At 73.0% G+C, this 55,856-nt stretch carries 55 protein-coding genes and 1 riboswitch (1 of these 56 only partly in view); of the genes, 10 read left to right on the top strand and 45 right to left on the bottom strand.

The window, feature by feature from the left end; all coding sequences use genetic code 11:
* Nucleotides 1-290, top strand: the 3' portion of a protein-coding gene (locus ACIOHG_RS17265) for a hypothetical protein (protein WP_400950979.1). The gene continues 565 nt to the left of window position 1, outside the view; 290 of the gene's 855 nt are visible here — the last part of the coding sequence; the start codon falls outside the window, past its left edge; it ends in the stop codon at nt 288-290.
* A 205-nt stretch (nt 291-495) separates the two neighbouring features.
* Here ACIOHG_RS17265 and ACIOHG_RS17260 read toward each other — a convergent pair whose 3' ends face one another.
* Nucleotides 496-1,167 carry a C39 family peptidase gene (locus tag ACIOHG_RS17260; protein ID WP_400950977.1) on the bottom strand — a complete coding sequence of 224 codons (672 nt, stop codon included), beginning with the start codon at nt 1,165-1,167 and terminating at the stop codon, nt 496-498.
* Nucleotides 1,168-1,271: 104 nt separating this feature from the next.
* Between ACIOHG_RS17260 and ACIOHG_RS17255 the strand changes: the two genes are divergently transcribed.
* Both ACIOHG_RS17255 and ACIOHG_RS17250 read left to right on the top strand, forming a co-directional pair.
* Nucleotides 1,272-1,739: a GNAT family N-acetyltransferase gene (locus tag ACIOHG_RS17255; protein WP_400950974.1), complete on the top strand. Its 468-nt coding sequence runs from the start codon at nt 1,272-1,274 to the stop codon at nt 1,737-1,739.
* Nucleotides 1,736-2,473, top strand: a complete 738-nt coding sequence (locus tag ACIOHG_RS17250; protein ID WP_400950973.1) for a leucine-rich repeat domain-containing protein — start codon at nt 1,736-1,738, stop codon at nt 2,471-2,473. Before ACIOHG_RS17255 ends, ACIOHG_RS17250 begins: the two co-directional genes overlap by 4 nt.
* Nucleotides 2,474-2,575: 102 nt before the next feature.
* Here ACIOHG_RS17250 and ACIOHG_RS17245 read toward each other — a convergent pair whose 3' ends face one another.
* The 4 genes from ACIOHG_RS17245 to ACIOHG_RS17230 all read right to left on the bottom strand — a co-directional run bounded on the left by ACIOHG_RS17245 (nt 2,576) and on the right by ACIOHG_RS17230 (nt 6,489).
* Complete coding sequence (locus ACIOHG_RS17245) at nt 2,576-3,547, bottom strand: aldo/keto reductase (protein ID WP_400950971.1); 972 nt, start codon at nt 3,545-3,547, stop codon at nt 2,576-2,578.
* 128 nt (nt 3,548-3,675) lie between these two features.
* Entirely contained in the window at nt 3,676-4,464 is a 789-nt protein-coding gene (locus tag ACIOHG_RS17240) for an ABC transporter permease (protein ID WP_400950968.1), read from the bottom strand.
* Nucleotides 4,461-5,450 carry an ATP-binding cassette domain-containing protein gene (locus tag ACIOHG_RS17235; protein WP_400950966.1) on the bottom strand — a complete coding sequence of 330 codons (990 nt, stop codon included), beginning with the start codon at nt 5,448-5,450 and terminating at the stop codon, nt 4,461-4,463. Before ACIOHG_RS17235 ends, ACIOHG_RS17240 begins: the two co-directional genes overlap by 4 nt.
* Before the next feature lie 148 nt (nt 5,451-5,598).
* Complete coding sequence (locus ACIOHG_RS17230) at nt 5,599-6,489, bottom strand: hypothetical protein (protein ID WP_400950962.1); 891 nt, start codon at nt 6,487-6,489, stop codon at nt 5,599-5,601.
* Nucleotides 6,490-6,657: 168 nt separating this feature from the next.
* Here ACIOHG_RS17230 and ACIOHG_RS17225 point away from each other — a divergent pair, with 168 nt between their 5' ends.
* Nucleotides 6,658-7,404, top strand: a complete 747-nt coding sequence (locus ACIOHG_RS17225) for a TetR/AcrR family transcriptional regulator (protein WP_400950959.1) — start codon at nt 6,658-6,660, stop codon at nt 7,402-7,404.
* A 7-nt stretch (nt 7,405-7,411) separates the two neighbouring features.
* Here the strand turns inward: ACIOHG_RS17225 and ACIOHG_RS17220 are convergent, their stop codons facing one another.
* The 4 genes from ACIOHG_RS17220 to def form a co-directional block, all read right to left on the bottom strand.
* Entirely contained in the window at nt 7,412-7,735 is a 324-nt protein-coding gene (locus tag ACIOHG_RS17220; RefSeq protein WP_400950957.1) for a ribosomal protein L7/L12, read from the bottom strand.
* Between the two features lie 23 nt (nt 7,736-7,758).
* Entirely contained in the window at nt 7,759-9,228 is a 1,470-nt protein-coding gene (locus ACIOHG_RS17215; protein ID WP_400950954.1) for an RsmB/NOP family class I SAM-dependent RNA methyltransferase, read from the bottom strand.
* A gap of 105 nt (nt 9,229-9,333) precedes the next feature.
* Complete coding sequence (fmt, locus tag ACIOHG_RS17210) at nt 9,334-10,311, bottom strand: methionyl-tRNA formyltransferase (protein ID WP_400950952.1); 978 nt, start codon at nt 10,309-10,311, stop codon at nt 9,334-9,336.
* Between the two features lie 241 nt (nt 10,312-10,552).
* On the bottom strand, nt 10,553-11,104 hold the full coding sequence (def, locus tag ACIOHG_RS17205) for a peptide deformylase (RefSeq protein ID WP_400950949.1): 552 nt from the start codon (nt 11,102-11,104) through the stop codon (nt 10,553-10,555).
* A 214-nt stretch (nt 11,105-11,318) separates the two neighbouring features.
* Here def and ACIOHG_RS17200 point away from each other — a divergent pair, with 214 nt between their 5' ends.
* Complete coding sequence (locus ACIOHG_RS17200) at nt 11,319-11,837, top strand: hypothetical protein (RefSeq protein ID WP_400950947.1); 519 nt, start codon at nt 11,319-11,321, stop codon at nt 11,835-11,837.
* Between the two features lie 130 nt (nt 11,838-11,967).
* On the opposite strand, the gene ACIOHG_RS17195 is transcribed toward ACIOHG_RS17200, so the two are convergent.
* The 14 genes from ACIOHG_RS17195 to pyrR form a co-directional block, all read right to left on the bottom strand.
* Nucleotides 11,968-14,088: a primosomal protein N' gene (locus ACIOHG_RS17195; protein WP_400950946.1), complete on the bottom strand. Its 2,121-nt coding sequence runs from the start codon at nt 14,086-14,088 to the stop codon at nt 11,968-11,970.
* Between the two features lie 187 nt (nt 14,089-14,275).
* Entirely contained in the window at nt 14,276-15,484 is a 1,209-nt protein-coding gene (gene metK / locus ACIOHG_RS17190; RefSeq protein WP_400950944.1) for a methionine adenosyltransferase, read from the bottom strand.
* A 242-nt stretch (nt 15,485-15,726) separates the two neighbouring features.
* Entirely contained in the window at nt 15,727-16,953 is a 1,227-nt protein-coding gene (gene coaBC / locus ACIOHG_RS17185; protein ID WP_400950941.1) for a bifunctional phosphopantothenoylcysteine decarboxylase/phosphopantothenate--cysteine ligase CoaBC, read from the bottom strand.
* 144 nt (nt 16,954-17,097) lie between these two features.
* On the bottom strand, nt 17,098-17,364 hold the full coding sequence (rpoZ, locus tag ACIOHG_RS17180) for a DNA-directed RNA polymerase subunit omega (RefSeq protein WP_033258145.1): 267 nt from the start codon (nt 17,362-17,364) through the stop codon (nt 17,098-17,100).
* 93 nt (nt 17,365-17,457) lie between these two features.
* On the bottom strand, nt 17,458-18,015 hold the full coding sequence (gene gmk / locus ACIOHG_RS17175; RefSeq protein ID WP_400950939.1) for a guanylate kinase: 558 nt from the start codon (nt 18,013-18,015) through the stop codon (nt 17,458-17,460).
* 48 nt (nt 18,016-18,063) lie between these two features.
* Nucleotides 18,064-18,390 carry an integration host factor, actinobacterial type gene (mihF, locus tag ACIOHG_RS17170; protein WP_030459182.1) on the bottom strand — a complete coding sequence of 109 codons (327 nt, stop codon included), beginning with the start codon at nt 18,388-18,390 and terminating at the stop codon, nt 18,064-18,066.
* Between the two features lie 229 nt (nt 18,391-18,619).
* Entirely contained in the window at nt 18,620-19,459 is an 840-nt protein-coding gene (pyrF, locus tag ACIOHG_RS17165) for an orotidine-5'-phosphate decarboxylase (RefSeq protein WP_400950937.1), read from the bottom strand.
* Between the two features lie 77 nt (nt 19,460-19,536).
* Nucleotides 19,537-20,634 carry a quinone-dependent dihydroorotate dehydrogenase gene (locus tag ACIOHG_RS17160; protein ID WP_400950934.1) on the bottom strand — a complete coding sequence of 366 codons (1,098 nt, stop codon included), beginning with the start codon at nt 20,632-20,634 and terminating at the stop codon, nt 19,537-19,539.
* Nucleotides 20,635-20,721: 87 nt separating this feature from the next.
* Nucleotides 20,722-24,045, bottom strand: a complete 3,324-nt coding sequence (gene carB / locus ACIOHG_RS17155) for a carbamoyl-phosphate synthase large subunit (RefSeq protein ID WP_400950931.1) — start codon at nt 24,043-24,045, stop codon at nt 20,722-20,724.
* A complete protein-coding gene (gene carA / locus ACIOHG_RS17150) occupies nt 24,038-25,195 on the bottom strand; it encodes a glutamine-hydrolyzing carbamoyl-phosphate synthase small subunit (protein WP_400950929.1) in 1,158 nt (385 codons plus the stop codon). Before carA ends, carB begins: the two co-directional genes overlap by 8 nt.
* Nucleotides 25,192-25,749, bottom strand: coding sequence for a hypothetical protein (locus ACIOHG_RS17145; protein WP_400950927.1), 558 nt, complete (start codon nt 25,747-25,749; stop codon nt 25,192-25,194). Before ACIOHG_RS17145 ends, carA begins: the two co-directional genes overlap by 4 nt.
* Nucleotides 25,749-27,041, bottom strand: a complete 1,293-nt coding sequence (locus ACIOHG_RS17140) for a dihydroorotase (RefSeq protein WP_400950924.1) — start codon at nt 27,039-27,041, stop codon at nt 25,749-25,751. The genes ACIOHG_RS17145 and ACIOHG_RS17140 overlap by 1 nt, the downstream gene beginning before the upstream one ends.
* Complete coding sequence (locus ACIOHG_RS17135) at nt 27,038-28,018, bottom strand: aspartate carbamoyltransferase catalytic subunit (protein ID WP_400950922.1); 981 nt, start codon at nt 28,016-28,018, stop codon at nt 27,038-27,040. The genes ACIOHG_RS17140 and ACIOHG_RS17135 overlap by 4 nt, the downstream gene beginning before the upstream one ends.
* Before the next feature lie 6 nt (nt 28,019-28,024).
* On the bottom strand, nt 28,025-28,666 hold the full coding sequence (pyrR, locus tag ACIOHG_RS17130; RefSeq protein ID WP_400950919.1) for a bifunctional pyr operon transcriptional regulator/uracil phosphoribosyltransferase PyrR: 642 nt from the start codon (nt 28,664-28,666) through the stop codon (nt 28,025-28,027).
* 275 nt (nt 28,667-28,941) lie between these two features.
* Here pyrR and ACIOHG_RS17125 point away from each other — a divergent pair, with 275 nt between their 5' ends.
* Entirely contained in the window at nt 28,942-29,445 is a 504-nt protein-coding gene (locus tag ACIOHG_RS17125) for a transcriptional regulator (RefSeq protein WP_014134541.1), read from the top strand.
* A gap of 75 nt (nt 29,446-29,520) precedes the next feature.
* Here the strand turns inward: ACIOHG_RS17125 and ACIOHG_RS17120 are convergent, their stop codons facing one another.
* The 5 genes from ACIOHG_RS17120 to ACIOHG_RS17100 form a co-directional block, all read right to left on the bottom strand.
* Complete coding sequence (locus ACIOHG_RS17120; protein ID WP_400950916.1) at nt 29,521-30,390, bottom strand: hypothetical protein; 870 nt, start codon at nt 30,388-30,390, stop codon at nt 29,521-29,523.
* Between the two features lie 118 nt (nt 30,391-30,508).
* Nucleotides 30,509-31,330: a thioesterase family protein gene (locus ACIOHG_RS17115; RefSeq protein ID WP_400951200.1), complete on the bottom strand. Its 822-nt coding sequence runs from the start codon at nt 31,328-31,330 to the stop codon at nt 30,509-30,511.
* A gap of 124 nt (nt 31,331-31,454) precedes the next feature.
* Entirely contained in the window at nt 31,455-31,892 is a 438-nt protein-coding gene (gene nusB, locus ACIOHG_RS17110) for a transcription antitermination factor NusB (RefSeq protein ID WP_400950914.1), read from the bottom strand.
* Between the two features lie 2 nt (nt 31,893-31,894).
* On the bottom strand, nt 31,895-32,458 hold the full coding sequence (gene efp, locus ACIOHG_RS17105; RefSeq protein WP_400718391.1) for an elongation factor P: 564 nt from the start codon (nt 32,456-32,458) through the stop codon (nt 31,895-31,897).
* A 70-nt stretch (nt 32,459-32,528) separates the two neighbouring features.
* Nucleotides 32,529-33,635, bottom strand: a complete 1,107-nt coding sequence (locus ACIOHG_RS17100; RefSeq protein ID WP_400950911.1) for a M24 family metallopeptidase — start codon at nt 33,633-33,635, stop codon at nt 32,529-32,531.
* A 129-nt stretch (nt 33,636-33,764) separates the two neighbouring features.
* On the opposite strand from ACIOHG_RS17100, the gene rpmG reads away from it, so the two are divergent.
* Nucleotides 33,765-33,929 (top strand): 50S ribosomal protein L33, encoded by a 165-nt coding sequence (gene rpmG, locus ACIOHG_RS17095; protein WP_400950908.1) that lies wholly within the window; start codon nt 33,765-33,767, stop codon nt 33,927-33,929.
* Nucleotides 33,930-33,981: 52 nt separating this feature from the next.
* Here the strand turns inward: rpmG and ACIOHG_RS17090 are convergent, their stop codons facing one another.
* Nucleotides 33,982-34,557 carry an XRE family transcriptional regulator gene (locus ACIOHG_RS17090; protein WP_400950906.1) on the bottom strand — a complete coding sequence of 192 codons (576 nt, stop codon included), beginning with the start codon at nt 34,555-34,557 and terminating at the stop codon, nt 33,982-33,984.
* 131 nt (nt 34,558-34,688) lie between these two features.
* Nucleotides 34,689-35,798: a HoxN/HupN/NixA family nickel/cobalt transporter gene (locus tag ACIOHG_RS17085; protein ID WP_400950904.1), complete on the bottom strand. Its 1,110-nt coding sequence runs from the start codon at nt 35,796-35,798 to the stop codon at nt 34,689-34,691.
* Between the two features lie 30 nt (nt 35,799-35,828).
* Nucleotides 35,829-36,026, bottom strand: a riboswitch (cobalamin riboswitch).
* Nucleotides 36,027-36,116: 90 nt separating this feature from the next.
* Here ACIOHG_RS17085 and ACIOHG_RS17080 point away from each other — a divergent pair.
* Entirely contained in the window at nt 36,117-36,479 is a 363-nt protein-coding gene (locus ACIOHG_RS17080; RefSeq protein ID WP_400950901.1) for an ArsR/SmtB family transcription factor, read from the top strand.
* Between the two features lie 27 nt (nt 36,480-36,506).
* Here the strand turns inward: ACIOHG_RS17080 and ACIOHG_RS17075 are convergent, their stop codons facing one another.
* From ACIOHG_RS17075 to ACIOHG_RS17050, 6 genes are all read right to left on the bottom strand, one after another.
* Nucleotides 36,507-37,199, bottom strand: coding sequence for a DUF6445 family protein (locus ACIOHG_RS17075; protein WP_400950899.1), 693 nt, complete (start codon nt 37,197-37,199; stop codon nt 36,507-36,509).
* A gap of 84 nt (nt 37,200-37,283) precedes the next feature.
* Nucleotides 37,284-38,090, bottom strand: a complete 807-nt coding sequence (locus tag ACIOHG_RS17070) for an Fpg/Nei family DNA glycosylase (protein ID WP_400950897.1) — start codon at nt 38,088-38,090, stop codon at nt 37,284-37,286.
* Between the two features lie 98 nt (nt 38,091-38,188).
* A complete protein-coding gene (locus tag ACIOHG_RS17065) occupies nt 38,189-39,352 on the bottom strand; it encodes a Wadjet anti-phage system protein JetD domain-containing protein (RefSeq protein WP_400950894.1) in 1,164 nt (387 codons plus the stop codon).
* Between the two features lie 103 nt (nt 39,353-39,455).
* Nucleotides 39,456-43,685, bottom strand: a complete 4,230-nt coding sequence (locus ACIOHG_RS17060) for a TIGR02680 family protein (protein WP_400950891.1) — start codon at nt 43,683-43,685, stop codon at nt 39,456-39,458.
* Nucleotides 43,682-44,866, bottom strand: a complete 1,185-nt coding sequence (locus ACIOHG_RS17055; protein WP_400951197.1) for a TIGR02678 family protein — start codon at nt 44,864-44,866, stop codon at nt 43,682-43,684. The genes ACIOHG_RS17060 and ACIOHG_RS17055 overlap by 4 nt, the downstream gene beginning before the upstream one ends.
* A 22-nt stretch (nt 44,867-44,888) precedes the next feature.
* A complete protein-coding gene (locus ACIOHG_RS17050) occupies nt 44,889-46,958 on the bottom strand; it encodes a TIGR02677 family protein (RefSeq protein ID WP_400950888.1) in 2,070 nt (689 codons plus the stop codon).
* Between ACIOHG_RS17050 and ACIOHG_RS17045 the strand changes: the two genes are divergently transcribed.
* Complete coding sequence (locus tag ACIOHG_RS17045; RefSeq protein WP_400950886.1) at nt 46,957-47,610, top strand: NAD-dependent epimerase/dehydratase family protein; 654 nt, start codon at nt 46,957-46,959, stop codon at nt 47,608-47,610. The genes ACIOHG_RS17050 and ACIOHG_RS17045 overlap by 2 nt on opposite strands.
* Here the strand turns inward: ACIOHG_RS17045 and ACIOHG_RS17040 are convergent.
* From ACIOHG_RS17040 to mltG, 9 genes are all read right to left on the bottom strand, one after another.
* Entirely contained in the window at nt 47,588-48,478 is an 891-nt protein-coding gene (locus ACIOHG_RS17040; RefSeq protein WP_400951194.1) for an AAA family ATPase, read from the bottom strand. The two genes, ACIOHG_RS17045 and ACIOHG_RS17040, sit on opposite strands and share 23 nt — an antisense overlap.
* A 47-nt stretch (nt 48,479-48,525) precedes the next feature.
* Nucleotides 48,526-48,969, bottom strand: coding sequence for a type II 3-dehydroquinate dehydratase (aroQ, locus tag ACIOHG_RS17035; RefSeq protein WP_400950883.1), 444 nt, complete (start codon nt 48,967-48,969; stop codon nt 48,526-48,528).
* Entirely contained in the window at nt 48,966-50,054 is a 1,089-nt protein-coding gene (gene aroB, locus ACIOHG_RS17030; protein WP_400950880.1) for a 3-dehydroquinate synthase, read from the bottom strand. Before aroB ends, aroQ begins: the two co-directional genes overlap by 4 nt.
* Nucleotides 50,047-50,577: a shikimate kinase gene (locus ACIOHG_RS17025; RefSeq protein ID WP_400950877.1), complete on the bottom strand. Its 531-nt coding sequence runs from the start codon at nt 50,575-50,577 to the stop codon at nt 50,047-50,049. The genes aroB and ACIOHG_RS17025 overlap by 8 nt, the downstream gene beginning before the upstream one ends.
* Nucleotides 50,574-51,758, bottom strand: coding sequence for a chorismate synthase (aroC, locus tag ACIOHG_RS17020; RefSeq protein ID WP_400950874.1), 1,185 nt, complete (start codon nt 51,756-51,758; stop codon nt 50,574-50,576). Before aroC ends, ACIOHG_RS17025 begins: the two co-directional genes overlap by 4 nt.
* 165 nt (nt 51,759-51,923) lie before the next feature.
* Nucleotides 51,924-52,751, bottom strand: a complete 828-nt coding sequence (locus tag ACIOHG_RS17015; RefSeq protein ID WP_400950871.1) for a shikimate dehydrogenase — start codon at nt 52,749-52,751, stop codon at nt 51,924-51,926.
* The gene (locus tag ACIOHG_RS17010) at nt 52,748-53,227 is read right to left on the bottom strand and encodes a GNAT family N-acetyltransferase (protein WP_400950868.1); all 480 of its coding nucleotides are present in this window, start codon (nt 53,225-53,227) and stop codon (nt 52,748-52,750) included. The genes ACIOHG_RS17015 and ACIOHG_RS17010 overlap by 4 nt, the downstream gene beginning before the upstream one ends.
* On the bottom strand, nt 53,224-54,036 hold the full coding sequence (locus ACIOHG_RS17005) for an ABC transporter ATP-binding protein (protein WP_400950866.1): 813 nt from the start codon (nt 54,034-54,036) through the stop codon (nt 53,224-53,226). Before ACIOHG_RS17005 ends, ACIOHG_RS17010 begins: the two co-directional genes overlap by 4 nt.
* 99 nt (nt 54,037-54,135) lie before the next feature.
* Entirely contained in the window at nt 54,136-55,479 is a 1,344-nt protein-coding gene (gene mltG, locus ACIOHG_RS17000) for an endolytic transglycosylase MltG (RefSeq protein WP_400950863.1), read from the bottom strand.
* Nucleotides 55,480-55,482: 3 nt separating this feature from the next.
* Here mltG and ACIOHG_RS16995 point away from each other — a divergent pair.
* Nucleotides 55,483-55,856, top strand: a 374-nt coding sequence (locus tag ACIOHG_RS16995) for a hypothetical protein (RefSeq protein ID WP_400950860.1), incomplete at its 3' end; no start/stop codon positions are given.

Here is a 55,856-nt window from a genome sequence, read left to right as displayed (position 1 = left end):
GCCGGGAGACCCTGCAGCCGCACCGGGGCTGGACGGACGCCGAGTGGGACGCCGCGACCGAGCGCCTGATCGAGCGTCAGTGGCTGGCCCCGGACGGCTCGCTGACCGCCGAGGGCCGCCACCGCCACCTGGCCCTGGAGTCCGCCACCGACCTCGCCGCGTCCCGGGTCTGGACCCACTTCCACCGCTCCGAGCTGGACGAACTCGCCGCCACCCTCCGCCCGATCGCCGCCGCCTGCCGCGCCGACCTCCCCCCGTCCACCCCGATCGGCCTCCCCAACGCGGCCTGACGCCCGGCCCGCTCCCCCGTTGCCCGCTTCCCCGTTGCTCCCGTCCTCGGCCTTCTCCCTCACCCCCCGTGCGAGCGGTTGAGCACCGGGGACGGGCCGAGGACGACGCCGCGCCCGACCCTCCCGGCTCCCGCCCCACCTCCGTGCGGGCGACACAGTGCCGAAACGGCCCGAGGACAACGCCGCGTCCGCCCCCTCCGCCCCCTCACCCCCCGTGGGAGCGGCCCAGCACCGGGGGCGGGCCGAGGACGACGCCGCGCCCGGCGTAGAAGCGGTCGAGGTCGGCCCAGGGGACGCGGGCGAAGCTCTGCGAGCCGTCGGGGAAGCCGGACGGGTTGTGGATGTACAGGGCGCCGTCGTCGGCCCCGACGGCGAGCACCAGGTGGCCGCCGGGGCGCGGGACCTCGGGGGCCAGGGTCCGGACGGCGGGGTGGACGGAGATCATCGGGAGCCGGCCCTCGGCGAGTTCCCCGGCCAGCCGCCCGGCGGGCAGCGGGCTGAGCGCCTCCGCCGCCAGACCCCAGCGGGCCCGGGCGTACGCGGCGAAGGGGGCGTGGATCAGCCCGTCCAACCGCCCGTCGGGGTGCCGGACGTACGCGCCCGCCAGCTCGCACTCCTCGGCGAGCCGGACGGTCGCGGGGGCCACGCCCCACCAGTGGTCGAGCGCCATCCGCAGGCAGGCCATCCCGCACAGCCGCCAGGACCAGTACTCGTACTCCTCCTCGTCGGCGGCGCCCGACCGCTCCCAGTTCGGGTCGTCGGCGGCCCGCAGCGTCCCGTCCAGGATGTCGGGCACGAGCTCGGGCGACTCCCACTGGGAGTAGTACGGCACCTGATGGCTGATCGGCTTCACCCGGTCATCCTGACGTACTTTCATCCCGATCCCCCGCACCCCGTCCACGACACCCCCGCGCACCGGCCCCGGCGGCGGTGTGCCGGTATCGTCCGTACCGGTACCGGTACCGGAGCGAGGGAGCAGCCGTGTCGATCGAGATCCTTCCCGTCCCCGTCGACTCGCCGGACGCCCGGGTGCTCCTGACGGAGTACCAGGCCGAGGTCCGCCGCCGCTGGAGCGGGCCGGCGCCCGCCGGTGCGCTGACGGCCGGAGCCCCGGCCGATCCCGAACTCGGGCCGCCGGAAGGGGTGTTCCTGCTGGCCCGGCTGGACGGTCGCCCGGCGGGCTGCGCGGGCGTGCGCGCCCTGGGGCCCGGCACCGCCGAGCTGAAGCGCCTGTACGTCCGGCCGGGCGCGCGCGGCCACGGCCTGGGGCGCCGGCTGCTGGCCGCCGCCGAGGACGCCGCCCGCGGGCTCGGCCATGCCCGGCTGCGGCTGGACACCATGGCGGAGATGCCCGAGGCCCGCGCCCTCTACACGGCCGCCGGCTACCTGGACATCCCCGCCTACAACACCAACCCGTACGCCGCCGACTGGCTGGAGAAGGCGCTGTGACCGGAGCGCGGACCGCCGGGACGACGGTGAACCTGTGGCGGGCGGGGCTGAGCAGCGTCCCGGCCGGGGTGTGGGCGCGCACCGACGCCGAGGTGCTGATCCTCGCGGACAACGCGCTGACCGAACTCCCGGACGCGATCGGCGACTTCGACCGACTCCGGACGCTCGATCTGGGGCACAACGCGCTCACCGCCGTGCCCGCGCGGATCGGCGACCTCACGGGCCTGTCCGGCTTCCTCTACCTGCACGACAACCGGCTGACCGAGCTGCCCGCCACCCTCGGCCGGCTGCACCGCCTGCGCTACCTGAACGTCGGCGACAACCCGATCACCGAACTCCCGGACAGCGTCGGCGACTTGGCGCAACTGATCGAACTCCGCGCGCAGAACTGCCGACTGGCTTCCCTCCCGTCCGCCCTCGGTGCGCTCGACCGGCTGCGGGAACTGCACCTGGGCGGCAACTCCCTGACCGCGCTGCCGGATTCGCTCGGCGGACTGCGCACCCTGCGCCGCCTGGAGCTGCGCGGCAATGCGCTGACCGGCCTGCCCGGCGCCCTCACGGGGCTCACCGCCCTGCGCGAACTCGACCTGCGCGGCAATCCGTTGGCGGAGGTCCCGCCCTGGCTGGCCGAACTGCCCTCCCTGGAGAAGCTCGACCTGCGCTGGACGCCGGAGCCGCCCGCCCCGGACCTGGTCGACCTGCTCGAACGACGCGGCTGCGCCGTGTACTTCTGAGCGCTTCCGAGTGCCGCCGGGTGCTTCCGGGTACTTCCGAGCGCTTCCGGTGACGCCCGGAGGGCCGACCGGTCCGACGACCGGCCGACCCTCCGGCCCGTCTCACCAGGCGTAGTCCTCCGGCGCGGTGCGGTGGCCGGGGAAGATCCCGTCCAGCCGCTCCAGCGTCTTCGCGTCCAGCTCGACGTCCAACGACCGCACGGCCGCGTCGAGTTGCTCGCCCGTCCGGGGGCCGACGATCGGCGCGGTGACGGCGGGGCGGGTGCGCAGCCAGGCGAGCGCGACGTCGCCGGGCTCGTGGCCGATCTCCTCGCACAGGTCCTCGTAGGACTGGATCTGCTCGCGCCGCTCGTTCAGGGTGTCCAGCGAGCGGCCGGAGGCCCGGCGGACGCCCTCGCGCTCCTTGCGGAGCACGCCGCCGAGCAGGCCGCCGTGCAGCGGCGACCAGGGGATCAGGCCGAGGCCGTAGTGCTGGGCGGCCGGGACGACCTCCCGTTCGACGCCGCGCTCGATCAGGTTGTAGAGCGACTGCTCGCTGGTCAGGCCGAGGAAGTTGCGGGCCCGGGCGGTCTCCTGGGCCTGGGCGAGGTGCCAGCCGGCGAAGTTGGAGGAACCGACATAGATGATCTTGCCCTGCTGGGTGAGCACCTCCATCGCCTGCCAGATCTCCTCCCACGGCGTGCCCCGGTCGATGTGGTGCATCTGGTAGAGGTCGATGTGGTCGGTCTGCAGGCGGCGCAGGCTGGCGTCCACCGCGCGCCGGATGTTGAGCGCGGAGAGCTTGCCCTCGTTGGGCCAGTCGCCCATGTCGCCGTAGAGCTTGGTGGCGATCACGGTCTTCTCGCGCCGGCCGCCGCCCTGGGCGAACCAGTTGCCGATGATGGTCTCGGTGCGGCCCTTGTTCTCGCCCCAGCCGTAGACGTTGGCGGTGTCGAAGAAGTTGATGCCGTACCCGTGGGCGGCGTCCATGATCCGGTGCGCGTCGGCCTCTTCGGTGTGCACGCCGAAGTTCATGGTGCCCAGGCACAGGCGGGAGACGGACAGGCCGGTGCGGCCGAGGTGGGTGTACTCCATGCCCCCACCCTCCGCCGCTCCGGCCCCGATGTCCAGCACCCGCCGGACCGGGGAGCTCGCCCGTCCCGCGAAACCCGGCCCGGCGGGCAGTACTTGAGGTGCCGTCAACCCGTTCTCCGCAGCCCCGGTCAGCGGCCGGTGCGGGCGAAGGCGCGGACCGCGAGCGGCACGGCGAGCGCGAGCAGCAGCGCGGACCAGCCGAGCGCGGCGGCCACGGGGTGCTGCGCGGGCCAGGCGGAGCCGGGTGCGGACGGGTTGCCGAACAGGTGGCGGCAGGCTTCGACCACGGCGCTCACCGGGTTCCACTCGGCGAGCGCGGCCAGCCAGCCGGGCATCCCGCCGGTCGGCACGAAGGCGCTGGTGAGCATCCCGAACGGGATGGTGAGGACGCCGAGTTGACCGGCGGTCTCCTCCTTCCCGACGGCCAGGCCGAGCGCCAGGCCGACCCAGGAGCAGGCGAACCGGAACAGCAGTAGCAGGCCGAACGCGCCGAGCGCCGGGCCGAGGCCGTCGCGCACCCGCCAGCCCGCGGCCAGGCCGATCAGCGCGGTCGGCACCAGCACCACGGCGGCGACCAGCAGATCGGCCAGCGCCTGCCCGGCCAGCAGGCCGAACCGCGACACCGACATCGAGCGCAGGCGGTCGGTGACGCCCCGTCCGGCGTCCCGCGCGGCGCCGACCATCGCGGGCATCAGCGCGTTCAGCGCGACCAGGGCGAACAGGCCGGGCATCAGGAACTCCCGGTAGCCGCCCCCGCCGGGCACGTTCATCGCACTGCCGAACACGTAGCCGAACACCCCGACCATGGCGACCGGCACCAGCAGCGAGGCGGCCAGCAGCCCGGGCGAGTGCCGGTACACCAGCAGCACCCGCCGGGCCGAGGCGGCCGCGTCCACCGGAACCGTCCACCCGCTCATGCCGCACGCTCCACCGCGACCGTGCCCGCGACCGCGCCCGCATGGGCTCCGGTCAGCGCCAGGAACACGTCGTCCAGCGACGGGGTGCGCAGCGCGACGTCCAGGGCGACGACGCCCGCCGCGTCCAACTCCCGCACCAGGCGCGGCAGGGCGAGCGGCCGGGCCGGGTCGGAGACGGCGCTCAGCCGGAACTGCTCGGCGTCCACGGCGGGGTGGCCGCCGGTGAGCACGGCCAGGACGGCGCGGGCCCGCTCCAGTTCGGCGTCGGCGGCCCCGGTGGGCAGCGCGACCTCGACCAGGGTGCCGATCGCCGCCTTGAGCCGCTCCGGGGTGTCGTCGGCGACGGCCGTGCCCCGGTCCAGCACGGTGATCCGGTCGGCCAGCCGGTCGGCCTCGTCCAGGTACTGGGTGGTGAGCAGCACGGTGGTGCCCTGCGCGGCCAACTCCCGGACGGCGGACCAGATCTCCCGGCGGCTGCGCGGGTCGAGTCCGGTGGTCGGCTCGTCCAGGAACAGCACCCGGGGGCGGGTGATCAGGCTGGCCGCCAGGTCGAGCCGGCGCCGCATCCCGCCGGACCAGCCGCGCACCAGGCGGTCGGCGGCGTCCTCCAGCCGGAACTCCGCCAGCAGCTCGGCGGCCCGCGTCCGGGCCCGGGCCGCCCCCAAGCGGTGCAGCCGGCCGAGCAGTTCGAGGTTCTCCCGCCCGGTGACACCCTCCTCCACCGCCGCGTACTGCCCGGCCAGCCCGATCAGCCGCCGCACCGCACCGGCCTCCTTCACCACGTCCCGCCCCCCGACCCGGGCCTCCCCCCGGTCCGGCCGCACCAGCGTGGCGAGCACCCGCACCAGCGTGGTCTTCCCCGCCCCGTTCGGACCGAGCAGCCCGCAGACCGCCCCTTCGGGAACGTCGAGATCGAGTCCGTCCAGCGCCCGGGTGGCGCCGAAACTCTTGCCCAGGCCGCGTACGGCAATGACCGGGTCGCTCATGGCAGGCCCTCTCTGAGTACATCGTACGTAGTTCTACCACCATACTAGGTACGCCGTACGTAGAAAAGCCTGTCCGACCGCCGCTGCCCCGGAGAACGCAAAAGCTCCCGGGCGTACGCACTCCCGGGAGCCCCGAATCACCGAACCGTCAGCCGTCCGCCCCGCCCGCACCCGCCTTCGTCCCGCCGTAGTAGCCCCAGGCCGCCCGGGTCCGCATCGGACCGGTGCCGCACGCCTCGACGTGCCCGAGCAGGGCCGACCGCAGCGGCTCGGGCAGCCCCTTGCCCTGTGCGCGGGTCCACGGCAGGGTGCAGAACAGCTCGGCGGCACCGTCCAGGTGCTCCGGCCCGGGCGGGCGGACGGTGAGCGCGGCGAGCACCGACTCCGGTTCCTCGGCGAGGAGTTGCTCCCCGATCGCCAGGTCGTACCACCGCTGCCCGCCGGTCTCCTCCCGCGCCGCGAGGCCGTACCAGGCCAGCAGCGCCCGGATCCGCTCGTCGCGGTCCGGCCAGTGCCACCGGGCCAGCCCCGCGAGACCGATCCGGGCCTGCCGCTGCTGCTCCGACCACGCCGACAGGTCGTCCTCCGACTCCCGGGCGACCTCGGCCGCCGCCGCGGCCAACTCGGGCGGGGCCGCCGCCAGCCAGCGCCGCCTGCGCAGCTCCCCGCGCGCCTGCTCGGCCGCCAACTCCTCCCGGACCCGCTGCGGGCCGGTCAACCCGCGCGCGGCGAGCCAGGCGTCGAGCGCGGCACCGTCCAGCAACTCGGCGTCGCAGTCGCCCGCCCCGCCGAGCGCCGACCCGTGGTGCAGGGTCCACCGCGCGAACTCCCCGCCGTCGGCCCCGTACAGGAGGACCGTCGGCCACCCGGGACACCGGCAACTGTCCCCCGTCCCGCCGTCCACCACCGCCAACAGCCCGGCCAGCTCGACGATCCCGTCACCCGTCAGCTCCAGCCGGTCCGCCCCCGGATCGTCCGCCCCGGACGGAACCGCCGCCACGACCACCACCCGCGCCGCCCGCCCCAGCTCCTGCCGCACCCGCGCCGTACTCGGCCGCCCCGTACCCCGCCTGCCCATCCGCGCCCCCGTTCCCTCGACTCAGCGATCCGCGATCCGCGATCCGCGATCCGCGATCCGCGCACAGTACCGCCCGCCCTGCGGCGCGCCCACCAGCGCCTAGACTGGGCCGCGAGAGGTGAGCGAGCGATGCCGTCCGACGAGGAACCCGAGCTGATCTGGCTGCGCCCGGAGCACTCCGGGCGGGGGCCGCGACCGGCGCACAGCCGGACGTCGATCGCGCGGGCGGCGGTGACGATCGCGGACGCCGAGGGCCTGGAAGCCGTGACGATGCGCCGGATCGCGGCCGAACTCGGCGCGGGCACCATGTCGTTGTACAACTACGTGCCCAAGAAGGAGCACCTGTTCGACCTGATGACCGACCTGCTGGCCGGCGAGTACGAACTCCCGGAGCAACCGGCCGGTGACTGGCGGGCCGATCTCACCACGCTGGCCCACCAGTTGCGGGCGATCCTGACCCGGCACCCGTGGGCGACCGCCGTGGTCACCCGCCGCCCCGGCCTCGGGCCGAACGGGCTGCGGGTCACCGAGTTCTTCCTCGCGGCCCTGGCCGACACCCCGCTCGACGGCTCGGCCAAGATGGAAGCCTTCTCCCAACTCAACGGCTACGTCTGCCAGTTCACCGACTGGCAGCAGCGCTCGGCGGACGCCGGCACCCGCTGGCTGGCCGACATGGTCCGCCACCTCCAGGCCGCCACCGCCACCGGCCGGTACCCGCACCTTGCCGAAGCCCTGGCACAGAGCGCCGCCCCGCCCGACCCGGACGCCGCCTTCGAACGCGGCCTGCAACGCCTCATCACGGCCCTCCTCGCAGCGGATCGCAGCGAACCGAGCGAACCGAGCAGACCGAACGGACCGAACGGAACAGCGGACTGACGCACCGTCAGGACGACGCGGGGCACGGCCGCCCGAAGAACCACTTCTGCTCCGCGCACGGCCCCGGGTCCACCGGCACCCCGGGGTCCACCGCCCGCGCGCACCAGCCGCACCGCAGCCCGGCCACCGCCCCGGCCGCCCGCAACTCGGCCACCACCTGCCGGGCCGCACCGAACGGCCAGGTCCCCGGCAGCTCGGCCGGCAGCTCCGCGAGCCACCGGCCCGCCTCCCAGACGCTGAGACCGGCCGCGGCCCGCACCGCCTTGGCCACCTCGATCCGGCGCTCCCCGACCGAGGCGACCAGCACCGCGAACTCCGGATCCTCCGACACCGGCCCCCGACTCCCCCGCGCCGTCAGGCAGTTCGGCGCAGCAGCGCCAGGTACATCGCGTCCGTGCCGTGCAGGTGCGGCCACAGCTGGACGTCCGGGCCCTCGCCGAGGTCGGGGACGCCGGGCAGCAGCGGGCGGGCGTCGATCCACTCCACGTCCGTGCGGTCGCGCAGCACGTCGTCGACCACGGCCCGGGTCTCCGCCAGGTGCGGCGAGCAGGTCGCGTAGCCGACCACACCGCCGACCCGGGCGGCGTCCAGCGCGGCGCGCAGCAGGTCCCGCTGGAGCGGCCCGAAGCCGGCGATGTCCTCGGGACGGCGGCGCCAGCGCGCCTCGGGACGGCGGCGCAGCGCGCCCAGGCCCGAGCACGGCACGTCGACCAGCACCCGGTCGAACGCGCCCCGCTCCCAGGCGCCCTGCGTGCCGTCGGCGGCGATCACCGCGTACGGGCCGGGGTTGCCGTTCAGCGCCCGGGCGACCAGCCGGGCCCGGTGCGGCTGCTTCTCGGAGGCGACCAGCGCCGCGCCGCGCTCCGCGGCGACCGCGGCGAGCAGGGCGGCCTTGCCGCCGGGGCCCGCGCAGCCGTCCAGCCAGAGCCGGTCGGGGCCGTCCAGCGGCGCGTTGGCGAGAGCGAGCGCGACCAGCTGGCTGCCCTCGTCCTGCACGCCGGCCCGGTTCTCCCGGACGGCGTCGACCTCGGCCGGGTCGCCGCCGTCGGTGAGCCGGAGCGCGAACGGCGACCAGCGGCCGTCCTCGACCTCGGGCAGCGCCTCCCGCAGCTCCGCGACCGAGGAACGGCCGGGGCGGGCCACCAGCGTCACCTCGGGGCGGGCGTTGTCGGCCTCCAACAGCCGCTCCAGCGCCTGCCGCCCGCTCGCCTCCGGCTGCCAGCGGCCGAGCGCGTCCCACAGCGAGGACACCACCCAGCGCGGGTGCGAGTGGACGACCGCCAGGTGGTCCTCGGCGTCGTCCTCGTACGGCGGGGCGACCTGCGCGACCCAGCCCTCCAGGTCCTGCGCACTGATCCTGCGCAGCACCGCGTTGACGAACTTGGCCCGGCCGTCACCGAGCACCACCCGGGCCAGCTCGACGGTCGCGGACACCGCGGCGTGACTGGGGATGCGGGTGCCGAGCAACTGGTGCGCGCCCAGCGACAGCACGTCCAGCACCGGCGGGTCGACCTCGCGCAGCGGGCGGTCCACGCAGGCGGCGATCACCGCGTCGTAGGTGCCCTGGCCGCGCAGCGTGCCGTACACCAGCTCGGTCGCCAGCGCCGCGTCCCGCCGGTCCATGCCCTTGCGCTCGGCCTCGCGCAGCAGCGACGGCAGGATCAGGTTGGCGTACGCGTCGCGCTCGTCGACGGCCCGCAGCGCGCGGAACGCGACGATCCGGGCCGGGTCCTTCTTCGGACGGCGGTGCGGCCGGGGGGCGCGCTTCGCGCCGGCGGAGGTGCTCGCGGGGGTGCTCGCGGAACTGCTCGCGGGGGTGCTCACAACGGTGCCTCGAAACCAAAGGTGCTGCGGATCAGGTCCGGCCCACCGAGGGGCCTCGCCCCAAGTCTAGGCCGAACCCGCCGCCCACCCCCTCCACCGGGCCGCTCAGCCCTCGCCGCCCCCGGAACGCTCACCGGCCCCGGAGCCCTCGCCGACCTCGAAGCGCTCCCCGGACTCGATCCGGACGCCGCGCGCCCAGTCCGCGGCCGCCATCGCCTTCTTGCCTTGCGGCCGGACCTCGCCCAGCTCCACCGCGTGGCTACCGGTGCCGACCCGGACGCTGTTCTTGGCGACCGCCAGCTCGCCCGGCGCCAGGCCGGTCTCGTCCGGCAGCAGGCGGACGGGGCCGGTCACCTTGAGCCGCTCGCCGCGGAACCAGGTCCACGCGCCGGGCGCAGGCGCGCAGCCGCGCACCACCCGGTCGACCCGCAGCGCGGGGTGGGTCCACTCGATCCGGGCGTCCTCGACGGTGATCTTCGGCGCCAGCGAGACCCCGTCCAGCGGCTGCGGCTCCGGCCGGGCCTGCCCGGTCTCGATCGCGTCCATGGTGCGCACCAGCAGTTCGGCGCCCGCGTGCGACAGCCGGGTCAGCAGCTCGCCGCTGGTGTCGGTGGGCTTGACCAGCTCGGTGAGGACGCCGAACACCGGGCCGGAGTCCAGGCCCTGCTCGATCAGGAAGGTCGACGCGCCGGTCACCTCGTCGCCCGCCATCACGGCGTGCTGGACGGGCGCGGCGCCGCGCCACGCGGGCAGCAGCGAGAAGTGCAGGTTCACCCAGCCGTGCACCGGGATCTCCAGCGCGCCGGGCCGGATCAGCGCCCCGTACGCCACCACGGGGCAGCAGTCGGGGGCGAGTTCGGCCAGCCGCGCCATGAACTCCGGCTCGCTCGGCCGGGCCGGCTTCAGCACCTCGATGCCGGCCTCCTCGGCGCGCTGCGCGACGGGGCTGGCCACCAGCTTGCGCCCGCGCCCGGCCGGCGCGTCGGGGCGGGTCACCACGGCGACCACCTCGTGCTGGGAGGCCAGCAGGGCGTCCAGGGCGGGAACGGCGACCTCGGGGGTGCCGGCGAAGACGAGGCGCACGGGGCAGGGCCTTTCGTGAAGTCCAACAGGACCGAACGGACAGAACATCCGACGAGCGGAACATCGGACGGGCAGAACATCCGACGAGCGAAAGATCGGACGAGCGGAACGGGCGGAACAGACGGAACAGGCGGAACAGCAGAACATCGGATTGCCCGAAAACGATGATCGGAGAGTCAGTCCCTCCGGCAATCACCTCTCCGGACAATCCGAGCGGGCGGACGGTCGGAACGACGGATCGTCAGCGGATCGGCCCGAAGGTGGAAGTGGAATGCGGCGAGATCCGCACCGTCGGCGCCGGGCCGCCGCCCCAGTCGCTCTCCCGGATCGCCTTCATCGCCGCTTTCCGGGTCTCCCGGTCGAGCCGGTCGATGAAGATGATCCCGTCCAGGTGGTCGGTCTCGTGCTGGATGCACCGGGCGAGCAGCTGAGTGCCCTCCACCGTCACCGGGTCGCCGTGCATGTTGAAGCCCTTCGCCACCACGCCGTGGGCCCGCTTGGTGTCGAACCGCAGGCCGGGCAGCGACAGGCAGCCCTCGGGGCCGTCCTGCTCCTCCTCGCTGAGCGACAGGTCCGGATTGATCAGGTGGCCGACCTCGCCGTCCACGTGGTAGGTGAAGACCCGCAGCGAAATGCCCAGTTGGGGCGCCGCGAGGCCCGCGCCGGGGGCGTTCAGCATGGTGTCGGTCAGGTCCTTCACCAGCCTCCGCAGCTCCTTGTCGAAGGTGGTCACCGGCTTCGCGGTCGCCCGCAGGACCGGATCGCCGAAGATCCGGATCGGCTGAACTGCCAAGACTGCGACTCCCTGTGTGCCGGAACGGAACGGAAACGACGGCTCCCGGGGAAGTCTATGCAATCCCCGCCGCCCGGTCGGAGCGACCACTGGCATATCCCGAGTCCCACTCCGCGCGTGACCCAACGACCCCCCGTGCGTTGGTCAATGGGAATTGACCGGGACGCGCGAGCGCCCCGAGCACGCGACCCGACCGAGAGGTGGCAACGAGGCCATGGCCGAGCAGATCAACCACGACGCCCGGGCCCGGGCGTCCCTGCACCTGCTGGTGCGGGACATCGAGCGGGTCCGCCGCCAGGTCGACGCCCTGCGCACGCTCACCGCCCAGCTGGGCAACGTCTACCGCCCGCGCCGCCCCAGCACCTCCGCCGGCTTCGTGGTCTACGGACGCGCCCCCGCCCCGACCGTCCGCCTGGCCCAGGAACTGCGCGAGAGCGTCGAGACCCTGGTCGCCGCCGCCGTCGAGTTCGACCGCGCCCTCGGCTTCTCCTGGGACTCCGTCGGCTCGGCCCTGGGCGTCACCAAGCAGGCCGTGCACCGCCGTTACGGCATGCGCCGCCCGGCCGGCGAACTCCTCCCCGCCCCGCGCGAGACCGAGGCCGAGGCCGAGACCCCGGCCGCCGCCCCCGGACACGCCCCGGCCGTCCCGTCCCTCCCCGCCCTCCCGGCCGGCCGGCCGCCGATCCCGCAGGCCCGCCAGGCGAGCCCGCTCGTCCCGCAGCGCACCCGCTGACCCCACCGCACTCCACCCCGCTCCACCCCACTCCACCCCGGCCGGATCGCGGCGCAGCCTGCCCCGCGATCCCGCCGCAATCCCGCCGCACCCCCGCGCAGCAGAACGCCCGACGCGGCAGCCGCGCCCCTCACCCGATGTCCGGCGGATCGACCCTGATCCGCACCGTCTCCGCCCCGCGCAGCGCCAACCGCGCGATCTGCGCACTCTTCAGCGCGGCGGCCAGCGCCGCCCCCTGCCCCGGCGCGACCCGCACCAGCGCACGCTCCCCACTCTCCCCCTGCACGCCCCCGGCCCCGCCACCGGCAGCAGCACCCGCGGCGCCCCCCGCAGCAGGCACCAACGGCACCGGCCCCAGCACGTCCGCCCCCGCCGGGAGCCGCAGCAGCCCCAGCAGGTCGGCGACCGCCCGCGCCGGGCCCGTCACCGAGGCCATCCGGGAGACCGGCGGGAAGCGCAGTTCCTCCCGCTCGTCCAGCTCCGCGGCCGCGTGCCCGGCCGGGTCCCAGCGGACCAGCGCCTGCACCGCCCGCGCGGAAGCCTCCGCGACCACCACCACCGTGCCGCCCTCGTCCGCGGGCCGGACCAGCGAGGCGGCGGTCAGCCAGCGCCGGACGGCCTCCTCGCCGGCCCGCAGGTCGGGCCGGTTGAGCAGCGCCCAGCCGTCCAGCAGCAGCGCCGCCGCGTAGCCGGGGCCCTCGGCGACGGGCTCCGCGCCCGGCGTGGCCAGCACCAGCGCGGGCGCGGCCGGCACCGTCGCCAGCACCGCGTCCCGCCCGGAGGTCCGCACCGGGACCCGCGGGAACGCCTTGCCGAGCTCCTCCGCCGTCCGCCGCACGCCCACCACCGCGGCCCGCAGCCGGAACGACCCGCACTCGGCGCAGTGCCAGTCGTGCTCCTCCGTCCCGCACCAGGCGCAGCGCAGCGCGGCGTCCGCCGCCGGGGACTCCAGCGGCCCGCCGCAGGCCCGGCAGCGCGCCGTCTCCCGGCAGCGCCCGCAGACCAGCCGGGGCGCGTAGCCCCGCCGCGGCACCTGGACCAGCACCGGCCCGCGGGCCAGCGCGTCCCGGGCGGTCTCCCAGGCCACCGTGGGCAGCCGGGCGGCCTGCGCGGCGCCGTCCCGGGCCTGGTCGTAGTCGGTGACGGTGCGCACCCGGGGCGCGGTCCGCCGGACGGTCTCCCGGGGGGCGGCCAGCGGGCGGGCCCAGCCGGAGCGCAGCAGCTGCGCGGCCTCCACCGTGGTCGAGACGCCGCCGAGCAGCATCCCGGCGCCCTCCTCGGCGGCCCGCAGCAGCGCCACCTCCCGGACGTGCGGGTAGGGGGCGTTCGGGTCGCTGTGGCTGTTGTCGCCGTCCGACCAGACCACCAGCAGGCCGAGGTCGCGGACGGGGGCGAACACGGCGGCCCGGGTGCCGATCGCGGCGTGCACCGAGCCCCGGCTGACGGACAGCCAGCGGCGGTAGCGCTCCTGCGGCCCGGCCTCGGCGGCCAGCACCACGTGCCGCCCGGCGCCCAGCACCTCCCGCAGCGCCGCGTCGACCCGGGCCACCGCCCGGCCGTCCGGCAGCACCACCAGCGCGCCGCGCCCGGCGGCCAGCGTCGCGGCGACGGCCCGGGCGATCTCGGCCGGCCACCCGGGGCCGGGCAGCGCCGTCCACACGGCGCGCGGCGCGTGTCCGCCCGCCAGCGAGGCCAGGAACTCCGGCCCGTGCGCGTACCGCTCCCAGCTGCCCGGGGCGGGCGGCCCGGCCGGCGGCGGCAGCGGGCGCGGCGAGGGCTCGGCCTCGGCGCCCGCGTGCCGCGGCGGGACGGCCAGTTGCAGCACGTCGGCGAGGGTGCCCGCGTACCGGTCGGCGACGGCCCGGCACAGCCGCAGCAGCCGGGGCGTCAGCACCACCTCGGGCGACAGCACCCGGGCCAGCGGCGCGAGCGGGCCCGCGTAGTCGGAGTCGTCCCGCCGCTCGACGACGAAGCCGTCGTGCAGGGTGCCGCCCTCGCGCCGCCCGTGCGCGCCGACCCGGCCGCCGAACCGGACCCGGACCCGGACGCCGGGGCGGGCGTCGGCGGACATCGCCTCGGGGACGGCGTAGTCGAAGTACTGGTCCAGGCTCAGCACGCCCTTGTCGACCAACACCCGTGCCACCGGCTGCCGTTCGGCCAGCACCACCCCACGGGCGGCCTTCGGCCGGGCCCGGCGCACCGTCTCCCGGATGAACGCCAACTGCTCCCCGGGACCGTCCGCGCTGCTCACGCCCCCAACCTAGCCGACCGGACCGACAGAACCCCGAAACCGCCCACCGCGAAGCCGCCTCGAACAACGCAGCCGCCCGCTGCGAAGCCGCCTCGAACGATGTCCCCCGCGCGAAGCCGCCGCGAACGACGCAGCCGCCCGCCGAAGGGAGACCCCTCGACGGGCGGCAACGGCACCGCAGGAACACTCAGCCCGCGACGGCGGCCTTCAGCGCCTCGACCCGGTCGGTGCGCTCCCAGGTGAAGTCCGGCAGCTCACGGCCGAAGTGGCCGTACGCGGCGGTCTGCTGGTAGATCGGACGCAGCAGGTCCAGGTCGCGGATGATCGCGGCCGGGCGCAGGTCGAAGACCTGGGTGACGGCTTCCTGGATCTTCAGGACCGGGACGGTCTCGGTGCCGAAGGTCTCGACGAACAGACCGACCGGCTCGGCCTTGCCGATCGCGTACGCGACCTGGACCTCGGCGCGGGTGGCCAGGCCCGCCGCGACGATGTTCTTGGCGACCCAGCGCATCGCGTACGCGGCGGAGCGGTCGACCTTGGACGGGTCCTTGCCGGAGAAGGCGCCGCCGCCGTGCCGGGCCATGCCGCCGTAGGTGTCGATGATGATCTTGCGACCGGTGAGGCCGGCGTCGCCCATCGGGCCGCCGATCTCGAAGCGCCCGGTCGGGTTGACCAGCAGGCGGTAGCCCTCGGTGACCAGCTTGATGCCGTCGGCCTCCAGGCGCTGCAGCTCCGGCTCGACCACGAACTCCCGGATGTCGGGGGTGAGCAGCGAGTCCAGGTCGATGTCGCTGGCGTGCTGGGAGGAGACCACCACGGTGTCGAGGCGCACGGCGCGGTCGCCGTCGTACTCGATGGTGACCTGGGTCTTGCCGTCGGGGCGCAGGTAGGGGATGGTCCCGTTCTTGCGGACCTCGGTGAGGCGGCGGGAGAGCCGGTGCGCGAGGGTGATCGGCAGCGGCATCAGCTCGGGGGTGTCGTCGCAGGCGTAGCCGAACATCAGGCCCTGGTCGCCGGCGCCCTGGCGGTCCAGCTCGTCGTCGTCGCCCTCGACCCGGTGCTCGTGGGCGGTGTCGACGCCCTGCGCGATGTCCGGCGACTGCGAGCCGATCGACACCGACACGCCGCAGGAGGCGCCGTCGAAGCCCTTCTTGGACGAGTCGTAGCCGATCTCCAGGATCTTCTCCCGAACCAGCTGGGCGATCGGGGCGTAGGCCTTGGTGGTGACCTCGCCGGCGATGTGCACCAGGCCGGTGGTGATCAGGGTCTCCACGGCGACGCGGGAGGTCGGGTCGTCCTTGAGGAGGGCGTCCAGGATGGTGTCGCTGATCTGGTCAGCGATCTTGTCGGGGTGGCCCTCGGTGACGGACTCCGAGGTGAACAGGCGGCGAGACACAGCGCTCCCTGGGGTTGCAGCGGCTGCTGACTGAATGCGCTCGGAAGTCCCGAGGCATCCGGAAAGACTTGACGTGAATTCCTGCTGTGGAGTGTAACGGTCGGCTACCGATCACGGGGACTCCCCGTACCGGTCGGACGTGTCCGGGAACGGGATTCCGGGTGTCCGCCGGGACCGGACCGCTGCCCGGCACCCGGCGGCGGCAGACCCAACTGCCCGGACACCCCGGGCCGTTGCCGGGCTCAGCGGTCGGCGCCGGCCCCGTCCCGGGGCAGCCGGGCGACGACCTGGTCCCAGACCGCGTCGGCCAGCGCCTCCTTCGGACCGTCCGCGATGTGGACCTCGGAGCCGTCGGCGCCGAGCAGGACGGCGCTGTTGGTGTCCTGGCCGAAGGCCTTGCCGTCGCCGACCTCGTTGACCACCAGCAGGTCGCAGCCCTTGCGGGCGAGCTTGGCCCGGCCGTGCGCGAGCACGTCGTCGGTCTCGGCGGCGAAGCCGACCACCAGTTGGCCGTCCCGGGCCCGGTCGGCGGAGATCTCGGCCAGCACGTCGGGGTTGCGGACCAGCGCGACCGGCGCGGGTTCGACCCCGTCCACCTTCTTGATCTTGCCGGTGGCGTACTCGGCGGGCCGGAAGTCGGCGACGGCGGCGGCCATCACCACGGCGTCGGCGTCGGCGGCGGCCTTCAGCACGGCGTCGCGCAGCTCCAGCGCGGTGCCGACCCGGACCACGTCGACGCCGGCCGGGTCGGGCAGCGCGGTGTTGGCGGCGACCAGGGTGACCCGGGCGCCGCGGGCGGCGGCGGTCGCGGCCAGCGCGTAGCCCTGCTTGCCGGAGGAGCGGTTGCCGAGGAAGCGCACCGGGTCGAGCGGTTCGCGGGTGCCGCCGGCCGACACCAGGACGTGACGGCCCGTCAGGTCGTGCTCCAGGCCGCCGCGGGCCAGCACCCGGCGGCAGGCGGCGAAGATCTCGCCGGGGTCGGGCAGCCGGCCCTTGCCGGTGTCGACGCCGGTGAGGCGGCCGACCGCGGGCTCGATCACCAGCGCGCCGCGCCGGCGCAGCGTGGCGACGTTCTCCTGGGTGGCGGGGTGCTCCCACATCTCGGTGTGCATGGCGGGGGCGAACACCACGGGGCAGCGGGCGGTCAGCAGGGTGTTGGTGAGCAGGTCGTCGGCGAGGCCGTGGGCGGCCTTGGCGAGCAGGTCGGCGGTGGCGGGGGCGACCACCACCAGGTCGGCCTGCTGCCCGATCCGCACGTGCGGGACCTCGTGCACCCGCTCCCAGGTCTCCACCGCCGCGGGCCGCCCGGACAGCGCCGCCCAGGTCGCCTCGCCGACGAAGTGCAGCGCGGCGGCGGTCGGCACCACCATCACCTGGTGCCCGGACTCGGTGAACCGGCGCAGCAGCTCGCAGGCCTTGTAGGCGGCGATCCCGCCGCTGACGCCGAGGACCACCCGGGGTGCGCTCATGACGGTCGACTCTCCTCACGACGGGGTTCGCGGCCCCACCTTACGGCCCGTCGGCGCGCGGCTGCGACGTGTCGCGGCGCACACGCACGAGGGCCCGCCCGGCACCGGAAAGGTGCTGGACGGGCCCTCGACGGAGCGTGGGGCTCAGACGCCCTCGACCGCCTCGGCGGTGAGCAGGCCGGCGTTGATCTCGCGGAGCGCGATCGACAGCGGCTTCTCGTGCACGTGGGTGTCGACCAGCGGGCCGACGTACTCCAGCAGGCCCTCGCCCAGCTGGGAGTAGTACGCGTTGATCTGGCGGGCGCGCTTGGCCGCGTAGATCACCAGGCTGTACTTGGAGTCGGTGGCCTCGAGCAGCTCGTCGATCGGCGGGTTGATGATGCCCTCGGGCGCGGTCATCGAAGAGGACACGCTGAACCTTCCGAAGTGGTTTGTCAGGACTCTCGCCCCAGGACTCTCGTCCCAGGACCCAGGTCCCGGACCGGCTGGGTGCAGCCGATCCGGTCAGGCTACACCGAGCAAGGCTAGCAGTTCGGCCGCCACCTGCTCGACGGAGGTGTTGACCAGCGTGGTGTCGAACTCCGACTCCGCCGCCAGCTCGACCTTCGCCGCGGCCAGCCGCTCGTCGATGACCTCCTGCGACTCGGTGCCGCGGCCGGTGAGCCGGCGGACCAGCTCCTCCCAGCTCGGCGGGGCCAGGAACACCAGCTGGGCCTCGGGCATCGACTCCTTGACCTGCCGGGCGCCCTGGAGGTCGATCTCCAGCAGCACCGGCTCGCCCTGGTCGAGCTTGTCGAGCACGGCCTGCCGGGGCGTCCCGTACCGGTTCCCGGCGAACACCGCCCACTCCAGCAGTTCGCCGTTGGCGACCAGCTTGTCGAACTGCTCGTGGTCGACGAAGTGGTACTGCACGCCGTCGCGCTCGCCCGGGCGCGGGTGGCGGGTCGTCGCCGACACCGACAGCCAGACCTCGGGGAACTGCTTCCTCATATGAGCGACGACCGTGCTCTTGCCGACCCCGGAGGGGCCGGAGAGCACGGTCAGCCGCGGACGCTCACTCATGCACCGATTATCCCGGATCGCGGAGGTTCCGCCGACACCGGCCTCCGGTCAGGAGGCGGCGCCGCCGAACTCGCGCTCCAGGGAAGCGATCTGGTTCGTGCCGAGGCCGCGCACGCGGCGGCTCTCGGAGATCCCCAGGCGCTCCATGATCTGCTTGGCGCGCACCTTGCCGACACCCGGCAGGGACTCCAGCAGGGCGGAGACCTTCATCTTGCCGATGACCTCGTCGTCGGACTTGCCGGCCTTGATGACGTCGTGCAGCGAGGCGCCCGAGTGCTTCAGCCGGTTCTTGACGTCGGCACGCTTGCGACGAGCCTCGGCGGCCTTGGCGAGCGCGGCGGTGCGCTGTTCGGGAGTAAGGGGCGGAAGAGCCACGCCGTTCACCTCAGGTGTGGATGGAAGGGATGAGCCATGACTTGGTCGTGCCCGGACGCCACAGGCTCTGACCTGCGGAGGTGGCCTCGGCCATCCCCAACTGGCGTCCTACCGCCGGACACTACCCAACTTGGGCCGCCGCGTCAGGAAAAGAACACGAAAAGTCCAGGTCAGCAGGGGCCGACCCAGGACTTTTCGGGGCAAATCAGCCGAGTTGACGGCCCATTGATCAGGCGTTTGTGACGGCCCTCACATCGTCGACGAACGCCTGCGCGGCCTGCTGCAGCGCCGCCACCGAGGGGCCGTGCTTCAGCACGTCGCGGCTCACCGAGGGCACCACGTTGCGCACCTGGTCGCCGAAGACCCGCGGCAGGTCGGCCGCGGTGGCGCCCTGCGCGCCCACCCCGGGGGCCAGCAGCGGGCCGTTGATCGCCAGGTCCACGCCCGCGTCGGCGAGCGTCGCGCCGACCACCGCGCCGAACGAACCCAGCGGCGCCGCACCGGAGTTCTCCGCCGCGAGGCGGCGCAGCACGGCCTGCGCCACGCTCTCGCCGTCGGCGCCGACGGCGCGCTGCACCTCGTGGCCCTCCGGGTTGGAGGTCAGCGCCAGCGCGAACAGGCCGCAGCCGTTGCGCCGGGCCAGGTCGACGGCGGGCTGCAGCGAGCCGAAGCCCAGGTAGGGGCTGACGGTCAGGGCGTCCGAGAACAGCGGGCTGTCGGGGGCCAGGAAGGTCTCGGCGTAGGCGGCCATGGTGGAGCCGATGTCGCCGCGCTTGGCATCCATCAGCACCAGCGCGCCGGCTGCCCGGGCCTCGGCCACCGCGCGCTCCAGCACGGCGATGCCGCGGCTGCCGAAGCGCTCGAAGAACGCGGCCTGCGGCTTCAGCACGGCGACCCGGTCGGCCAGCGCCTCGACGACGGTGCGGGAGAAGGTCTCCAGGCCGTTCAGGTCGTCGTTCAGCCCCCAGGCGGTGAGCAGCGAGCCGTGCGGGTCGATGCCGACGCAGAGCTGCCCGCGGGTGTCGAGGGCGGTGCGCAGGCGGGTGCCGAAGGGCGTGGTGTCAGTCATCGGTGGTCTCTTCCTCAACTCAACGGTCGTCTCGGCGGGGGCGGGGGCGGGGCTGCAGGGCGACGGAGCGGCGGGGCTCAGCGGACGCCCTTGCCGACCGCCTCGCCGATCGTCGCGTAGCCGGCGGCGCGCAGCCGGGCGGACAGGCCCTTGTGCAGCCGGCGCATCCAGAACGGGCCCTGGTAGATGAACGCGGAGTAGCCCTGCACCAGGTCGGCGCCGGCCAGGATGCGCTGCCAGGCGTCCTCGGCGGTCTCGATGCCGCCGACCGAGACCAGGGCGAGCCGGCCGTCGGTGCGCTTGCGCAGCCGCTCCAGCACCTCCAGCGAGCGGGCCTTCAGCGGGGCGCCGGACAGGCCGCCCATGCCGATCTCCTCGATCCGGGCGGCGGGGGTGCGCAGGCCCTCGCGGCCGATGGTGGTGTTGGTGGCGATGATGCCGTCCAGGCCGAGGTGCAGCGCCATGTCGGCGATCTCGTCGATGTCCTCGTCGGCCAGGTCGGGGGCGATCTTCACCAGCAGCGGGACGTGATGGGTGGTCACCTCGTCGGCGGCCTTGCGGACATCCCACAGCAGCGGGCCGAGCACCTGGACGGCCTGCAGGTTGCGCAGCCCGGGGGTGTTCGGGGAGGAGACGTTGACCACCAGGTAGTCGGCGTACGGGGCCAGCGCCTTCGCGCTCTTCAGGTAGTCGGCCGTCGCCTCGTCCTCCGGGACGACCTTGGTCTTGCCGATGTTGACGCCGAGCACGGGGGTGCTGCTGGTGCGCGGGCGGGCCGCGAGCCGGGCGGCGACCCGGTCGGCGCCCTGGTTGTTGAAGCCCATCCGGTTGATCAGCGCCCGGTCCTCGACCAGGCGGAACAGCCGGGGGGCGGGGTTGCCGGGCTGCGGCTCGCCGGTGACGGTGCCGATCTCGACGTAGTCGAAGCCGAGCATCGACAGGCCGTCGATGCCGATGCCGTTCTTGTCGAAGCCCGCGCCGAGGCCGAACGGGCCGGGCAGGTCGAGGCCGAGCGCGGTGGTGCGCAGCTTCGGGTCGCGGGGGGCGAGCACGGCCCGCACCAGCTGCCGCAGGCCGGGCACCGAGTGCGCCAGCCGGACCCAGAAGAACGCCAGGTGGTGGGCCTTCTCCGGGTCCATCTTCTTGAAGACCAGGTTGAACAGGAGCTTGTACATGGCGGGCGGATCCTCCGTGGGCCGAGCCGGGACATGGACGTGGGGGGCCGCCGGTGTCCGGACCGGCGTGCCCCCCACGGTTGCGGCCTAGTTCCGGCCGGAGTCGATCAGTGCCGCGTGCTCCTGCAGCGACATCACGCCGACCTCGCCGCGCCGCAGCTCGGCGATGCCCTGCACGGCCGCGCCCATCGCCTGCACGGTGGTCAGGCAGGGCACGCCCCGGGAGACCGCGGCGGTGCGGATCTCGTAGCCGTCGAGGCGGCCGCCGGTGCCGTACGGGGTGTTGATGATCAGGTCGACCGCGCCCTCGTGGATCAGCTGGACGATGGTCTTCTCGCCGTTCGGGCCCTCGCCGTCGGAGTGCTTGCGCACCACGGTGGCGGGGATGCCGCCGCGCTGCAGCACCTCGGCGGTGCCGGTGGTGGCGAGCAGTTCGAAGCCGAGCTCGACCAGCGCGCGGGCCGGGAAGACCAGGTTGCGCTTGTCGCGGTTGGCGACCGAGACGAACACCTTGCCGCTGGTGGGCAGGGCGCCGTACGCGCCGGCCTGGGACTTGGCGTAGGCGGTGCCGAAGACCCGGTCGATGCCCATGACCTCACCGGTGGAGCGCATCTCGGGGCCGAGCACGGTGTCCACGCCGCGGCCGTGCACGTCGCGGAAGCGCGACCACGGCATCACGGCCTCCTTGACCGAGATCGGCGCGTCGGCGGGCAGCGTGCCGCCGTCGCCCTCGCGCGGCAGCAGGCCCTCGGCGCGCAGTTCGGCGACGGTGGCGCCGAGCGAGATCCGGGCGGCGGCCTTGGCCAGCGGGACGGCGGTGGCCTTGGAGGTGAACGGCACGGTGCGGGAGGCGCGCGGGTTGGCCTCCAGCACGTACAGGATGTCGCCGGACAGCGCGAACTGGATGTTGATCAGGCCGCGCACGCCGACGCCCTTGGCGATGCCCTCGGTGGCCGAGCGGAGCCGCTTGATGTCGTACCCGCCGAGGGTGATCGGGGGCAGCGCGCAGGCGGAGTCGCCGGAGTGGATGCCGGCCTCCTCGATGTGCTCCATCACGCCGCCGAGGTACAGCTCCTCGCCGTCGTAGAGCGCGTCGACGTCGATCTCGACCGCGTCGTCCAGGAAGCGGTCGATCAGCACGGGGTGCTCGGAGATCAGGCCGGCGTGCCGCTCCAGGTAGGAGGCGAGCGAGGGCTCGTCGTAGACGATCTCCATGCCGCGGCCGCCGAGCACGTAGGACGGGCGGGCCAGCACGGGGTAGCCGATCTCGTCGGCGATCGCCTTGGCCTCCTCGAAGGAGAACGCGGTGCCGTGCTTGGGGGCGGGCAGCCCGGCGTCGCGCAGCACGCGGCCGAACGCGCCGCGCTCCTCGGCGAGGTGGATCGCCTCGGGCGAGGTGCCGACGATCGGCACGCCGTTGTCCTTGAGCGCCTGGGCCAGGCCGAGCGGGGTCTGGCCGCCGAGCTGCACGATGACGCCGGCCAGCGGCCCGGCCTGCTGCTCGGCGTGCACGATCTCCAGCACGTCCTCCAGGGTGAGCGGCTCGAAGTAGAGCCGGTCGGAGGTGTCGTAGTCGGTGGAGACGGTCTCCGGGTTGCAGTTGACCATCACGGTCTCGTACCCGCCAACAGGAGTCGGCGCAGTGGCGAGCGCGAAGGAGGCGTGCACGCAGGAGTAGTCGAACTCGATGCCCTGGCCGATCCGGTTCGGGCCGGAGCCCAGGATGATCACGGCGGGCTTGGTCCGGGAGGCGACCTCGCTCTCCTCGTCGTAGGACGAGTAGAAGTACGGGGTCTTGGCGGCGAACTCGGCGGCGCAGGTGTCGACGGTCTTGAACACCGGGCGGATGCCGAGCGCGTGCCGCACCTCGCGGACCACGTCGGCCTTGAGGCCGCGGATCTCGCCGATCTGCTGGTCGGAGAAGCCGTGCCGCTTGGCGTGCCGCAGCAGCTCCGGGTCGAGCTCGGCGGCCTCGGCCAGCTCGACGGCGATCTCGTGGATCAGGAAGAGCTGGTCGACGAACCACGGGTCGATCCTGGTCGCGTCGAACACCTCCTCGGGGGTGGCGCCGGCCCGGATCGCCTGCATCACGGTGTTGATCCGGCCGTCCGTCGGGACCTTCGCGGTCTCCAGCAGCGCGTCCTTCTCCCCCGGCTCGCCGACGAAGGCGAACTGGGAGCCCTTCTTCTCCAGCGAGCGCAGCGCCTTGTTCAGCGCCTCGGGGAAGTTGCGGCCCATCGCCATCGCCTCGCCCACCGACTTCATGGTGGTGGTCAGCGTGGCGTCGGCGGACGGGAACTTCTCGAACGCGAACCGCGGCACCTTCACCACGACGTAGTCGAGGGTCGGCTCGAAGGAGGCCGGGGTCTGCTCGGTGATGTCGTTGGGGATCTCGTCCAGCGTGTAGCCGACGGCCAGCTTCGCGGCGATCTTGGCGATCGGGAAGCCGGTCGCCTTGGAGGCCAGCGCGGAGGAGCGCGAGACGCGCGGGTTCATCTCGATGACGATGACCCGGCCGTCCTCGGGGTTGACCGCGAACTGGATGTTGCAGCCGCCGGTGTCGACGCCGACCTCGCGGATCACGGCGATGCCGATGTCGCGCAGGATCTGGTACTCGCGGTCGGTGAGCGTCATCGCCGGGGCGACGGTGATCGAGTCACCGGTGTGCACGCCCATCGGGTCGAAGTTCTCGATCGAGCAGACCACGACCACGTTGTCGTGCTTGTCGCGCATCAGCTCCAGCTCGTACTCCTTCCAGCCGAGGATGGACTCCTCCAGGAGCACCTCGGTGGTCGGCGAGAGGGCCAGGCCCTGGCCGGCGATCCGGCGCAGGTCCTCCTCGTCGTGCGCGAAGCCGGAGCCGGCGCCGCCCATGGTGAAGGACGGGCGGACCACGACGGGGTAGCCGCCGAGCGTGTCCACGCCCGCCAGCACGTCCTCCATCGAGTGGCAGATCACCGAGCGGGCGGACTCGCCGTGGCCGATCTTGGCGTTGACGGCCTCGACCACGCCCTTGAACAGCTCGCGGTCCTCGCCCTTGTTGATCGCCTCGACGTCGGCGCCGATCAGCTCGACGTCGTACTTCTCCAGCGTCCCGGCCTTGTGCAGCGAGATCGCGGTGTTCAGCGCGGTCTGGCCGCCCAGGGTCGGCAGCAGCGCGTCGGGGCGCTCCTTGGCGATGATCTTCTCGACGAACTCGGGGGTGATCGGCTCGACGTAGGTGGCGTCGGCGATCTCCGGGTCGGTCATGATGGTGGCCGGGTTGGAGTTGACCAGGATCACCCGCAGGCCCTCGGCCTTGAGCACCCGGCAGGCCTGCGTGCCCGAGTAGTCGAACTCCGCCGCCTGGCCGATCACGATCGGGCCGGAGCCGATCACCAGGACGGACTTGATGTCGGTGCGCTTAGGCACGCTGGCCCTCCATGAGCTGGACGAAGCGGTCGAAGAGGTACGCGGCGTCGTGCGGGCCGGCGGCCGCTTCGGGGTGGTACTGCACGCTGAAGGCGGGGACGTCGAGTGCCTGCAGGCCCTCGACCACGTCGTCGTTGAGGCAGACGTGGGAGACCTCGACCCGCCCGAAGGGGGTGTCGCTCACCTGGTCCAGCGGCGCGTTCACGGCGAAGCCGTGGTTGTGGGCGGTCACCTCGACCTTGCCGGTGCTGCGGTCCTGCACCGGCTGGTTGATGCCGCGGTGGCCGTACTTGAGCTTGTAGGTGCCGAAGCCGAGGGCCCGGCCGAGGATCTGGTTGCCGAAGCAGATGCCGAAGAACGGGGTCTTCTTCGCCAGCACGCCGCGCAGCACCTCGACCTGGTGGTCGGCGGTGGCCGGGTCGCCGGGGCCGTTGGAGAAGAACACGCCGTCGGGCTGCACGGCGTAGATGTCCTCGACGGTGGAGTTCGCGGGCAGCACGTGCACCTCGATGCCGCGCTCGGCCATCCGGTGCGGGGTCATGCCCTTGATGCCGAGGTCGACGGCGGCGACGGTGAACTTCTTCGCGCCGATCGCGGGGACGACGTAGGCCTCCTTGGTGGCGACCTCGGCGCACAGGTCGGCGCCCTTCATCTCCGGGGCCTGCTGCACCTTGGCCAGCAGCGCCGCGCCGTCGGCGACGGCCGGGCCGGAGAAGATGCCGACCCGCATCGCGCCGCGCTCGCGCAGGTGGCGGGTGAGCGCGCGGGTGTCGATGCCGCTGATGCCGACGACGCCCTGGCGCTCCAGCTCCTCGTCCAGCGAGCGCTTCGCCCGCCAGTTGGAGGCGATCCGGGAGGGGTCGCGGACCACGTAGCCGGCCACCCAGATCTGCTGCGACTCGTCGTCCTCGTCGTTCCAGCCGGTGTTGCCGATCTGCGGGGCCGTCATCACGACCACCTGGCGGTGGTAGGACGGGTCGGTCAGGGTCTCCTGGTAGCCGGACATGCCGGTGTTGAAGACCGCCTCGCCGAAGGTCTCGCCGACCGCGCCGTAGGCCTCGCCGCGGAAGGTCCGGCCGTCCTCCAGGACGAGCACGGCGGGCACGCGCTCCCGCCTGGTGCGCTGCGTGGTGGGGGCAGGTGCGGTCATGTCGCGGCCTCTTCCGTCTTCGTCGTCTTCGTTCGTGTCACCAGAGCACCGACGGCCTCGATCCAGGCCTCGTGCTCGTCCGCGGCGTCCAACCGGAAACCGCTTTCCAGCCCCCGTCCGCCGAGCCGCCAGCCGACGACCAGCAGCCCGCTGGGCACCACCTTGCCGGCGATGCCGGAGTCCAGCCGGGCGCCGGCCAGGTCGGCGGCCGGGACCCACAGGTCGTCGGCGCCGGGGCGGCGGGCCAGCAGGCCCCGCTCGGTGAGGGTGAGCTCGGCCAGGCTGCGGGTGCCCAGGCCGTGCGCGACCACCCGGTCCAGCCAGTTCCCGGCGGTGGTGGTGCCGTGGTAGCGGCCGGGCGCGGCCAGCAGAACCTCGCCCAACTCGTCCGGGGCGGTGGGCGGTTGGGGCAGGTCGGACTGGGTGGTGCGGCGCCAGTTCCAGCCCTGCCGCATCAGCCAGTACACCAGCCCGATCAGGATCAGCAGCCCGACGGACGCGCCGATGTACCCGGGCCAGTCGGTGACCTGGCCCTTCTCGGTGGCGAGCGGCATCAGCGCGCGACCAGCTCGCCGGCCAGCACGGTCGCCTCGCCGCGCAGGAAGGTGGCGTGCACCCGGCCGGGCAGGTCCATGCCGCGGTAGGGGGTGTTGCGGGAGCGGGTGGCGAAGGTGTCGGGGTTCACCACTCCACGGTACGCGGGATCGAACAGCACCAGGTTGGCCGGCTCACCCACCGAGATCGGCCGTCCGTGGCCCTTGAGGCGGCCGATCCGGGCCGGGCGGTGCGACATCCGGTCCGCGACGCCCTCCCAGTTCAGCAGGCCGGTGTCGACCATGGTCTGCTGGACGACCGACAGCGCGGTCTCCAGGCCGACCATGCCCATCGCGGCGACCGCCCACTCGCAGTCCTTGTCCTCCGCGGGGTGCGGGGCGTGGTCGGTGGCGACGGCGTCGATGGTGCCGTCGGCCAGCGCGCGGCGCAGCGCCTCGACGTCCTCGGCGGTGCGCAGCGGCGGGTTGACCTTGTACACCGGGTCGTAGGAGCGCACCAGTTCGTCGGTGAGCAGCAGGTGGTGCGGGGTGACCTCGGCGGTGACGTCCCAGCCCTTGCCCTTGGCCCAGCGGACGATCTCGACCGAGCCGGCGGTGGACAGGTGGCAGATGTGCACCCGGGAGCCGACGTGCGCGGCCAGCAGCACGTCCCGGGCGATGATCGACTCCTCGGCGACGGCGGGCCAGCCGCCGAGGCCGAGCTCGCCGGAGACCAGGCCCTCGTTCATCTGGGCGCCCTCGGTGAGCCGGGGCTCCTGGGCGTGCTGGGCGACGACGCCGTCGAAGGCCTTCACGTACTCCAGGGCGCGGCGCATGATCACCGCGTCGTCCACGCACTTGCCGTCGTCGGAGAACACCCGCACCCCGGCCGCGGAGTCGTGCATGGCGCCGAGCTCGGCGAGCTTCTTGCCCTCCAGGCCGACGGTGACGGCGCCGACCGGCTGCACGTCGCAGTAGCCGTACTCCTGGCCGAGCCGCCAGACCTGCTCGACCACGCCGGCGGTGTCGGCGACCGGGAAGGTGTTGGCCATCGCGTGCACGGCGGTGAACCCGCCCATCGCGGCGGCCTGGGTGCCGGTCAGCACGGTCTCGGCGTCCTCCCGGCCGGGCTCGCGCAGGTGGGTGTGCAGGTCGACCAGGCCGGGCAGGGCGATCAGGCCGGAGGCGTCGATGTCGATGTCGGCCTCGGTGTCCAGGCCGGTGCCGATCGCGGCGAACACGCCGTCGACGATGTGGATGTCCTGGGGGGCGCCGCCGAGGATCTGGGCGTTGCGGATCAGGTAGGTGGTCACTGGGCGGCCTCCGGGAGTTCGGTGGTGCGGGGGGCGTCGGCGGCGGTGGCCCCGCCGAGCAGCAGGTAGAGGACGGCCATCCGGACCGAGACGCCGTTGGCGACCTGCTCGACCACGGTGCAGCGCGGCGAGTCGGCGACCTCGGCGGTGATCTCCATGCCGCGGACCATCGGGCCGGGGTGCATCACGATCGCGTGCTCGGGCAGCCGGGCCAGCCGGGCGCCGTCCAGGCCGTAGCGGCGGGAGTACTCGCGCTCGGTGGGGAAGAACGCGGCGTTCATCCGCTCGCGCTGGACCCGGAGCATCATCACGGCGTCGACCTTCGGCAGCACGGCGTCGAGGTCGTAGGAGACCTCGCACGGCCAGGTGTCGATGCCGATCGGCAGCAGGGTCGGCGGGGCGACGAAGGTGACCTCGGCGCCGAGCGTGGTCAGCAGCAGCACGTTGGAGCGGGCGACCCGGCTGTGCAGGACGTCGCCGACGATGGCGACCTTGCGGCCGGCCAGGTCGCGGCCGAGGCCGGGGTTGAGGTGGCGGCGCATGGTGAACGCGTCGAGCAGGGCCTGGGTGGGGTGCTCGTGGGTGCCGTCGCCGGCGTTGATCACCGAGCCGTGCAGCCAGTCCGAGCCGGCCAGCCGGGCGGGCGCGCCGGAGGCGTGGTGCCGGATGACGACGGCGTCGGCGCCCATCGCCTGCAGGGTGAGCGCGGTGTCCTTCAGGCTCTCGCCCTTGGAGACCGAGGAGCCCTTGGCGGAGAAGTTGATGACGTCCGCGGAGAGCCGCTTCTCGGCGACCTCGAAGGAGGTCTTGGTGCGGGTGGAGTCCTCGAAGAACAGGTTGACGACGGTGCGGCCGCGCAGCGTGGGCAGCTTCTTGACGGCCCGTCCGGAGAGCTGGGCGAGCTCCTCGGCGGTGTCCAGGATCAGCAGCGCGTCGTCGCGGCTGAGGTCGGCGGCGGAGACGAGGTGGCGCTTCACGCGGGTTTACTCCGGGAGCTCGGGGTCGGCGTCGGCGGCGAGCGCCTGGGAGCTGTGGTCGATGCGCGCGGAGCGCGACGTAGCCGCGTAGTCGCGGTCGCCGAGCAGAACGGCGTCCCGGCCGTCGGTCTCGGCGAGCTGGACCTGCACGGCCTCGCGCAGCGAGGTGGGCAGGTTCTTGCCCACGTAGTCGGCGCGGATCGGGAGTTCGCGGTGCCCGCGGTCGACCATCACGGCGAGCTGCACGGCGCGCGGGCGGCCGATGTCGCTGAGCGCGTCGAGCGCGGCGCGGATGGTGCGGCCGGAGAACAGCACGTCGTCGACCAGGATCACCAGCCGGCCGTCGATGCCCTCGGCGGGGATCTCGGTGTGCTCCAGGGCCCGGGCGGGCTTCAGCCGCAGGTCGTCCCGGTACATGGTGATGTCCAGCGTCCCGAACGGGATCTCCCGGCCGGTGATCTGTTCGAGCTTGGCCCGCAGCCGCCGGGCGAGGTGCACGCCGCGGGTGTGGATGCCGAGCAGGACGACGTCCTCCGCGCCCCTGGCGCGTTCCACGATCTCGTGGGCGATCCGGGTGACGACCCGGGCGACGTCGGTGGCGTCCAGCACCTGGTGCGGGGCGCGCGGAGCAGAACTGGGTGTGGTCATGCCGAAGCGGACCTCCTTCCCCGCCTCACGGGACGGGTCTTAAAGGATGTCGGGAAAGGCTTCCGGCCGCAGCCGGAGCCTCGCCCATGGTAGCAGCGCGCCGATCCCCCCTGGTCGCGGCCCTGGTCGCAGCCCGTTCGCACGAGTGCCCCATTCGGCTTGACGCACCGACCTCACTCTACGTAACCTCACAGTGAGTTACGAAGGTGCTTCACGAGGGCCCTTGCGTCACTCCCATTCCAGCGCACGCGAAGCAATCTCGTCCGGGGAGATCCATGTCCAGCGACTACGCGAAGCAGCTCGGGGCCAAGCTCCGGGCGATCCGCACTCAGCAGGGTCTCTCCCTGCACGGCGTCGAGGAGAAGTCCCAGGGTCGCTGGAAGGCCGTCGTGGTCGGCTCCTACGAGCGCGGCGACCGCGCGGTGACGGTGCAGCGCCTCGCCGAGCTGGCCGAGTTCTACGGCGTGCCGGTGCAGGAGCTGCTGCCCGGCGGCACCCCGGGCGGCGCCGCCGAGCCCCCGCCGCGCCTGGTGCTGGACCTGGAGCGCCTGACCCAGGTCCCGTCCGAGAAGGCCGGCCCGCTGCAGCGCTACGCGGCGACCATCCAGTCGCAGCGCGGCGACTACAACGGCAAGGTGCTGTCGATCCGCCAGGACGACCTGCGCACCCTGGCGGTCATCTACGACCAGTCCCCCTCGATCCTCACCGAGCAGCTGATCAGCTGGGGCGTGCTGAACCCGGACGCGCGCCGCGCCGTCCGCGAGGAGGACGCGGGCTGACCGCCGCGACCGTCCGAAGAAACGTCACAGCGGGGCGGGCCGCCGGGAGACCGGCGGGCCGCCCCGCTGCGGCGTTCAGACCACGGTGCCCAGGCTGAAGCCCGGGCGGGCGGCCACCCCGCCCACCGCCAGCGCGGCCGGCGACCAGTCGTACCCCGTGCTGCGCCAGGACCAGGCCACCTGCCGGTACTCCCCGCACAGCGCGCCCGAGCCCTGGGTGCCGTGCAGCACCGCCGCGCCGGGCAGCTCGCAGTACAGGCCCGCGCAGAGCACCGCCGTCACCAGGTCCAGGTCCTCGTCGTGGATGCGCACCGCGCCGTCCTCCCAGTGCAGCACCCGGACCTGCGCCTCCAGCGGCCCGCCCGGCGCGTCCACCGCGACCCGGAACTCGTAGGCGCCGCAGCCCGCGCCCACCAGCACCCGCCGGAACACCTCGGACGCCTGCTGGTACGTCCGGCGCACCCGCGGGTCGGCGGCCCGGGCCCCGTCGCGCGGGCCGGCCGCGCCGCACAGCGCGCCGTCCATCAGCAGGTCGGCGTACCGCAGCGCGAGGCCGCCCTCGCGGGCCCGGACCAGCCGGGGCAGGAAGTCCGCCAGCTCCTCGCCCCGGTACGTCACCAGCTGGGTCCGCAGCGGCGGATTGACCAGGTAGCCGTCCCGGGCCGCCTGCTCCCGCGGGTCCACTCCGTGCAGCAGGCAGTGGTCGGCGAAGTCCTCCGGGTGGAACCGCCGCGCCCGGACCGCCCCGTACCCCTCCACCGCCTCCGCCAGCAGCTCCGCCGCCTCCCGCAGGTAGGTCGGGTAGTCCGGCGCGTCCGACAGCCGCCACTCCCGCACCCGCTCGAAGTCCGCCTCGCAGGTCAGGATGCCCGTCACGAACGCCTCCTCGCCGCGGTACGGGATCTCGGTGCGGCAACGGCGCGGCCGACGGCTGTTCCTGGACATCAGTGGCTCCCCGGGGTCTCTCGGTCCTGCGACTGCTGCCCCACTCCTCCCCACCCGCACCGGCCCCACACACACGCCCTGTCACAACTCTGCAACCGACCGTGAGGCGGCGCCCCGGTCAGCGCGGGGTCTTGGCCAGTTGGCGGGACTGGGCGACCAGGCGGCCGTCGGCGTCCCAGATCTCGCAGTCCTCCTCGAAGTAGCCGCCGGCCAGGTTGCGGGTGGCGTGCGAGAGGCGGAGCCAGCCCTCGGCGGGGAGGGCACGGAGGTGGACGGTGAGGTCGATGGTGGGGGCCCAGCCGGGGCGGCCGAGGTCGAAGGTGACGGGGGGCAGGGCGTCGGCGGCCAGCAGCAGGGAGAGCGGGTCGGCGGGTCGGCCGTCGGCGAGCCGGAACCAGCCCTGGATGCGGCCCTCCTTGGAGGGCTGTCCGAGCGCCCAGCCGACCGTGGCCGGGTCCAGCCGGAGGTCCAACCGCCGCAGCAGGGCGGCCTGTTCGATGAACTCCTTCGGGGCGTGCTCGACGCCGATGCACTGCTCCGGCGCGGGCAGTTCCGGCGGCAGCGCGGTGGTGGCGACCTCGCCGTCCAGCGCGGCCAGGTCGGTGAAGGAGGCGGTGATCCGCAGCCGCTCCTCGCCGCCCTGGGAGAGCACCGCGCTGCCGGTGGCCAGGCTGCGGCCGCGCCGGGCGATGTCGGTCCGGACGGTGGCGGGCCCGGGCCGGGAGGCGGAGACGAAGGTGCCGCCGACGGTCAGCGGGTGCGGGTGGCCGGGCCCGGCCTCCAGGGCCAGGGCGTGCGCGGCGAAGGCGAGCAGCAGGCCGCCGTTGACGCCGCCGCCGATCTGCCAGCCCGCGTCGAGCTCGCCGTCGTAGCGGCCGGGCTCCTCGGGGTGCGGGGTCAGGGCGATGCCCCGGTCGAACTCGCTGGTGGTCTCCGGCATGGCGTGGCCGCCCTTCTGCGCAGCAGGCACGAACAGACATTACTTGCCAGTAGCTTACGCGCGAAGGCCGCCGGACCAACAGGTCCGGCGGCCTTCGGGGCGGTGCGGGTGGTGCGGGCGGGGCTCAGCGCCGGATGCTCGGCTTGAGCTCCATGAAGCGGGCGAGCAGGCCGTTGACGAAGGCCGGCGACTCGTCGGTGGAGAACTCCTTGGCGATCTCCACCGCCTCGTCCAGGACCACCGCGTCGGGCGTGCCGTCCTCCCAGATCAGCTCGTACGCGCCGAGCCGGAGCACGTTGCGGTCGACGATCGGCATCCGGTCGAGCGTCCAGCCCACCGCGTAGGTGGCGATCAGGTCGTCGATGGTGCGCGCGTGCTGCGAGTACCCCTCGACCAGCTGCATCGTGTACTCCGCGACCTGCGGAATGCCCTCGTCCGGCCGGGGGTCGCGCGCCCGCGCGATCCAGTCGGCGAGCACCCGCTCGGGGGACACACCGCGGTGGTCCGCCTCGAACAGGATCTGGAAGGCCCGGGTGCGGGCCTTGCTACGAGCAGCGGCCACGGTTACTTGACCCGGCCGAGGTAGCTGCCGTCGCGGGTGTCGACCTTGACCTTCTCGCCGGTGGTGACGAACAGCGGCACCTGGATCTCGGCACCGGTCTCCAGGGTGGCGGGCTTGGTGCCGCCGGTGGAGCGGTCGCCCTGGACGCCCGGCTCGGTCTCGGCGATGACCAGCTCGACCGCGGCGGGGAGCTCGACGTACAGCGGGACGCCCTCGTTCTGCGCGACCAGGGCCTCGAAGCCCTCCAGCAGGTAGTTGGCGGCGTCGCCGACGGTCTTGGAGTCGACCGGGACCTGGTCGTAGGTGTCCATGTCCATGAAGATGAAGGCGTCGCCGTCGCGGTACGAGTACTGCATGGTCCGCTTGTCGACGTTGGCGGTCTCGACCTTGATGCCCGCGTTGAAGGTCTTCTCGACGACCTTGCCGGACAGGACCTCCTTCAGCTTGGTGCGCACGAAGGCCGGGCCCTTGCCGGGCTTGACGTGCTGGAACTCGACGACGGTCCAGAGCTTGCCGCCGTCCAGCTTGAGGACCATGCCGTTCTTGAGATCGTTCGTGGTAGCCACGGGCGCACTAACTCCTGATATGTCCGCTGTCAAAGAGCACCAAGCAGGCGCGCCGCCGGGACCGCCACGGTCACAGCGCGAGGAGCTCCTTGGTGGTGATGGTGAGCAGCTCGGGCCCGCCCTCCTCGGGAGGCCGCACCACGAGCGTGTCCTCGATCCGGACCCCGCCCCGCCCAGGGAGGTGGACTCCCGGGCCGACGGTGACCGGCACGCGATTGTCCAGTTTACCCATGTCGGCGGGCCCGAGGCGCGGCGCCTCCCGGATCTCCAGGCCGATGCCGTGTCCCAGCGCCCGGACGGACGGTCCGTCATGACCCCCGGCCTGGAGGATCGAACGGGCCGCGTCGTCCGGCACGTGCTGCTCCACGCCGGGCCCGAGCGCCTCCCGGGCGGCCCGCTGGGCGTGGAAGACCAGGCGGTGCAGTTCGACCTGCCAGGGGGCGGGGGCGGCGCCGATCACGAAGGTGCGGGCGGTGGAGACGCCGTAGCCGCGGTACTGGGCGCCGAGCACCACGGTGAGGAAGTCGCCCTCCTCGACCCGCCGGTCGGTGGGCCGGTGGCGCTCCAGGCCGGAGTGGCTGCCGGTGCCGACCGAGACCGGGAAGGCGGCCCGGTCGGCGCCGTGGTCGACCATCCGGCGCTCCAGCTCCATCGCCAGGTGCCGCTCGGTGCGGCCAACCAGGATGGATTCCAGCAGCTCGCCGAGCGCCTGGTCGGCGATCTCGGCGGCGATCCGCAGGTCGGCGATCTCGTGCTCGTCCTTGACCACCCGCAGCCGCTCGACCGCCCGGCCCAGGTCGCGCAGCCGGGCGGCGCCGGCCAGCCGGGCCACCTCGCGGTGCCGGGCGACGGTCAGGTCGTGCTCCTCGACGGCCAGGTCGCGCGCGCCCAGCCGGGCGGCGGCCTCGGCGGCGGCGTGCGCGGCGTCCGCCTCGGCGGGCACCGGGAGCAGGGTGAGCTCCGGGTCGGGCCGGGACTCCCCCGGGTCGGCGGGCTCGGGCTCCTCGGGCCGGGCCAGCAGCGCCCGCTCCCGGGTGAGCAGCAGCGCGGCGCCGCGCGGCGCGCAGCCGGTCAGGTAGCGGACGTTGGCGGCGCGCGTGATCAGCGCCGCGTCGGCCCCGGAGGCGCTGCAGTGCTCACGGAGGCGTTCGCGTCGGGCGGAGTGCGCGTCGGACATGCCCCGAGCGTACGAACGGGGGCCCGGGGGCGCCCGTCGGGACCGGCCGACGGGTGGGGAATGCCCGGCGGGGGCCCCGCGTTGTGGCCTGGTGAAAACGGCAATCGTTGCCGGGATAGGGAGGCCGAGATGGCACGCAGCGAACTGCGACCGGTGATCACGCTCCGGTCGACGGCGGGCACGGGGTTCGCGTACGCGACGCGGAAGAACCGCCGCAACGACCCGGACCGGATCGTGCTGCGCAAGTTCGACCCGGTGGCGGGGCGGCACGTGGAGTTCCGCGAGGTCCGCTGACGGCGTGACGGAGGGGCCCCGGGCGGTGCGCCCGGGGCCCCTCCGCGTTCCGTCAGGCGCCGGGCGGGGGGACCGAGACCACCATGGTGACCAGGCACGGCGCGGCGCCGTCGTTGCGGTAGCCGTGCGCGGCGCCGGCCTCGTAGGAGGCGGTGGAGCCGGCCGGGACGCGGTGCTCGCGGCCGTCCAGCAGGAGGGTGAGGACGCCCGCGTCGACCCGGGCGATCTCGACCGTGCCGGGCGGGTGCGGATCGGAGGTGTGCGCCTCGCCGGGCTCCAGCCGCCAGGACCACAGCTCCAGCGGGCCGGGGGCCTCGACGCCGCCGAGCAGGGTGCCGCTGCCGCCCGCGGGGCCGGTCCACAGCCGGACGGCCTCCTCGGCGGGGACGATCCGGACGGCGGAGGAGGCGTCGTAGTCGAGCAGCCAGGCGATCGAGACGCCGAGGGCGTCGGCGAGCCGGACCACGGTGCCGACGCTGGGGTTGGTGCGGGCCTGTTCGATCTGCACCACCATGCCGCGGCTGACGCCGGAGCGGGCGGCCAGGGCGTCCAGGGTGTGGCCGCGCTCGGTGCGCAGCCGCTTGAGGTTGCGGGCGAGGGCCTGGGTGACGAGGTCGGCGTCCGGCACGGGCGGGTCCACTGTTCTGCTCGGGCCGGCCCGGCGCCCCGCGGGAGGGGCCGGGCCGGCGTCGAAGGGTGCACCGACTGTACTGCCTGCTGTCCCGCCTGCGCCGGGCCCGGGCCCGGGCCGACGGGTCGTCAGGAGGGCTGCGCGAAGGCCCTGGAGCGCTTGGCGATCCGCCAGTAGCCGATCGCGGCGGCCCAGACCACGACGAACAGGCCGACGATCACGAAGCCGACGTTGTCCAGGCTGAGGCCGGCGACCCAGCCGGTGACGGGGTCGTCCAGGTCGAACTTGTCGTGCAGCACCGTGACCAGCTCGATGGTGCCGATCACGAACGCCACCGCGATCGACAGGCCGGTGATGGTCAGGTTGTAGTACACCTTGCGGACCGGGTTGGCGAAGGCCCACTGGTAGGCGAAGTTCATGAACGTGCCGTCCAGGGTGTCGAACAGGCTCATCCCGGCGGCGAACAGCAGCGGCAGGCAGACGATCGCGTACCAGGGCAGGCCGGCGGCGGCGCCGGAGCCCGCCATCACCATCAGGGTCACCTCGGTCGCGGTGTCGAAGCCCAGGCCCAGCACCATGCCGACCGGGAACATCTGGCCGGGCCGGGAGATCGAGCGGGTGGCCCGGTTCAGCACCCGGGCCAGGAAGCCCCGGGCCGCCAGGTGCTTCTCCAGCTCGGCCTCGTCGTACTGGCCGGCCCGCATCGCCCGGAACACCCGCCAGATGCCCAGCAGCGCCACCAGGTTGAGCGCCGCGATCAGGTACAGGAAGGCCCCGGAGGCGGTGGTGCCGACGGTGCCGAGCACCTGGTGGGTGGTCGAGTCGTCGTCCATCAGGGTGCCGGCCAGCGCCGCGCCGCCGGCCACCAGGGCGGCCATGATCACCACCATCGAGGAGTGCCCGAGGGCGAACCAGAAGCCCACCGAGACCGGGCGGCGGCCGTCGGCCATCAGCTTGCGGGTGGTGTTGTCGATCACCGCGATGTGGTCGGCGTCGAAGGCGTGCCGCATGCCCAGCGTGTACGCGGTGACGCCCAGGCCGACGCCGAACACCTGGGTGCCGACCTGGTACTTGTGCGGCGCCACCAGGAACAGCAGTGTCCCGAACGCCACCACGTGCAGGGCCAGGATCACCGCCATCAGGCCGGCCGTGCGCAGGGTGTCCTCGCGCCGCCAGCGGAAGGACGGCAGGACGGAGCCCGCAGCGGCTGCGGGCAGGGTCGATTCGGACGCGGTCATCCGCGGATCACGCTCCAGCACCTCGTGGATCACTTCGTGAGATGCCGTGGCCGGTCTCCTGGCTGACGGGGTGTTGCGCGCCGGCTCCCGGCCTTCCCGGCCGCGAGCGGCCAGTGGCACGAGGTGGGGGCCGACGACTCCCCGATCACAGTGGCGAGGGCCGCTCCGGACTCCTGTGGCAGGCACAGTGCACCGGTCTTCCCGAACACCACGGCCCGCTCACCGTAGGGCCGGTGGGCCCACAGCTGCAAGGCTGCAGAGGCGTGCAGGTGTTCGCGGTGTCCAAGATCACTCCCGGGCGGTGCCAGAATGGCCGTCATGCACCTCGTACCCGCGGACCGTGCCGGACAGCGCACCATCGACGGGCACCGGGTCTGCGAGGCGATCGCCGCGATCGGCGACGCCGAGCACGTCCGGGCCTGGGCCGAGCGCTTCGCGCTGCTCGCCGACCCCGGGCGGCTCTCCCTGCTGCTGGCGCTGCACCGCACCGGGCCGCTGGCCGTCACGGACCTCGCGGTCGCCACCGGCATGCGCGACCCGGCGGTCTCGCAGGCGCTGCGCCTGCTGCGGGCCGCCGGGCTGGTGGCCGGGGAGCGGGACGGGCGGGTGGTGCGCTACCGGCTGGTCGACCCGGCGGTGGCGGAGGTGCTGGCGCACGGGGTGCTCGGCGAGCGGGACTGACCCGCCGTCAGGGGCCGCCCGCGCGGCTCAGGCCATCCAGAAGAAGACCGCCGTCATCCGCTTCTCCGCCAGCGTCGCGCCGTGGTACTCGGTCGCGGTGTGGATCAGGTTGGCGGTGTAGAGCAGCAGCCGGTTGTAGCGGTGCGGGACGGCCAGGTCCTCGGTGAAGGAGTCCGGCGGGACGAAGCGGGTGCCCAGGGCGTCGACCAGGTTGTTGTGCGGGGCGACCACGCTGTTGCCGCCGAGCCGGCCGCCGGGGAAGCTCTGCCGGTAGAAGCTGGTGCCGCAGCGCTTGGGCACGCCCGGGTTGAGGTACAGCACGGCGGCGTAGCGGCAGAGCGAGCGCGAGTCGGTGTGCGGGCGCGGCTCGCACTCCCCCGCGCCCACCACCTGCACGCAGTTGTGGTTGAAGGTGCCGCCCTCGGCCGCGTCCAGCGCCCAGATCCGCTCGGCGCCGACGGTGTCCCGGACCAGCTTCTCGACGTGCGCGAGCTCGTCCGGCTCCAGGCCGGGCATCGCCCGCAGGCCGGGCCAGGCCTCCGGCTTGTGCGGGTAGCCCTCGTCCCAGTCGGTGCGGGCCAGGTGCCGGGCGCGCACCGCGTCCGGGTCCGGCAGGACGTCGTCCAGCACCCAGTAGTCGCGGCCCTTGGTCGGCTTGCGGTACGGCAGGACGGGCAGCGCCGGGGCGGGGCGGGAGCCGCGGAACGGGGGAACGGACATGGCCCCGACAATAGGAGCGCCGTTCCGGGCCCTCGCCCAAGGCCTGGTCAACCTTCCGTCAAGGCTTGCCGTGGTGACGGGACGTCAGGACTGCTGGCAGCGCGGGCACCAGAACAGGTTGCGGGCGGCCAGCTCCTCCGTCCGGACCGGGGTGCCGCAGACCAGGCAGGGCAGGTCGTGGCGGCGGTAGACGTAGACCTCGCCGCCGTGGTCGTCCACCCGGGGCGGGCGGCCCATCGCCTCGGGGGTGTGCTCGGGGCGGACGGTGTCGATCCGGCCGGCCTCGACGCCCGCGCGCATCAGGGCGACCAGGTCGGCCCAGATCGCGTCCCACTCGGCGCGGGTCAGGTCGCGGCCCGCGCGGTGCGGGCTGATGCCGAGCCGGAACAGCACCTCGGCGCGGTAGACGTTGCCGACGCCCGCCAGCACCTTCTGGTCCATCAGCAGCGCGGCCACCGTGCTGCCGCTGCGGGAGATCCGCTGCCAGGCCGGGTCGCCCGCCTCGCCGGGGCGCAGCGGGTCCGGCCCGAGGCGGCGGTGGACGGCGGCCTTCTCGGCCGGGGTGAGCAGTTCGCAGGCCGTCGGGCCGCGCAGGTCGGCCCAGCCGGTGTCGTTGGCCAGCCGCAGCCGGACCTGGCCGACCGGCTCCGGGGCCTCGCCGGTGCCGAAGTCGTACGTGCCGTAGAGGCCCAGGTGCACGTGCAGCCAGTGCTCCCCGAAGCCGAGGAACAGGTGCTTGCCGTGCGCCTCGGCCTCGTCCAGCGCCCGCCCGTCGATCAGGGCGGCGCCCTCCGCGAAGCGCCCCTGCGGGCTCGACACCCGGACGGGGGCGCCCGCGAACAGTTCGTGGTTCAGCCTGGCCAGGCGGTGGATCACATGCCCCTCGGGCACGGGCGTCAACTCCTCGGTCGTGGTGGTGGCGAGGAGTCCATCCTCCCAGGCCGGACGGACAGTCCGGGCGGGCGGTCCGGGCGGGGCCGGAAGTCCGGCTACCCGGGTACGGTCCCGGTGGGGCGGCCGGTCAGCTGCCCGAGCAGGCGAGGCAATTCGGGCAGGACGAGCTCGTGCAGGCCTTCCTGCTCGCAGCGCCGACCGCCGTTATCGGCGATGGCCCTGGCCAGCGGCCGGAGCGCCTCGGGTGCGCTGTCGATCAAGCCGGCTGCCTCGACCTGCCACTTGGCGAGTTCGTCGGACTCCTCGTCCAGCAGATAACCGGCCTGATAGGTGGCCAGGTCCATCGCAACGGGGTGGATGACTCTGCCGCTCCGGGCGGCGAGGTCAGCCACGATCATGATTCCCCGGGTGTCCAGGTCGGCCCAGGCGGCAATCGGAATGTCCGGCAGCGCGGTCATCAACTCGGCCAGGGCAGTGGCGCCGAAGCCGCCGGTCCACACGCAGAGCCAGGTCTCCGGCAGCGTCGTCCGGCCGATCGCGGCGAAGGTCTCCTGATTCTCGATCAGCAGCACTCCCTCCGCTTCGATGTCCAGTTGCCCGGTCTGTGCCACGGCATATCCGGGCACTCCCAGGAAGGGCACCGGGGCAGACAGGTCGGCGATCACATGGTCGAAGCGCCAGGCCGCCGGCCCCTTCATCGTGAGGACAGTGTCGGTGAGGTGGACGGCGTCCGCGAACGACGTCTCGACCACTCTCGAGAACGCGAGCTTGGCTGCCGATGTCCACTTCTTGCTGCCTCCGAGCGCCCGAACCGCGAGTTCGCGCTCACCGAACGTCCAGCCTCGGGCGCGAGCCGGGTACCACTCGGCGGCGGCCCGCAGAGCAGACGCGTACACACTCCATTTGCGGGTTCCGGTCACAGAACCTTCCGGTGCCCGCAGACTACCCGAATCGGCCTGAGCAGCAAGCAGGGCGGCCTCTCGACCGAGTTCCGGCACCCCGGCAATCCGGGCCAGCAGCTCGGCGTGGTCGCGTTCGCTCCGTGCCCGCCTGGTCATGGCACGGTAGCGGGCACGGGCCCGGTTCGTGATCAGGGGCCCGCCTGTACCGATCAGCAGGAGCCGTAGCGGAATGGCGTACCTGCTCGCGCGAAGCGCCGTGTCCGCCTTCCCGAGGTTGATCGCTCCGGGGGTGACGGCGGCACTCCCGAAGAGGTCCAGCAGATCGGCCTGCTGACGTCCGGTCATCTCAAGTGCCATCGGGCGGTCCAACTTGCCCCCGTTCGCCACCCTCCGACGGGCAGCAGCGCAGAACGCTCGGCCACCGGGTGTGCCGGCCCACTCGAGCAGGACCGGATCGAGTTCAATCGACGGTGGCATCGTCACCGAGTCCGTTCTGGTACACCGACCATGCTTCGTGGGTGTCGTTGTCGTCCTCCGCCTCCAGTTCCCGGGACGCAGCGTCCTCGCCCTCGTCCTCGTCGTCCTCCCAGTCGAGTCCGTCCGACATTGACAGTCGGCCGAGCGCGGGGTCGGTGAGCGCGTGGCGGCTGTTGCCGTCCCAGATCATCGGGGTGACCAGTACCCCGGGCGTATCGGGGTGGCGGAAGAGCTGATGGGTGGCGACACCCGGGACCTCGGTGTGGAATCCCCATTCGTCATGGCTCGCCATCACGACGTCCAGATCGAGAGCCGTCAACAGGCCGAGGCATCGACCCCGCATGTCGCTGTCGACACCTGCGAACGCCTCATCCAAGTAGACGGGCCGGGGGGCCCAGGCCGCAGCGCCCGCGTAGTGCGCCGCAGCGGCGACAAAGAGCGGAAGCTGCAGCATCACCGCTTTCTCCCCGCCCGAGCCCCTCTGCTGCTTCTCATTGGTCAGATCGGTGAAACGGCCGGTCTCTCCGATCCGGGACTGGATGCGGACCCGACTCCACGCCCGGTAGTCGAGGGCATCACGCAACTGCGCTTTCCAGTCACCACCGACACCATCCTTCTGTCGTGCGGCTTCGACCCGGTCCACCAGGAAGCGGATCAGGGTCTCTCGCGATTCGTCCGAGAGGTGGAGGCTATCTCCGCTGTCCAGCAGCTTGAGTGCCTCGCGGGCCTCCGGCGACTGTTCCGGGGCCGCCTCCCAGACCAGTTGCATCACCATTCCCGACGCCGTCGGGACTTTGCCCAGCAGGGCGTTCATCCTGGCGATCAATTCGGCGGCACTCGCCCGACGACGGCGCAGATGCTCGCCCATCCCCCCGAGCACCACGTCGGTGAACAGCTTGCGTTCCTCGCTGTCCAGCAGACTCTCGCGCGAGTCGACCTCTCCGGTCACCCGGTCCAGGGCGCTCGGAACAGAGATCGAGGTACCGTTGTGCAGGATACTGACGATCACCAGGTCGTCGTCGTAGTCCCAGCGCGGGCGCCAGTGCGGATCGGAGAGTTCGGTCTGCAGCATCCGATATTGGTGGTCGAGTGCTGCCCGAGCCCGGTTGCGTGCCGCATCGTCCGTCCGCTCCTGCGCCAGCCGCTCGAGAGCGGCCGTGGCCACCTCCTCGGCCGGACCGATGCCCGGGACATCCGCAAGCTGGAAGTAGCCGTGGTCGCCCAGCTTCGCAAAGCGCGCGACCGCCGTCGCGCGGTGTCCTCCGTGTTCCTCGACCGCCACCGTCTTGGCGCGTGCCTGCTCCTCCAGGGTGGCCACCTGCTTGCCCACGACGATGCCCGCCTCCTTGTTCGCGGCCAGCGCCTTGTTCAGGCGGATGGACTGCTCCCGGCAGGCAGCGAGTGCGGCGACCACCTCCGCCACGTCCACGTCGAGCGACTCGACCCGAACGCTGATCTGTTCTTCCGCCGTCGCGACATCGTTGAGGCCTGCGGTGTGCTCCTCGGCACGCTCCTCCTCCGCGGCGACCAGTTCTCTCAAGGTCTCCACTGCGGTCGCCGCCTCCTGCGTCCGGTCGTTCCAGAGCACAGCTCTGTGGACCACCTCCTGCACGAGGCCTCGATAGCCGAGCAGCACGCGGTCCTCCACCGCGATGTCGGCCTGCCGGGTTGAGACCTGGTGGGTCCGACCGAACTCGTCCGCGACCGTGCGGAGGCCGGTCAGCGCGTGCGCGAGCTCGCGTTGCCTCACCAACATGGTCTCGGCGCTTTCGTTCACCAATTCATAGGCAGTCCGTGCTTTCGCCAGTTCTCCCTGCGCGGTGACGACCGGAATATCCCGATCCCGCAGCTCATTGCACTCCTCGATGAGGTCGTCCTGGCGATGACGGATCGCGTCCGACCGGCCCCGGAGTTCCGCCGCCTTCTCATCCAGCGTGAGCAGGTCTGCGTCGAGGGCAGCCAACCGGCGCAGCCGCTCTGCTGCTCGCGCGGCGGCACCGATGAACCCGGCGGCAGCCACCAAGGACCGTCCGCCGAGTTCGCCATTGCGCCATGTCCCGTCGCAACCGACCCACGCCCGCACCTCGGGCACCGGTCCGTCGTGCTCCTTCAGACCCACCGAACGGAGTAGTCGCTGGACGCGTTCGCGGGACACCGCAGGGTGCGTCGCGGGTACCAGCACGTCGGCGAGGCTCGGGCAGTTCAGCGGATCGGCGTCGGCCGCCCAAACCGTCTCCAGCGTGCCCGGATCGAGCACCCGCCCGTCAGCAGTGACCCAGGCGTCCAGCATCCCGGCTCCGAGCAGCGCGGCCTCGATCCCTGCCTGCGCGGACGTCGGGGTCTCCGGGTTGAACTCCAGGAGTTTCCACAGCGGTGCACCGTCGTCGAGCTCTGCGGTGCGGTCACGCCGAGGCGCGGCCGGCGGGCCCGGTTCGGGATCGGTCTGCGCCGCCACCCGCGCACGTAGCCGGGCGACGCTCTGCTGTTCCGACCTGAGTTGCTTCTGCTCGGCCCGCAGGTCTGCGCCGGCCACAGTGAGCGCGTGTCGGAGTGGCTCCATCTCGGCAGTGATCAGTTCGGACAGCGATCGTGCTCCGGGAGCGCCGAACTTCGGCGTCTCCAGCAATAGGACTGCCAACCGCTCTACAGGAAGCCGGAGTTCCCGGCAGCGGTCGGACCAATCCGTGAGGAAGACGTTCAGAGCCTGAACCTCGCGACCGAGCCGAGCGGCCGCCGTGTCGGCCTGCTCCTTGGCGGCCACGCGCTTCTTGACCTCCTCGCTCGTGACGGCCTCGTGGGCGTCGTGCGCGTGTCGGGCCTCGTCCACTCGGCGGGCGTGCTCGGAGGCCTTCGCCAGGACGTCCCGCCGCGCGTCGACATAGCCCGTGAGTGTGCGCCCGGTTTCCTCGGGCGCGGTGCGCAGTCGCTGTCGGTGGTCCCGGTGAACGTCGACCATCCGTGTCGGGCCGACCGCGCGTTCGGTGTCGCTCTCGGTCTCCACGAGCTCGGCGAGCGCGGTCTGCAACTGCAGCTGCCGGTTCTCGGCCAGGCTCTCGGCCTTCACGCGTTGCCGCGTAGCCGCTTCATGACGCTTTCGGCAGCCGTCCAGGTGTTCTTGACGTTTCACCAGCTCCTGCTGGAGCCGGTCGAGCTCGCGTTGCTGAGTCATTTGCGGGCTGGCGCTGAGCTCCCGCTCCCGTGCGTCCAGCAGCAGCCGTTCTGCGGCAAGTTCCTCACTGCGCCGCCGTTCGTCGTCCTCCCGGGCGCGGGCCTCCACCAGCAAATCCAGGTGGGCCGCGTGAGCCGCCTGCGCGGCCCGCAGGCCCTCCGCGGCATCCACCAGCCCCTGGCTGCGGACCCGCACGTGCTGCTTCGCGAACCTACCGTAGTCGCCTAGGAAGGCCTCGAGGTGACCGCCCAGCTCCCGATAGCCCGCCAGTTCCTCGCGGTCCCGGACCAGTTCGTCGAACTTGCCGGCCAGATCGGTGACCAGGTTGGCACTGATCGCCGGCAGACTCTGGCGCAGCAGAACGCTCAGCCGTTCGGCATCGAAGTTCGCGCTGAGCTTAGGGCGGCGCAGCGTCAGAAGCAGGTTCACCAGGGCCCGCAGGCGTGCTGCCGAGAACCCGAACAGCCGCTGCGCGACGACGTCCCGGTACTCCTTGCCGTTCTTGAACACGCTGTCCGCGCCGAGTTGTTCGGTGAGCATCTTCTTGCCGTACGGCCGACGCGACCGTGGGTCGTAGAGGTGCAGATCCTCACCGATCCGGCGGTCCGTGACGAAGAACCACGGATCCTTCATGTCGTTCTTGGCCGTCGTGTCGGCGTGCATGCCGATGCCGATGGTGAGGAAGACATAATTCCCGCCCTCGGTGCGCCGTCCGTACTCGCACCAGGTGTAGCCCACCTGCTGGGTCCGGCCCGCGTAGAGCAGGTTTTCCCGCATAGTCCGGGCTGCAGTGCCGAACGGATCGAGTCGGCGGGCGTCGAGCCGGGCGTCCAGCAGCAATGGGCTGGTGACTTCCAGCGCCTTGGTCTTCCCACTGCCGTTGTGTCCGCGCAGGATCAGCTTCCCGTCGTGAAAGAAGAACTCCTGCTCGTCGTACTCCCAGATGCCCAGCAGGCCCATCCGCAGCGGTTGGAATCGCTCCCGGGCCGGGAGCGGAAGTCGCCCTTCCAACAGGGCTTGAAGTGATTCGTCACGGGGCGTCATACGTCGTTCGTCTCGCTCGCGGGGTCCGGTGGCTGGTGGCCGAAGGTCATGGTGGTGTGGCTGGTCAATCGTGCTCCGGCACCGGTGGGGTCGCGGTACCGGGCCAGCGCGGGCCGAATCTCGATGCCGCCGCCGATGCTCTCCGCTACGAGACCGAACCCGATGAGTATCGGCACGGCCACTTCCACAAGGCGGTCGGCAGTGATCGGCTTGCGGTCGAGGTTCTGCACCACCCTCAGAAGCTGTTCGCCAACGGGTGCCGCGAGTTCGAGGAGCCTCGCCTCGGACACGTACCGGGATTCGGGGGCCTTGGCGGCCACTTCGTGAAACAGCCGGTCCGCCAGCAGCAGCGCGCCGAAGGAGGCGGTCTTCTGGCCGAGCAGTGGCTCGTCGGTGAGTTCGTCATCGATGACCGCCCAGCCTTCCTGGCGCACCTCGACCCGTACTCCCAGTCCGCCCCGGAGCGCCTGGAGCACTTCCCGCCGATGGTCGAGCAGGTAGCGTCGCTCCTCGGCGGACAGTTCGTCGAGGTAGACCACGGGGTGGTCGACCAACCTCCGCATGACGGCGTGTCGGCTGGTCTGCTCAACCCCGGCCGGCGCGAATCCGTCGTCCACGGCGAGCAGCCCGTCGGGACCCGTGGCCTGGGCCGGCGGAGTCGGGGAGGACAGCAGCAGGGCTGCGGCCCGGTGGCCGACATCGTAGAGCGCATCACTGACGCCCTCTACGTAGCCACGCTCGTCGGTTGCGGTCAGGCCGGTGTCCCGGGTGGGTGCGAGGACGCCGTCGCGGACCAGCAGCCGGATTGCCGCGACCAGGTCGCGCCGTTCGGCGAGCTGGGCGGCATCGAACTGACGGATGGCGGGGTGGGCCGCGGTCAGCGCACCGATCCGTTCGGCGAGGTGACTGATCACCGTCTGCTGGCCCGCATCCTCGATCGCTGCCAGCGCCAGGCAGTAGAGCACGCATTGCCGGGCGCTGGGTACGGGCGGGCCGGGCCGCCCAGGGTCCGCCGGAATCTTGTACAGGCGGACTCGGTCACGCTCCACGTACAGCGGCCAGCCGAGGTGGTGGTCGAACCAGGCACGGAGCTCGACGTGGTGCTTCCGGGCGAGTGCCACGACCTGTCCTTGACCGCTGCTCCCCTTGACAAGCGGACGGCGGAGCAGGGCACGGACCACAAATCGCCGCTCCTGACCGTCGTCACCGGTCCAACGCCTCACGGTTCACCTCCCCGAGCAGGTGGATCGTCAGCTCGCAGTCCGCCAGCCTGAGTTCTCCGCCGGGAAGTGTCACCATGCCGAAGCCCGGCTCCTCGGGTGGTGCCAGAACGATCAATAGACGGCCGTCACCGGTCGTGGCACGGCGGACCTGTGAGGCATCGCAGGGGACGGACAACACCCGGTCCAAGCAACGAAGCAGTACCTCTGCCTCGGCCTGCTCCAGCGTCCCGAGCGCCGAAATCCGGACCGGGCCACGCGCGACCAGGGCACGCTCGGCCTCCGTTTCTTTGGCTTTCTCGTCACGCTGCGCTGCGGCAAGCCTGGCCTTGCGCGCCCGCGGGTCGGGCAGCCTCGGCGGGGGGCCGTTCCTGGCGCGGGGGCCGGCCGCCCGGAAGGACATCGACACCGGCGCCGCGTCTCCGCTCCACCAACTCAGGTCCGGTCGGATCTCGCTGTTGCTCTCCAGGTCGCGTGGCGTTCCGAGGTGCCTCGCCGGAAAGGTACCGAATGCCGAGCGCCACAGGGCTCTGACCTCGCGTTCGCTACCCGCCCGGTCGAACCACGCCGCCAACTGGAGCAGGTCCGCAGACCGATTGTGCCGCCGGGAGCGTTGGTCGTTCAGCTGACGGATGATCAGCATGATGTGTGAGACGGCACCCGCCGCACGTTCCTGGAGTGTGTGTGTCACGGGCATCCGGTCGTCACCCTCGAGGAACCAGCTTCGCACCCGGTCCCATTGAGCCCGCATGCGGGCTGCCTCGCGGTCAATGACCTCCGGCCGGGTAATTCCCAGTTCCGGTGCCGCGTCCTCGCCCGCGATTTCCGGGAAGCGCTCAAGGATGTTCAGCTTCTCGATCTTCATGATCACGACGGAAATCCGCGGACCGTACCGGCTCAACGCGGCAATGAAATCCTGCAGGTAGGAGACCACGACATCCTTGTACGCGAGAAATGCCTCGACCTCGATCTCACCGTCCAGCGCCAGCGACTGGTTCAGCCCCTGAACGAAACGCTTGGCATTCTCCGAAAGACGGGCGAAACCGCCCACCACGCGATGGAAGGATCGACTGGCGGCCGCGAGATCCGTCGATCCGATCGCCGCTTCCAACTGACCCAGGGCCTCCAGGATCTCGGGCAGCATCGCTTTCTGTAGCGAGCCGGCGGTCCCGAGATCCCGGTCGATCTCGCCCACCATCCGGTGCACCTGAGCTCCGGTCGAGGTCAACTGGTAGAGGAAGTCCTTCTTCAGGAACTCCTGCGCCGTCCCGCTCCGCCGCATGTTGTGGATGCGTTCCACGTTTCGCCATCGGTAGAGACTCTCGAGCAGGACATCGGCCGGCGGCAGAGCCTCCAGCAGTTCCGGCTCGACCGCGAGCCGCTCGACCAGGCGGCGCCCGATCTCGGCCGTCGACAGGTGGATGCCGAGATTGGCTTCCTCTTCGAGCAGCACGTCCAGCACCAGCCGGAAGTACTGGGCGTCATCGTGAACCAGGTAGCAGAAAACCGGCATGCGGCCCTTGACAGTAGAAATGGCCGACCCCCCACTCAGAGAATGCACGAAACGCCGAACGGCACAGAGCGGCCACACGGCGAGAAACATCCCGACGTTCGATGACCGAACTGTAACCCACCGACTACGAAATGAATAGGCACCCGAGTCGAATCCGATGCGCAATGGTCTGGGAGCGAGAGCCGCAACAAGATATGACTGCCCGTCATTTTCTTCTTCGGTGGAAACCAGGACCGGGAAACCCTCCGTCCGGAGGGCGGCGGCCTCGCGGAGGGCGGCGAGGGCGGCGGGGTCGAGAACGCCGCAGGTGCGGAGGGTTTCGGTAAGGGCGGCGGCGGGCATCTCGCGCTTGTCGGCGAAGTATCGGAAGAGTGTGCTCTTGGCCCGGCCGACGCGCTCTGCGGTCTCGGCGACGGTGGTGCGGTCGTACCCCTTCTGAGCGAAGAGTTCGAGCGCCGCGCGCTCCAGTCGTCCGCGTACATCCTGCTCCCATCTGGCCTTGGTGAGGGAACAGGGTCTCATCGCTCGAAGGTTCCCCATGCACGTCTCCGTCACCGGGGCGACCGGCTACCTCGGCTCCGCCCTCGTCCCCGAATCGCTCGCCGTCGGCCACCAGGTCACTGGCCTGGCCCGAACCGAAGCCTCCGCCCTCACCGCACTCGGCGCGGATGCCCGGCACGGCAACCTCGACGGCCTGCGGGCCGCCACCACCAATGGGGTGGTGCATCTGTCGTTCAAGCACGACCTGATGGCGGACGGCGGCCGAGTAGGTCGTCGTGGCGGCCGGAGGCAGCGTGGGTGCACAGCCCACTCGACCGACGCGGCTTTGTCCCACCCCGATCCGGATCGCCTGCGCCACTGGCGTCTCCGGTCACCTCGGCGAAGGCACCAACCGCTGGGCCCGCCGTCCACACCCTTGATGCCGCCCGCCTCTACCGTCTGGCCTTCGACCAAGCCCCAGCCGGTACCCGGCTGCACGGCGTCGACGACCAGGGCATCCCGTTCCGCGAGCTCGCCGAAGGCGCCGGCAGCCGCCTCGGTGTCCCACCGCTCCCGTCGACCACGTCCCCGAACACTGGGCCTGCTCGATGGCCTCGACAAGGGCCACTACTTCACCGAAGGCCCTACCGAAGGCCCTGCGGCTGACACCCCCTCGGCCCCGCAAGCGGTTAGCGGGTGTGCAGACGGCTGAGGATGGCCTGGTCGAGGGCGGCGGCGGTCTCCGGGACGGTGAGGTTGGAGTTGTCGATGATGGGGAGGCCGGAGGTGCGCCAGCCGGCCATCCGGCCGTGGATGCGGGCGACCTCGTCGTCGGAGAGGCGGCGGTTGCCGGAGCGTTCGGCGTTGCGGGACAGGACGCGGTCCAGGCCCGGGAGGAGGACGACGGGGATCATGCCGGGGCCGATGTGGCGCTTCCAGCCGCCGAGGCCGATCGCGGGGCGGTCGGGGAAGACCGCGTCGTCGATGATGCAGGAGATGCCGTTGGCCAGGTAGTTGCGGCAGGCGAAGCCGCAGGTGCGGCGGGCCAGCCGGTACTGGGCCTCGGAGGCGGTGTTCCAGCCGGACTGCGGGTTGGCGAAGCCGGACTGGACCCATTCGCGGACGTCGTCGAGGCTGATGTGCGCGGTGGGGGTGGGTCGGCGCTCGGCCCAGTAGCGGGCCACCGTGGTCTTGCCGCCGCCGGCCGGGCCGATCAGCAGGACGGCGATCGGGCCGATCGGCACCGGCGCCGGCGGAGTCGCCATCGGTGCGGGCGGCACGGGCATCGGCGGTGGCGGCGCCGGGAGTTGGACGGTGCCGCCGGCCGGCAGCAGGAAGTGCCCCGTCCCGCCGGGCGGCACGGGCGGCACGGCCTTGAGCGGGACGGTCGGCCGGTCCGGCCGCGGCGGGGAGCCGAGGGTCGGAATGGCCTGGGTGCTGCCGGGCAGCGCCGGACCGGGGTACGGCGGCCGCGGCCCGGCCGGGTACGGGGACGCGCCCGGCGGGGGCGGCATCTGGCCCCCCGGCTGGTGGCTCTGCGCGTACTGGCTCACCGTCACCTCCCTGCGCCGAATGTACACGTGGGCCCGGTGGCGGGCACAAGTCCGCCACCGGGCCGCGGGGGTGCTCAACGGCCGCTGAGCTGCTCCGCGAGCGCGCGCAGCGCCAGTTCGTAGGAGCCCAGACCGAAGCCCGCGATGGTGCCGGAGGCGACCGCGGCGATCACCGAGGTGTGCCGGAAGGCCTCCCGGGCGTACGGGTTGGAGATGTGCACCTCGATCAGCGGGGCGGTGCGCTGCGCGGCGGCGTCCCGCATCGCGTACGAGTAGTGCGTGAACGCGCCGGGGTTGATCACCACGGGGGTCCTGGCGTCCGCCGCCTCGTGCAGCCAACCGACCATCTCGGCCTCGGAGTTGGTCTCCCGGACCGCCACGGCCAGGCCGAGTTCGGCGCCCAGCGCGGTGCACCGCTCGACCAGTCCGGCGTACGAGGTGGAGCCGTACACGTCGGGTTCGCGGGAGCCGAGCCGGCCCAGGTTGGGGCCGTTCAGCACCAGGACGGGGACGGTCATCCGGAGACCTCCCCGTAGGCGGCGACCAGGACGGCCGGGTCGGGGCCCTCCAGGATCGAGGTCTTGGCCAGGCCGTCGAGGACGACGAAGCGCAGCAGGTCGCCGCGGGACTTCTTGTCGATCTTCATGGCGTCCAGCAGCTTCGGCCAGGCGTCGGCACGGTACGTCAGCGGCAGGCCGACGGAGGCCAGCACGGTGCGGTGGCGGTCGGCCGTGGCGTCGTCCAACCGGCCCGCCAGGCGGGCGAGTTCGGCGGCGAAGACCATGCCGATCGAGATCGCCGCGCCGTGCCGCCACTTGTAGCGCTCGGCCCGCTCGATGGCGTGGCCCAGGGTGTGGCCGTAGTTGAGGATCTCGCGCTGCCCGGACTCCTTGAGGTCGCCGGAGACCACGTCGGCCTTGACCTGGATGGCGCGCCGGATCAGTTCCAGGGTATGCGGGCCGGCCGGGGTGGTGGCGGCCTCCGGGTCCTGCTCGATCAGGTCGAGGATGACCGGGTCGGCGATGAAGCCGGCCTTGATCACCTCGGCCAGGCCGGAGACGTAGTCGTGCCGGCCGAGCGTCTCCAGGGTGCCGAGGTCGGCCAGCACGCCCGCGGGCGGGTGGAAGGCGCCGACCATGTTCTTGCCCTCGGCGATGTTGATGCCGGTCTTGCCGCCGACCGCGGCGTCCACCATGCCGAGCAGCGTGGTGGGCACCGAGATCCAGCGCACCCCGCGCAGCCAGGTCGCGGCGACGAAGCCCGCGAGGTCGGTGGTGGCGCCGCCGCCCAGGCCGACGATCACGTCGCTGCGGGTGAAACCGGTCTGGCCGAGCACCGACCAGCAGTACGCGGCGACCTCGGCGCTCTTCGCGTCCTCGGCGTTCGGCACCTGCAGCGCGATCGCCTCGTAGCCCTGCGCGGCCAGGTCCTCGCGGACCGCCTCGCCGGTGGCCTCCAGCGCCTCGGGGTGGATGACCGCGACGCGCTTGGCCTTCGGGCCGATCAGCGGGGCCAGTTCGCCGAGCAGCTGATGGCCGATCAGCACCTCGTAGGGGGCGTGCCCGTCGCTGCCGGCGACCTGGATCCGGACGATGTCAGACATGGGGGGCCTTCCACTCCAGTGCTTCGAGTACGGCGTCGGCGACCTGCTCGGGGGTGCGGCCCTCGGTGGCGACCACGGCGGTGGCGACCTCCAGGTAGAGCGGGCGGCGGGCCTCCATCAGTTCGCGCCAGCGGGCCCGCGGGTTGACCGCGAGCAGCGGGCGGGGCGCGTCCAGGCCGACCCGCTTGACGGCGTCGCCGAGCGGGACCTCCAGGAACACCACCGGCAGCGGGCCGAGCAGCGCCCGGCTCTCCTCGGCCATGACGGCGCCGCCGCCGAGCGCCAGCACGCCGGGGAAGCCGGTGGCGGCGGCCCGGACGACGTTGCGCTCCAGGCGGCGGAAGTGCGGCTCGCCCTCCTCGACGAAGAGGTCCGCGACGGACTTGCCGGTGAGCTGCTCGACGGCGGTGTCGGTGTCCTGGAACGGCAGCCCGAGGCGCTCGGCGAGGAGCCGCCCGACGGTGGACTTGCCGCTGCCGGGCGGGCCGACCAGCACCACGGCGGGCGTGGCCGGGGCGGTCATCGGACGATCAGGTGGTCGAGGTACGACTGCACGTTGCGGCGGGTCTCGGAGACGTTGTCGCCGCCGAACTTCTCCGCCACCGCGTCCGCCAGCACCAGCGCCACCATCGCCTCGGCGACGATGCCGGCCGCCGGGACGGCGCACACGTCGGAGCGCTGGTGGTGCGCCTTGGCCTCCTCGCCGGTGCGGGTGTCGATGGTCCGCAGGGCGCGCGGGACGGTCGCGATCGGCTTCATCGCGGCCCGGACCCGCAGCAGCTCGCCGGTGGACAGGCCGCCCTCGGTGCCGCCGGAGCGGCCGGAGGCGCGCTTGACGCCGTCCGGCGTCGGGACGATCTCGTCGTGCGCCTGCGAGCCGGGGACCCGGGCCAGCTCGAAGCCGTCGCCGACCTCGACTCCCTTGATCGCCTGGATGCCCATCAGCGCGGCGGCGAGCCGGGCGTCGAGGCGGCGGTCCCAGTGCACGTGCGAGCCGAGGCCGACCGGCACGCCGTACGCCAGCACCTCGACCACGCCGCCGAGGGTGTCGCCGTCCTTGTGGGCCTGGTCGATCTCGGCGACCATCGCCTTCGAGGCGTCGGCGTCCAGGCAGCGCACCGGGTCCTCGTCCAGCCGGGCCTCGTCGGCGGGCAGCGGCAGCACGCCGACCGGGGCCTTGGCGGCGGCCAGCTCCACCACGTGGCTGACGATCTCGATGCCGCAGGTCTCCTTGAGGTAGGAGCGGGCGACCGCGCCGAGCGCGACCCGGGCGGCGGTCTCCCGGGCGCTGGCGCGCTCCAGGATCGGGCGGGCCTCGTCGAGCGAGTACTTCTGCATGCCGGCCAGGTCGGCGTGGCCGGGGCGGGGGCGGGTCAGCGCCTCGTTGCGGGCCAGGCCCGCCAGCACCTCGGGGTCGACCGGGTCGGCCGACATGACCTGCTCCCACTTCGGCCACTCGGTGTTGCCCACCATGATCGCCACCGGCGAGCCCATGGTCTCCCCGTGCCGGACGCCGCCGAGGAAGGTCACCTCGTCCTGCTCGAACTTCATCCGCGCGCCGCGACCGTAACCGAGCCGCCGGCGGGCCAGCGCGTCGGCCACCATGGCGGTGGTGACCGGCACCCCGGCCGGCAGGCCCTCCAGCGTCGCGACCAGAGCGGGGCCGTGCGACTCCCCCGCCGTCAGCCAGCGCAAGCTACCCACCGAAAAGCTCCGTTCGTCAGCGGCCCGGGCCGCGAACGGCGGCCGGTCCGGCGTCTCGTGCTGCCCGGTCGCGGAGCGCGACGGGGCAGCACCGATCCTTTCACGTCCCGGGGGCCGCCGACGTCACGGTCCGGGTGGCGGACATCCGGCGTCCGCGGCCGCCGCTCACTCCGCCAGCGCCGCCTCGCCCGCGGCCCGCATCGCGGCCAGCGGGCCGCGCTCGACGCCGGTGAAGCGCTCGAACTGCAGCACCGCCTGGTGCACCAGCAGGTCGAGGCCGCCCAGCACGGTGCCGCCGCGCTCCAGGCAGGCGGCGGCCAGTGCGGTCGGCCACGGGTGGTACAGCACGTCGAACAGCACGCCGGGCGCGGCGGTCAGCCCGGCCGCGAAGGCGTCGGTGGCGCCGACGGGGGTGGTGGAGACGGTCAGCGGCCCGGCCAGCGCCGCCGCGCCGTCCGCCCAGTCGGCGGTGCGCACCGGCACGCCCAGCCGTTCGCCGAGCGCCCGCATCTCGGCGGCCCGCCCGGCGCTGCGCACGTACGCGGTGACCTCGCCGTCGCAGAGCTGCCCGAGCGCGGCCAGCGCCGAGGAGGCGGTGGCCCCGGCGCCCAGCACGGCGGCGGCCTCGACCCGGTCGACGCCGCGTTCGCGCAGCGCGTTGACCAGGCCGGGGACGTCGGTGTTGTCGCCGTGCCGCCGCCCGTCGGCGTCGAGCACCACGGTGTTGACGGCGTCCACGGCGCGGGCGGTGTCGCTGACGGTGTCCAGCAGCGGCCGGATCGCCCGCTTCAGCGGCATGGTCAGCGACAGTCCGGCCCACTCGGCGGGGTCGAGCCCGGTGACGAACGCCGCCAGTGTCGATTCGTCGACCTCGTGCCGGCCGTAGTGCCAGTCGGTGAGCCCGAGCGCGGCGTACCCGGCGTTGTGCAGGGCCGGGGAGAGCGAGTGGGCGATCGGCGAGCCGAGCACGGCGGCCCGGTGCGGGGTGGTCACGACGCGGCCTTTCGGGGGGTGGGCGGGCGGTGCAGGAAGACGTCGACCGGGTCCTCGGCCGTCAGGACGAAGCCGTGCCGCTCGTACAGCCGCCGGGCGGGGCTGCCCCGCAGCACGTTCAGCCGGACGGCCAGGCCCGCGGCGTCGGCGCGCGCCAGGGCGGCGCGCAGGACGGCGGTGCCGAGGCCGCGGCCGTGCAGGGCCGGGGCGAGGTAGAAGTGCTCCAGCAGCAGGGTGCCGGGCCGGTCGTCCGGACGGACCGTCAGGCAGCCCGCCGGGGGCGGGAATCCGGGCAGCTCCAGCACCGAGGTGTGCTCCGGCTCGTACGCGTCGCGCATCCGCTGCCGGACCCGGTGCTCGTCGTAGCGGCCCAGGCGCTCCAGGTCGGGGCGCATCACGGCGGCCCGCAGTTCGACCAGCGGTTCCAGGTCGGCGGCGGTGGCGGGGCGCAGCGTCCAGGCCGGGGCGGCCGTCATGCGGCGCCCCGGCGGGTGCGGGCGGTCCAGCGGCCCTCGCCGTACCCGATCCGGATCGGGTGCCGGAAGCAGTCGGAGACCCGCTCGGTGGTGAGCACCTCGGCGGCGGGGCCGGCCGCGGTGACCAGGCCGTCGCGCAGCAGCAGGGCGTGGCTGGTGGTCTCCGGCAGCTCCTCCAGGTGGTGGGTGACCAGGACGGACGCCACCTCGGGGTAGCGGCGGCGCAGCTCGTCCAGGCTCTCCAGGAGCTGTTCGCGGGCGGTCAGGTCGAGGCCGGTGGCGGGCTCGTCGAGCAGCAGCAGGCGGGGTGCGGGCATCAGCGCGCGGGCGATCAGGACCCGGCCGCGCTCGCCCTGGGAGAGCGTGGTCCAGGGGCTCTCGGCGCGGTGCGCGACGCCCAGGGTGCGGATCAGCTCCTCGGCGTGGTCGAGCTGCTCGGCGGTGGGCCGGTGCCACAGGTCGGGCTCGATGGTCTGGGTGGTGCCGGTCAGCACGACCTGGCGGACCGTCAGCGGGGAGCGCAGCGGGTGCCGCGGGTTGACGTGCCCGAGGTGGGCCCGCAGTTCGCGCACGTCGACCCGGCCGAGCTGCCGGCCGAGCACCCGCACGGTGCCGGCGGTGGGGTGCTCGACGGCGCCGAGCAGCGCCAGCAGGGTGCTCTTGCCCGCGCCGTTGGCGCCGAGCACGGCCCAGTGCTCGCCGGCCCGGACGGTCAGCGACACGTCCTTGAGCAGGTACTGGCCGCCGCGCACCACGTCGACGTGGGCGGCCTCCAGCAGGTGCGGTTCGCGGGTCTGGGTGGTCTCCATCCCGATCACGCTACCGGCTGCCCCCGGCCGTCCCGCAAAGCCGTATCGGCTGGCGGACGGCCGGGCTCCGGCCCCGGTCCCGGTCCTGCTCCCGGCCCGTCAGGAGCTGCAGGTGACGGACTTGGCGTCGAACTTGAGGCCGCGCGAGAGGCACCAGTTCTTGGTGTTCTCGGCGTGCTCGGCGCCGGTGACCGCGAACTTGGTCTCCTGCGCGGAGACCGCCAGCCAGAACACCCAGTCGCCGGGCGTCGGGTTGAGGACGGCCTTGATGGCCTCCTCGCCGGGGTTGCCGATCGGGGTCGGCGGCAGGCCGGGGTTGATGTACGAGTTGTACTTCAGCGAGCCGTCGTTGATCTCCTGCGAGGTCAGCTTGGTCCGGCCGAGCTGGTACTGCAGGGTGGTGTCCAGCGCCAGCTTGTGCTGGGTGGCGTTGGTGGTGAGGCGGTTGGAGATGGCCCGGGCCATCTTGCCGTAGTCCTCCGAGTTGTTGCCCTCGGCCTGCAGGATCGACGCCTCGGTGATCACCTCGTAGGCGTTCTTCAGGCCGATCTTCTGCGCGGCGTCGTCGAGCTTGAGGTCGTTGTAGCGCTGGACGGCGTTGGCGACCATCTGCTTCAGCAGGTCCTCGGGCTTCATGCCGTCGGTGATCGAGTACCGGGCCGGGAAGAGGAAGCCCTCGGGGTTGTTGTTGGCGTACGCGGGCAGGCCGAGCGCCGCCGTCTGGTTCTTGGCGACGTTGGCGGTGCTGCCCGGCGCGAGCTTCAGCTTGCCGTCGATCTTGGTGTAGATCTCGGACGCGCGCAGGCCCTCGGGGATGATCAGCGCGTTGCCGCCGTTGGACTCCAGCAGCTCCTTGAAGGCCGCGGCCGCGGACATCTGGTGCTTCATGGTGTAGACGCCGGGCTGGATGCCGCGCCCCTTGGGGTCCTTCTCGTACTCCCGGCTGAACGCCTTGACGCTCTTCACCACGCCCGCGTCCAGCAGGGTCTTGCCGATCGCCTCGCCGCCGGCGCCGTCCTTGACGGTGATGTTCACCGAGCCGACGCCGTCGCCCTTGAAGTCCGGCGGCGGGCCGAAGCGCTCCTGGTAGAGGCCGTAGCCCCACCACCCGGCCCCGCCCAGGCCGCCGAGCAGCACCAGGGCGACCACCAGGCAGGCGCCGCCGTTGCGGCGGCCCGACTTCTTGCCCTTCTCCTTGCGCTTGCGCTCGGCCTCGCGGGAGTTGTCCTGCTCGGCGGAGAAGAACGAGGCGTTCTCCTCGTCCTCCTCCGCGTACTCGTCCTCGGCCCACTCCTGGTGCTCGTCCGGCTCCGCCTCGGGGTGCGCGGCCCGGCGCGCGGCGGACGGGTCGTCCAACGCGGCGGCCTCGGCCTCCCAGTCGATCCCGTCGGGGCCGGGCCCGCCGACCGGCTCGGGCCGGGGCGCGGGCGGCTGCGGACGCACCGGTTGCGGGCGCGCCGCCTGCGGCATCGGCTGCTGGGGCTGCTGCTGGACCTGTGGCGGCTGGACGAACTGCTGCTGGCCGCCGAAGCTCTGCCCCTGCTGCTGCGGGTAGCCCTGCTGGCCGTAACCCTGCTGCTGGGCCTGCGGCTGGACGAACTGCTGCTGCCCCCCGAAGCTCTGCCCCTGCTGCTGCGGATACCCCTGCGGGTACTGCTGCTGGGCCTGCGGCTGGTGTCCGTAGCCCTGCTGCCCGCCGAAGCTCTGGTCCTGCTGCGGGTACTGCTGCTGGCCGTAACCCTGCTGCTGGGCCTGCGGCTGGACGAACTGCTGCTGCCCCCCGAAGCTCTGCCCCTGCTGCTGCGGATACCCCTGCGGGT

The sequence above is a fragment of the Kitasatospora sp. NPDC088134 genome (genome assembly GCF_044741705.1).
In the GTDB taxonomy this organism is placed as follows: domain Bacteria; phylum Actinomycetota; class Actinomycetes; order Streptomycetales; family Streptomycetaceae; genus Kitasatospora.
The sequence above is the reverse complement of the archived record's forward strand: the minus strand, read 5'-3'. Positions and strand labels throughout refer to the sequence as shown.

Excerpts from the sequence above, each read along its gene's own strand:
- ACIOHG_RS17260 (WP_400950977.1), bottom strand. The coding sequence starts at position 1,167 with ATGAAAGTACGTCAGGATGACCGGGTGAAGCCGATCAGCCATCAGGTG.
- ACIOHG_RS17245 (WP_400950971.1), bottom strand. The coding sequence starts at position 3,547 with ATGGAGTACACCCACCTCGGCCGCACCGGCCTGTCCGTCTCCCGCCTG.
- ACIOHG_RS17240 (WP_400950968.1), bottom strand. The coding sequence starts at position 4,464 with ATGAGCGGGTGGACGGTTCCGGTGGACGCGGCCGCCTCGGCCCGGCGG.
- ACIOHG_RS17235 (WP_400950966.1), bottom strand. The coding sequence starts at position 5,450 with ATGAGCGACCCGGTCATTGCCGTACGCGGCCTGGGCAAGAGTTTCGGC.
- ACIOHG_RS17225 (WP_400950959.1), top strand. The coding sequence starts at position 6,658 with ATGCCGTCCGACGAGGAACCCGAGCTGATCTGGCTGCGCCCGGAGCAC.
- ACIOHG_RS17200 (WP_400950947.1), top strand. The coding sequence starts at position 11,319 with ATGGCCGAGCAGATCAACCACGACGCCCGGGCCCGGGCGTCCCTGCAC.
- coaBC (WP_400950941.1), bottom strand. The coding sequence starts at position 16,953 with ATGAGCGCACCCCGGGTGGTCCTCGGCGTCAGCGGCGGGATCGCCGCC.
- gmk (WP_400950939.1), bottom strand. The coding sequence starts at position 18,015 with ATGAGTGAGCGTCCGCGGCTGACCGTGCTCTCCGGCCCCTCCGGGGTC.
- pyrF (WP_400950937.1), bottom strand. The coding sequence starts at position 19,459 with ATGACTGACACCACGCCCTTCGGCACCCGCCTGCGCACCGCCCTCGAC.
- ACIOHG_RS17160 (WP_400950934.1), bottom strand. The coding sequence starts at position 20,634 with ATGTACAAGCTCCTGTTCAACCTGGTCTTCAAGAAGATGGACCCGGAG.
- carA (WP_400950929.1), bottom strand. The coding sequence starts at position 25,195 with ATGACCGCACCTGCCCCCACCACGCAGCGCACCAGGCGGGAGCGCGTG.
- ACIOHG_RS17145 (WP_400950927.1), bottom strand. The coding sequence starts at position 25,749 with ATGCCGCTCGCCACCGAGAAGGGCCAGGTCACCGACTGGCCCGGGTAC.
- pyrR (WP_400950919.1), bottom strand. The coding sequence starts at position 28,666 with ATGACCACACCCAGTTCTGCTCCGCGCGCCCCGCACCAGGTGCTGGAC.
- ACIOHG_RS17125 (WP_014134541.1), top strand. The coding sequence starts at position 28,942 with ATGTCCAGCGACTACGCGAAGCAGCTCGGGGCCAAGCTCCGGGCGATC.
- ACIOHG_RS17120 (WP_400950916.1), bottom strand. The coding sequence starts at position 30,390 with ATGTCCAGGAACAGCCGTCGGCCGCGCCGTTGCCGCACCGAGATCCCG.
- ACIOHG_RS17115 (WP_400951200.1), bottom strand. The coding sequence starts at position 31,330 with ATGCCGGAGACCACCAGCGAGTTCGACCGGGGCATCGCCCTGACCCCG.
- ACIOHG_RS17100 (WP_400950911.1), bottom strand. The coding sequence starts at position 33,635 with ATGTCCGACGCGCACTCCGCCCGACGCGAACGCCTCCGTGAGCACTGC.
- rpmG (WP_400950908.1), top strand. The coding sequence starts at position 33,765 with ATGGCACGCAGCGAACTGCGACCGGTGATCACGCTCCGGTCGACGGCG.
- ACIOHG_RS17085 (WP_400950904.1), bottom strand. The coding sequence starts at position 35,798 with ATGACCGCGTCCGAATCGACCCTGCCCGCAGCCGCTGCGGGCTCCGTC.
- ACIOHG_RS17080 (WP_400950901.1), top strand. The coding sequence starts at position 36,117 with ATGCACCTCGTACCCGCGGACCGTGCCGGACAGCGCACCATCGACGGG.
- ACIOHG_RS17075 (WP_400950899.1), bottom strand. The coding sequence starts at position 37,199 with ATGTCCGTTCCCCCGTTCCGCGGCTCCCGCCCCGCCCCGGCGCTGCCC.
- ACIOHG_RS17065 (WP_400950894.1), bottom strand. The coding sequence starts at position 39,352 with ATGGCACTTGAGATGACCGGACGTCAGCAGGCCGATCTGCTGGACCTC.
- ACIOHG_RS17060 (WP_400950891.1), bottom strand. The coding sequence starts at position 43,685 with ATGACGCCCCGTGACGAATCACTTCAAGCCCTGTTGGAAGGGCGACTT.
- ACIOHG_RS17045 (WP_400950886.1), top strand. The coding sequence starts at position 46,957 with ATGCACGTCTCCGTCACCGGGGCGACCGGCTACCTCGGCTCCGCCCTC.
- ACIOHG_RS17050 (WP_400950888.1), bottom strand. The coding sequence starts at position 46,958 with ATGGGGAACCTTCGAGCGATGAGACCCTGTTCCCTCACCAAGGCCAGA.
- aroQ (WP_400950883.1), bottom strand. The coding sequence starts at position 48,969 with ATGACCGTCCCCGTCCTGGTGCTGAACGGCCCCAACCTGGGCCGGCTC.
- aroB (WP_400950880.1), bottom strand. The coding sequence starts at position 50,054 with ATGTCTGACATCGTCCGGATCCAGGTCGCCGGCAGCGACGGGCACGCC.
- ACIOHG_RS17025 (WP_400950877.1), bottom strand. The coding sequence starts at position 50,577 with ATGACCGCCCCGGCCACGCCCGCCGTGGTGCTGGTCGGCCCGCCCGGC.
- ACIOHG_RS17010 (WP_400950868.1), bottom strand. The coding sequence starts at position 53,227 with ATGACGGCCGCCCCGGCCTGGACGCTGCGCCCCGCCACCGCCGCCGAC.
- ACIOHG_RS17005 (WP_400950866.1), bottom strand. The coding sequence starts at position 54,036 with ATGGAGACCACCCAGACCCGCGAACCGCACCTGCTGGAGGCCGCCCAC.